The sequence below is a fragment of the Streptomyces sp. NPDC048751 genome (assembly GCF_043198595.1).
Taxonomy (GTDB): domain Bacteria; phylum Actinomycetota; class Actinomycetes; order Streptomycetales; family Streptomycetaceae; genus Streptomyces.
This window is the reverse complement of sequence record NZ_JBICUX010000019.1, coordinates 112,315-154,863: the sequence shown is the minus strand read 5'-3', so window position 1 is coordinate 154,863 and position 42,549 is coordinate 112,315. Positions and strand designations below refer to the sequence as shown.

At 72.0% G+C, this 42,549-nt stretch carries 25 protein-coding genes (1 of these 25 only partly in view); 10 read left to right on the top strand and 15 right to left on the bottom strand.

Going from position 1 to position 42,549, the window contains the following annotated elements; genetic code table 11:
- The 6 genes from ACGFNV_RS40810 to ACGFNV_RS40785 form a co-directional block, all read right to left on the bottom strand.
- A partial coding sequence (locus ACGFNV_RS40810; protein WP_393629957.1) for a type I polyketide synthase occupies positions 1-1,673 on the bottom strand: 1,673 nt, incomplete at its 3' end.
- A 12-nt stretch (positions 1,674-1,685) separates the two neighbouring features.
- Positions 1,686-14,426, bottom strand: a complete 12,741-nt coding sequence (locus ACGFNV_RS40805) for an SDR family NAD(P)-dependent oxidoreductase (protein WP_393629955.1) — start codon at positions 14,424-14,426, stop codon at positions 1,686-1,688.
- Between the two features lie 333 nt (positions 14,427-14,759).
- Positions 14,760-16,001 (bottom strand): cytochrome P450, encoded by a 1,242-nt coding sequence (locus ACGFNV_RS40800; protein ID WP_393629953.1) that lies wholly within the window; start codon positions 15,999-16,001, stop codon positions 14,760-14,762.
- 334 nt (positions 16,002-16,335) lie between these two features.
- A complete protein-coding gene (locus ACGFNV_RS40795; protein WP_393629951.1) occupies positions 16,336-17,676 on the bottom strand; it encodes an NADH-quinone oxidoreductase subunit D in 1,341 nt (446 codons plus the stop codon).
- Positions 17,676-18,272 (bottom strand): NADH-quinone oxidoreductase subunit C, encoded by a 597-nt coding sequence (locus ACGFNV_RS40790; protein ID WP_393629959.1) that lies wholly within the window; start codon positions 18,270-18,272, stop codon positions 17,676-17,678. Before ACGFNV_RS40790 ends, ACGFNV_RS40795 begins: the two co-directional genes overlap by 1 nt.
- Before the next feature lie 14 nt (positions 18,273-18,286).
- Positions 18,287-18,841, bottom strand: coding sequence for a NuoB/complex I 20 kDa subunit family protein (locus tag ACGFNV_RS40785; protein WP_393629949.1), 555 nt, complete (start codon positions 18,839-18,841; stop codon positions 18,287-18,289).
- Between the two features lie 712 nt (positions 18,842-19,553).
- Between ACGFNV_RS40785 and ACGFNV_RS40780 the strand changes: the two genes are divergently transcribed.
- Positions 19,554-20,738, top strand: a complete 1,185-nt coding sequence (locus tag ACGFNV_RS40780; RefSeq protein WP_393629947.1) for a type III polyketide synthase — start codon at positions 19,554-19,556, stop codon at positions 20,736-20,738.
- Positions 20,739-20,907: 169 nt separating this feature from the next.
- On the opposite strand, the gene ACGFNV_RS40775 is transcribed toward ACGFNV_RS40780, so the two are convergent.
- Positions 20,908-23,070: a SpoIIE family protein phosphatase gene (locus ACGFNV_RS40775; RefSeq protein ID WP_393629945.1), complete on the bottom strand. Its 2,163-nt coding sequence runs from the start codon at positions 23,068-23,070 to the stop codon at positions 20,908-20,910.
- 227 nt (positions 23,071-23,297) lie between these two features.
- Positions 23,298-24,938: a phosphoglucomutase (alpha-D-glucose-1,6-bisphosphate-dependent) gene (gene pgm, locus ACGFNV_RS40770; RefSeq protein WP_393629944.1), complete on the bottom strand. Its 1,641-nt coding sequence runs from the start codon at positions 24,936-24,938 to the stop codon at positions 23,298-23,300.
- A gap of 112 nt (positions 24,939-25,050) precedes the next feature.
- Here pgm and ACGFNV_RS40765 point away from each other — a divergent pair, with 112 nt between their 5' ends.
- Complete coding sequence (locus ACGFNV_RS40765; protein WP_393629943.1) at positions 25,051-25,743, top strand: class I SAM-dependent methyltransferase; 693 nt, start codon at positions 25,051-25,053, stop codon at positions 25,741-25,743.
- 188 nt (positions 25,744-25,931) lie between these two features.
- On the opposite strand, the gene ACGFNV_RS40760 is transcribed toward ACGFNV_RS40765, so the two are convergent.
- Together ACGFNV_RS40760 and ACGFNV_RS40755 are read right to left on the bottom strand one after the other, a co-directional pair.
- Positions 25,932-27,368: a DEAD/DEAH box helicase gene (locus ACGFNV_RS40760; RefSeq protein ID WP_393629942.1), complete on the bottom strand. Its 1,437-nt coding sequence runs from the start codon at positions 27,366-27,368 to the stop codon at positions 25,932-25,934.
- A 177-nt stretch (positions 27,369-27,545) separates the two neighbouring features.
- The gene (locus tag ACGFNV_RS40755; RefSeq protein ID WP_393629941.1) at positions 27,546-27,968 is read right to left on the bottom strand and encodes a secondary thiamine-phosphate synthase enzyme YjbQ; all 423 of its coding nucleotides are present in this window, start codon (positions 27,966-27,968) and stop codon (positions 27,546-27,548) included.
- Positions 27,969-28,086: 118 nt separating this feature from the next.
- On the opposite strand from ACGFNV_RS40755, the gene ACGFNV_RS40750 reads away from it, so the two are divergent.
- The 5 genes from ACGFNV_RS40750 (at position 28,087) to ACGFNV_RS40730 (ending at position 32,178) form a co-directional block, all read left to right on the top strand.
- Positions 28,087-28,188, top strand: coding sequence for a putative leader peptide (locus ACGFNV_RS40750; protein ID WP_393629940.1), 102 nt, complete (start codon positions 28,087-28,089; stop codon positions 28,186-28,188).
- Between the two features lie 139 nt (positions 28,189-28,327).
- On the top strand, positions 28,328-29,230 hold the full coding sequence (locus tag ACGFNV_RS40745) for an ABC transporter permease (RefSeq protein WP_393629939.1): 903 nt from the start codon (positions 28,328-28,330) through the stop codon (positions 29,228-29,230).
- Positions 29,203-29,970 (top strand): ABC transporter ATP-binding protein, encoded by a 768-nt coding sequence (locus ACGFNV_RS40740; RefSeq protein WP_393629938.1) that lies wholly within the window; start codon positions 29,203-29,205, stop codon positions 29,968-29,970. Before ACGFNV_RS40745 ends, ACGFNV_RS40740 begins: the two co-directional genes overlap by 28 nt.
- Before the next feature lie 52 nt (positions 29,971-30,022).
- Complete coding sequence (locus ACGFNV_RS40735; RefSeq protein ID WP_393629937.1) at positions 30,023-31,054, top strand: aliphatic sulfonate ABC transporter substrate-binding protein; 1,032 nt, start codon at positions 30,023-30,025, stop codon at positions 31,052-31,054.
- 47 nt (positions 31,055-31,101) lie between these two features.
- Positions 31,102-32,178 (top strand): NAD(P)-binding domain-containing protein, encoded by a 1,077-nt coding sequence (locus ACGFNV_RS40730; protein ID WP_393629936.1) that lies wholly within the window; start codon positions 31,102-31,104, stop codon positions 32,176-32,178.
- 30 nt (positions 32,179-32,208) lie between these two features.
- Here the strand turns inward: ACGFNV_RS40730 and mltG are convergent, their stop codons facing one another.
- Positions 32,209-33,060 carry an endolytic transglycosylase MltG gene (gene mltG / locus ACGFNV_RS40725; protein WP_393629934.1) on the bottom strand — a complete coding sequence of 284 codons (852 nt, stop codon included), beginning with the start codon at positions 33,058-33,060 and terminating at the stop codon, positions 32,209-32,211.
- Positions 33,061-33,103: 43 nt separating this feature from the next.
- A complete protein-coding gene (locus ACGFNV_RS40720; protein ID WP_393629933.1) occupies positions 33,104-34,906 on the bottom strand; it encodes an ABC transporter ATP-binding protein in 1,803 nt (600 codons plus the stop codon).
- A 94-nt stretch (positions 34,907-35,000) separates the two neighbouring features.
- Between ACGFNV_RS40720 and ACGFNV_RS40715 the strand changes: the two genes are divergently transcribed.
- Complete coding sequence (locus ACGFNV_RS40715; protein ID WP_393629931.1) at positions 35,001-35,450, top strand: MarR family winged helix-turn-helix transcriptional regulator; 450 nt, start codon at positions 35,001-35,003, stop codon at positions 35,448-35,450.
- Positions 35,451-35,534: 84 nt separating this feature from the next.
- On the opposite strand, the gene ACGFNV_RS40710 is transcribed toward ACGFNV_RS40715, so the two are convergent.
- The 3 genes from ACGFNV_RS40710 to ACGFNV_RS40700 all read right to left on the bottom strand — a co-directional run bounded on the left by ACGFNV_RS40710 (position 35,535) and on the right by ACGFNV_RS40700 (position 39,575).
- A complete protein-coding gene (locus ACGFNV_RS40710) occupies positions 35,535-36,971 on the bottom strand; it encodes a cation:dicarboxylate symporter family transporter (protein ID WP_393629929.1) in 1,437 nt (478 codons plus the stop codon).
- A gap of 189 nt (positions 36,972-37,160) precedes the next feature.
- Entirely contained in the window at positions 37,161-38,789 is a 1,629-nt protein-coding gene (locus ACGFNV_RS40705) for a peptide-N4-asparagine amidase (protein ID WP_393629928.1), read from the bottom strand.
- 57 nt (positions 38,790-38,846) lie between these two features.
- Positions 38,847-39,575, bottom strand: coding sequence for a L,D-transpeptidase family protein (locus ACGFNV_RS40700; RefSeq protein WP_393629927.1), 729 nt, complete (start codon positions 39,573-39,575; stop codon positions 38,847-38,849).
- A 190-nt stretch (positions 39,576-39,765) separates the two neighbouring features.
- On the opposite strand from ACGFNV_RS40700, the gene ACGFNV_RS40695 reads away from it, so the two are divergent.
- Both ACGFNV_RS40695 and ACGFNV_RS40690 read left to right on the top strand, forming a co-directional pair.
- Complete coding sequence (locus ACGFNV_RS40695) at positions 39,766-41,616, top strand: ABC transporter transmembrane domain-containing protein (protein WP_393629925.1); 1,851 nt, start codon at positions 39,766-39,768, stop codon at positions 41,614-41,616.
- Positions 41,613-42,549, top strand: the 5' portion of a protein-coding gene (locus ACGFNV_RS40690; RefSeq protein ID WP_393629923.1) for an ABC transporter ATP-binding protein. It continues 845 nt past the right edge of the window; 937 of the gene's 1,782 nt are visible here — the first part of the coding sequence; it begins with the start codon at positions 41,613-41,615; its stop codon lies beyond the right edge, outside the window. Before ACGFNV_RS40695 ends, ACGFNV_RS40690 begins: the two co-directional genes overlap by 4 nt.

The following is a 42,549-nucleotide window of genomic DNA, read 5'->3' as shown; positions in this document are numbered from 1 at the left end:
GCCCCCGGCGCCCCCTCCGCCAACGCCTCAAGCCCAACCAACAACTCATCCCGCCCACCAGCCACCACCACACCACGATGCTCCAAAGCAGCACGATCCGTGGCACTCGCGAACGCCAGCTGAGGCACAGTCAATCCCGGGTCCGCCACTACGAACTCACGCAACCGGGCCGCCTGGGCGGCCAGGCCCGTCGCGTCACGACCGGAGAGCACCACCGGCACCGGCAGCGAGAGCACCGGCTCCGGCGCGGTCCCGGCGACCGGTTCCGGCGCTTCGTCGGCCGGTGTGGCCGGGTCGGGAGCCTCCTCCAGGATGACGTGCGCGTTGGTGCCGCTGATGCCGAACGAGGACACCGCGGCGCGGCGCGGCCGCTCACCGCGCGGCCAGGGCACCGCCTCGGTGGCCAGCGACAGGGTGCCGGACGACCAGTCGATGTGCGGGGACGGAGTGTCCGCGTGCAGCGTCTTCGGCACGATCCCGTGATTCAGCGCGAGGACGGACTTGATCACCCCGGCCACCCCGGCGGCGGCGAGGGTGTGCCCGATGTTGGCCTTCACCGTGCCCAGCCACAGCGGCCGGTCGCGGTCGGCGCCGTAGGTGGCCAGCAGCGCCTGCGCCTCGATCGGGTCGCCCAGGGAGGTGCCGGTGCCGTGTGCCTCGATCAGGTCGATGTCCGCGGGGGACAGACCGGCAGCGCTCAGCGCCGCGCGGATGACCCGCTGCTGGGAGGGCCCGTTGGGGGCGGTCAGCCCGTTGGACGCGCCGTCCTGGTTGACCGCGGAGCCGCGGATGACGGCCAGCACCGGGTGGTTGTTGCGCCGCGCGTCGGACAGCCGCTCCAGCACCAGTACGCCGGCGCCCTCCGCCATGCCCATGCCGTCGGCGTCGGCGGAGAACGCCTTGCACCGGCCGTCGGCGGCCAGCACGCGCTGGCGACTGAATTCGATGAGCGGCCCGGGACTGGCCAGCACGGTCACGCCGCCCGACAGGGCCAGCGAGGACTCCCCGTTGCGCAGGGACTGCACGGCCAGGTGGAGCGTGACCAGCGAGGTGGAACAGGCGGTGTCCACGGTGATCGCCGGCCCCTCGACGCCGAGGGTGTAGGAGACACGGCCGGACAGCACGCTGGAGACCACGCCGGTGACCAGGTGCCCCTCGACGCTTGCCGGGGCGTGTGCCAGGGCGGTGCCGTACTCCTGGTGGTTCTGGCCGACGAACACGCCGGTGCGGCTGCCGCGCAGCCCGGTGGGGTCGATCCCGGCCCGTTCCAGCGCCTCCCAGGTGGTCTCCAGCAGCAGCCGCTGCTGCGGGTCCATGGCCAACGCCTCGCGCGGTGAGATCCCGAAGAAGCCGGCGTCGAACTCACCCGGGTCGTCCAGGAAGCCGCCGCGCCGCACGTAGGAGTGGCCGGAGCGGTCCGGGTCCGGGTCGTAGATGCCCTCGATGTCCCAGCCGCGGTCGGTGGGCAGCCCGCCGGTGACGTCCCGGCCCTCGGCCAGCACTCGCCACAGGTCCTCCGGGGAGCGCACCCCGCCCGGGTAGCGGCAGGCCATGCCGACGACGGCGACGGGCTCGGTGCGGGACTGCTCGATCTCCTGCAGGCGGCGGTTGGCCTTGCGCAGGTCGACCATGACCCGCTTCAGGTAGCCGCGCAGCTTCTCTTCCTCGGACATGTCCAACCCCCTTCAGTTCGCCCCGAGTTCGCGGTCGATGAGCTCGTACATCTCCTCGTTCGACGTCGGGTCGAAGTCGATGTCGTCCTCATCTCCGCCGATCAGCGACAGCATCGACCGCAGCCGTGTCTCGATGTCGGCCCGTTCGGCGTCGGCATCCACCCCGGACAGCCGCTCGGCGAGTCGGTCCAGTTCTGCGAGGAGGGGCGGCTCGGGCGGCGCCAGCCGGGTGCGCAGGTACTCGGCCACCGCGGCCGGGGTGGGCTGGTCGAACACCAGGGTCGCCGGCAGTGTCAGCCCGCTGACCTCGCCGAGCCGGTTGCGCAGCTCGATCGCGGTCAACGAGTCGTAGCCCAGTTCGCGGAAGGCCCGGTCCGCGTCGATCCCGGCCGGGCCGGAGTGGCCCAGCACCACGGCGGCCTGCTCGCGCACCAGCCGCAGCAGGGTGCTGCGGCGTTCGGTGTCGGACAGCCCGGCCAGCCGCTGCGCCCAGGAGGAACCGGACGGCTGCGACGCCTGAGGCTCGGACGCCCCGGGCAGGGCACGCTGCGCCTCGGGGATCTCGGCGAACAGCGGCCTGCTGCGGGCCGAGGCGAACAGCGGCATGAACCTCGCCCAGTCCACGTCGGCCACCGACAGCCCGGTCTCGGCACGCTCGAGGATGGTGCGCAGGGCGTCCAGCGCCGGACCGGGGGCGAGCAGCGGCAGGCCCTGGCGGCGCAGGTGGCCCGCGTCCACCCCGTCGGGGAAGCGGGCGCCGTCCCACACGCCCCAGGCCACCGAGGTCACCGGCAGACCGGCCGCACGGGCCTGCTCGGCCAGCGCGTCCAGCTCGGCGTTGGCCGCGGCGTAGGCGCCGTGGTCGCCGCTGCCCCACACCCCGGCGATGGAGGAGTAGAAGACCAGCGTGTCCAGCTCGGCCGGGTCGAGCAGTTCGAGGAGATGCCGGGCGCCCTGGACCTTGGCGGTGAGCACGTCGGCGTACTCGGCCAGGTCGGTGTCGGTCAGCGCGGCCAGCCGCATCAGCGCGGCGGCGTGCACCACGGTGCGCACCACCTCGCCCTGCTCGCGCAAGCCGGTCAGCAGCGCCGCCACGGCGGCCCGGTCGCCGATGTCGCAGGCCTGCGCGGTCAGCCGCACGCCGAGGCCGTCGAGTTCGGCCGCCAGCTCGGCGACCCCCTCCGCCTTCGCTCCGCTGCGGCTGAGCAGCACCACGTGTTGCACGCCGAGCCCGGCCAGCCAGCGGGCGACCTCCGGGCCCAGTGCGCCCGTGCCGCCGGTGACGAGCGCGGTGTCCCTGGCCTGCCAGCCACCGGCGACGCCGCCATCGAGCGGGGCGTGCACCAGTCGGCGCAGCAGCGTGCCGTCGGCGCGTACGGCCAGCTGGTCCTCCTCGCCCCAGCCGCCGGCCAGCACGCCGCGCAGCTGTTCCAGCGCGGCCTCGTCCAGTTCGGCGGGAAGGTCGACCAGGCCGCCCCAGAACGTGGGGTGTTCCAGCATCACCACCCGGCCCAGACCCCACACCTGTGCCGCGCTCGGCTCGCGCAGCGGGTCGGAGTCGCCGGTGCTGACCGCGCCTGACGTCACCAGCCACAACGGCACCGCCGCGTCCAGGTCGCCCAGCGCCTGCACCAGCGCCAGGGTGGCGGCCACGCCGGCGGGCACCACGGGATGCTCCGGGTGCGGGCGGCGGTCGGCGGCCAGCAGGGACAGCACCCCGCGTGGGGTGTGCTCGGCCAGCGCACGGCGCAGGTGACCGGTCAGGGCTGCACGGTCGGTGTGCTCGGTGTCCACCGTGACGGCGCGCACCGGAAGGCCGCCGGTGAGTTTCTCCAGCCATTCCTGCTCCACGCCGGAGCGGGGTACCAGGGCCAGCCACTCGCCGTCCGGTTCGGTTCGCGTCGGCGCGCCCGCGGCGCGCCACTCGACGCGGTGGCGCCAGGTGTCGGCCCGCGACCGGGCCTGCTGGGCCAGCCAGTACCAGCGGTGCTGGAAGGCGTAGACGGGCAGGTCCACCTGTCGTGCGCCGGTGCCTTCGAACACCTCGGCCAGGCGCACCCCGGCCCCGCGGACGTGCGCCTCGGCCAGCGACTGGGCGAACCGCGGCCAGCCGCCGTCGTCGCGGCGCAGTGTGGACAGTACGGCGGCCCGCGCCCCGGCTGCGTCCACGGTCTCCTGCACGCCGGGGGAGACCACCGGGTGCGGGCTGATCTCCAGGAACGTGCCGATCCCGGCGTCCAGCGCGGCGCGTACCGCGTCGGCGAACCGGACGGTCTGGCGCAGGTTGGTGTACCAGTACGCTCCGGTGAGCTCGCCGGGGTCGAGGCGCTGCCCGGTGACCGTGGAGTACATCTCGATCCGCGTCGCCCCCGGGCTGATCCCTGCGAGGAGACCGGCCAGGCTGTCCTTGACGGCGGTGACCTGGGTGGAGTGCGAGGCGTAGTCCACCGCGATGTGCCGGGTCCGCACCCCGCGCGCCGTGCAGTCGGCCCGCAGTTCCTCCAGGGCGGACGGGTCCCCGGAGACGACGGTGGAGGTGGGGCTGTTGATCGCGGCCACGCCCAGCCGGTCGTCGGTGAACAGAGCCCTCAGTTCCTCGGCGGGCAGCGCCACCGACATCATGCCGCCCTTGCCGGACAGTTCGGTCAGCGCGCGGCTGCGCAGGCACACCACCGCGGCGGCGTCGGCGAGGGACAGCGCCCCGGCCACGCAGGCCGCGGCGATCTCGCCCTGCGAGTGGCCGATCACCGCCTCCGGTTCCACGCCGTGCGCGCGCCACAGCGCGGCCAGCGACACGGTGACCGCGAAGGTCACCGGCTGCACCACGTCCACCCGCTCCAGCGAGGGCGCGCCCGGCGCGCCGCGCAACACGTCCAGCACGGACCAGTCCGTGTGGGCCTCGATCGCGGCGGCGCACTCGGCCAGCCGGTCGGCGAACACCGGCGCGGAGTCCAGCAGTTCCAGTGCCATCCCGGCCCACTGCGCGCCCTGGCCGGGGAACACGAACGCCACCCGCCGTGCCGCGTCGGTCGCGGTGCCGCGCGGCACGCCCGGGGTGTCCCGGCCTTCGACCAGTGCGCCGAGCCGTTCGCCCAGTTGCTCCGGGTCGGCGGCCAGCACGACGGCGCGGTGTTCCAGTGCGGCCCGGCCGGTCACGCTGGACCAGGCGATGTCCAGCACCCTGTCGCCGGGGTGGTCGGCGAGGTGTGCGGCCAGCCGCGCGGCCTGCTCGCGCAGGGCGTCCTCGGTCTGCCCGGACAGCGCGACCGGCAACAGTCGGGGTTCGGTGTTCGGTTGCGCCGTACCGGGCTCGTCGGGTTGCTCGAGCGCCGCCTGCTCGACGATGACGTGCGCGTTGGTACCGCTGATGCCGAACGAGGACACTCCGGCGCGGCGCGGGCGGCCGGTGTCCGGCCAGGGCCGGGCCTCGGTGAGCAGCCGCACTCCCCCGGACTCCCAGTCCACGTGCGGGGAGGGCTCGTCCACGTGCAGGGTGCGGGGCAGCTCGCCGTGCCGGAGCGCCTGCACCATCTTGATCAGGCCGGCCACCCCGGCCGCGGCCTGCGTGTGCCCGATGTTGGACTTGATCGACCCGAGCCACAACGGCCGGTCGCGGTCGGCGCCGTAGGTGGCCAGCAGCGCCTGTGCCTCGATCGGGTCTCCCAGCGGCGTCCCGGTGCCGTGGCCCTCCACCGCGTCGACGTCCTGTACGTTCAGTCCGGCTGCGGCCAGCGCGGAGCGGATCACCCGCTCCTGCGAGGGGCCGTTGGGTGCCGTGAGACCGTTGGACGCGCCGTCCTGGTTCACCGCCGAACCGCGCACCACGGCCAGCACGCGGTGGCCGTTGCGGCGTGCCGCGGACAGCGGCTCCAACAGGAGCAGGCCGACGCCCTCGGACCAGCCGGTGCCGTCGGCCGCCCCGGCGTAGGGCTTGCACCGCCCGTCCGCGGCCAGCCCGCGCTGCCGGGAGAACGCGGTGAACGTGGTCGGCTCGGCCATCACCGTCACCCCGCCCGCCAGCGCCAGCGAGCACTCCCCGGAACGCAGCGCCTGTGCCGCGAGGTGCACCGCCACCAGCGAGGAGGAACAGGCGGTGTCCACGGTGAGGGCGGGCCCCTGCAGGCCGAACGTGTAGGCGACCCGGCCGGAGGCGACGCTCCCGGCGGTGCCGGTGAGCAAGTGCCCCTCGACGCCCTCGGGGAGCTCGCTCAGCGTGGCCGCGTAGTCGTGGTACATCACTCCGGTGAACACGCCGGTCTGGCTGCCGCGTACCGAGGACGGGTCGATTCCCGCCCGCTCCAGCGTCTCCCAGGCCGTCTCCAGCAGCAGCCGCTGTTGCGGGTCCATCGCCAGCGCCTCGCGCGGCGAGATCCCGAACAGGCCGGCGTCGAACCGGCCGGCATCGTGGAGGAAGCCGCCGTGCCGGGTGTAGGTGTGACCGGCCCGGTCGGGGTCCGGGTCGTACAGGCCGGCCACGTCCCAGCCGCGGTCGGTGGGGAACCCGCCGATGGCGTCGCCGCCGCGGGCCACCAGGTCCCAGAGGTCCTCCGGCGAGGCGATCCCGCCCGGGAAGCGGCAGGCCATGCCGACGATCGCGATCGGCTCGTCCGCGGTCACGACCGGGGAGGCGGCCGCCGGGGTGCTCGTCGGGGCGGTGTCGCCGACCAGCTGGTCGCGCAGGTACCTGGCCAGTCCGGCGGGGGTGGGGTGGTCGAACACCAGCGTCGCGGGCAGCCGTACCCCGGTCGCCCGGCCCAGCCGGTTGCGCAGTTCCACCGCGGTCAACGAGTCGAAACCGACGTCCTTGAAGGGCCGGTCCGGTGACAGCCCGCCGGGGTCGGAGTGGCCGAGCACCACCGCCGCCTGGGTCAGCACCAGGTCCTGGAGCACCCGGAGCGGCTCCCCTTCGGCCAGCCGCCTACGCAGCCCGTCGGCGCCGTCCACCGCATGATCCGTGGCGGCGGCGCGGCGCACCGACGGCACCAGTGCGCGCAGCACCGCAGGCAGCACACCTTCGGCCGCCCGCTCGCGCAGCGCCGTCAGGTCCAGCCGGGCTGCCACCAGGACCGGATCCGCAAGCGCGGTGGCCGCGTCGAACAGGTCGAGCGCGGTGCCGGAGTCCAGCGGCACCACCCCGGCGCGGGCGAGTCGGGCCCGGTCGGTGTCGGCCATCCGCTCGGTCATCCCGCTGTTCTCGGCCCACAGTCCCCAGGCCACCGCGGTAGCGGGCAACCCGGCGGCGTGGCGCTGTGCGGCCAGTCCGTCCAGGGCGGCGTTGGCCGCCGCGTAGGCGGCCTGTCCGGCGTTGCCCAACGTCCCGGCCACCGAGGAGAACAGTACGAACCGGGTCAGGTCCCGGTCCCGGGTCAGCTCGTCCAGGTGCCGCGCGCCGTCCACCTTCGCCCGGAACACCTCGGCCACCCGTTGCGGGGTGAGTGTGGCGAGCACCCCGTCGTCGAGGATCCCGGCGGCGTGGACCACCGCTGTCACCGGGTGCGCGGCCAGCAGCGCCGCCACCGCCTCCCGCTCGGCCACGTCACACGCCACCACCGCCACCTCGGCACCCAACCCGCGCAGCTCCGCAGCCAGCTCCGCCATCCCCGGCGCCTCACCACCCCGCCGAGAAGCCAGCACCAGACCACGCACTCCGTGACGCTCCACCAGATGCCGCGCCACCGAACGCCCCAGAGCCCCACTCGCCCCAGTGATCAGCACCGTCCCCTCACCCGACCACGGAGCACCCCCACCCCCCTCGGACACCCGAGCCAACCGCGGCACGAACACCCGCCCGGCACGCACCGCCAATTGCGGTTCAGCCGTCGCGGCCAGCCGGGGCAGCAACGTCTCGGACGCGGCGTGCCCGTCGGTGTCCACCAGGACGAAGCGGTCGGGGTTCTCGGTCTGCGCCGAGCGCACCAGGCCCCACACCGACGCCGCGTCCGGGTCGACCGGCGGGTCCCCCGGCCCGGCCGCGACGGCACCGCGGGTGAGCAGCGCCAGCCTGGACTCGGCGAACCGCTCCTCGGCCAGCCAGCGCCGCACCACCGCCAAGGCGTCGGTGACCCCGGTCGTCGGAACACCCACCACGGCGGGCACCCGCTCGCCCAGCTCGTCCAGCCCGCCCGGACCCTCCGACATCGCCCACGCACCGTCCTGCGCCGGAACCACCAGCGGAACCCAGCTCGTGCGGTACAGGTGGTCCTGGCGGCCGACGGTGAGTTGTTCGGCGGTCACCGGGCGGAAGGCCAGCGAGTCGATCACGGCGACGGGGTTGTCCTCGCCGTCGGTCAAGGTGATCGACACGGCTCCCCCGGCCGCGGGGCGCAAGCGCACCCGCGCCGCGGCGGCACCGGCCCGGTACAGCCGGACCCCGGTGAACGCGAACGGCAGCAAGGTCGGGGAAGCGGGGTCGGCGGTGCTGTCGGCCGGGATCGCCGCTTGCAACGCCGCGTCCAGCAGGGCCGGGTGCAACCCGAACGACGTGGCTTCCCCGGCCGCCGGTTCGGGCAGGGCGACCTCGGCGAACAGTTCCTCGCCGTGCCGCCACAACCGGCGCAGGCCCTGGAAGACGGGCCCGTAGCCGTAGCCGAGCCGGGCCAGTGCCGGGTAGCGGTCGGCCGGCTCGACCAGGGTGGCGCCCTCGGGCAGCCGGCCGTCGATCTCGGGCGCGGGAACATCGGCCACGGAGAGCCTGCCGGTGGCGTGGTGTGTCCACTCCGGTCCGCTGCCCTGTCGCGCGTACACGTCCACGGCGCGGCCGCCGTCCTCGTCCGGCGCGCCGAGCACCGTCTGCACCCGCACGCCGCCGCGCTCGGGCAGCTGCAGCGGCGTGTGCACGGTCAGCTCGTCCAGCGATCGGCAGCCCACCTCGTCCCCGGCGCGCACGGCCAGCTCGACGAACGCGGCGGCGGGCAGCACCACGGTGCCGAACACCATGTGGTCGGCCAGCCAGGGCTGGCGCTGCCGGGACAGCTCACCGGTCAGCAGCAGCTCACCGGTGGAGGCCACCGAAGCGGTCGCGCCGAGGAGCGGGTGGGCGGTGGTGTCCATCCCGAACGCGGCCGGATCCGATGCGCCCGACCGGGTGGACAGCCAGTAGCGCTCCCGCTGGAAGGCGTAGGTGGGCAGCTCCGCCCGATGGCCCCCGGCGCCGAACGCGGCGGTCCAGTCCACCGGGACCCCGCGCACGTGGGCCTCGGCCAGCGACAGCAGGAACCGGCCCGGGCCGCCCTGGTCGCGGCGCAGCGAACCGACCACCACGGCCGTGCTGCCCGCCGACTCGACGGTGTCCTGGACGGCCGCGGTCAGGATCGGGTGCGGGCCGGCCTCCACGAACACCCGGTGCCCGGCGCGGTCCAGCTCGCGGATCGTCTCCTCGAAGTGGACGGTCTGGCGTAAGTTCCGGTACCAGTACTCGGCGTCCAGGAGCGCCGTGTCCAGTCGCTTGCCGGTCACCGTGGAGTAGAACGGGATCTCGGCGCTGCGCGGCTCCAGTCCGGCGAGCCGGTCCAGCAGTTCGGCGCGGATGCGTTCCACCTGCTCGGAGTGCGAGGCGTAGTCCACCGCGACCAGCCGGGCCCGCACCCCTTCGGCGGTCAGCTCGGCGACCAGTTCCCGCAGCGCGCCGGGTTCGCCGGAAAGCACCACCGAGGCGGGCCCGTTGACCGCGGCCACCGACACCCGGTCGGCCCGGGCCGCCAGCCGCTGTTCCAGCTCGGCGATCGGCAGCGCCACCGACATCATCCCGCCGCCGCCGGACAACGCGCCCAGCGCGGCGCTGCGCAGCGCGCTCACCTTCGCGGCGTCGCGCAGGGACAGCGCCCCCGCCACACAGGCGGCCGCGATCTCCCCCTGCGAATGACCGACCACCGCATCGGGCTCCACCCCGAACGACCGCCACAACGCCGCCAACGACACCATCACCGCGAACGACACCGGCTGCACCACATCCACCCGCTCCAACGACGGCTGACCCGCCTCACCCCGCAACACACCCAGCAACGACCAGTCCACGAACTCACCCAACGCCGCCGCACACTCCCCCATCCGCGCCGCGAACACCGGCGAGGACTCCAGCAACTCGACCGCCATCCCCTCCCACTGCGCACCCTGACCCGGAAACACGAACACCGTCCGACCGTCCACATCGGCCACCCCGCGCACCAGGCCGGGCGCCTCCTCGTCGGCGGCCAGGGCACGCAGGCCCCGTAGCAGGTCCGCGCGGTCGGTGGCGGTGAGCACGGCGCGGTGCTCCAGCCGCGCCCGGGAGGCGGCGGCCGCGCGCGCGACGTCCTCCAGGCGCGGCTCGGACCGCCCTTCCAGGTGCGCGGCCAGCCGCTCGGCCTGCGCGCGCAACGCGGCCGCGGTCTGCCCGGACACCACTACCGGCACCGGACCGGACCGCAGCACCGGGTTCGGCTCCACCGCGGGCTCCGCCGCCGTCTCGGGCGCCTGCTCGACGATCACGTGCGCGTTGGTGCCGCTGATCCCGAACGAGGACACCCCGGCACGGCGCGGCCGGTCGCGCTCCGGCCAGGGCCGCTCCTCGGTGAGCAGCCGTACCGCGCCGGCCGACCAGTCCACATAGGGCGAGGGTTCGTCCACGTGCAGGGTGCGCGGCAGCAGGCCGTGCCGCATCGCCTGCACGACCTTGATGACCCCGGCGACCCCGGCCGCCGCCTGGGTGTGACCGATGTTGGACTTCAGCGACCCCAGCCACACCGGATCGTCCCCGCGGTCCCGGCCGTAGGTCTCCAACAGGGCCCGCGCCTCGATCGGGTCGCCCAGCGCTGTCCCCGTGCCGTGCGCCTCCACCAGGTCCACGTCCGAAGCGGACAGCTCCGCGGCGGCCAGCGCAGTCCGGATCACCCGCTCCTGCGAGGGCCCGTTGGGCGCCGTCAGACCGTTGGACGCACCGTCCTGGTTCACCGCCGAACCACGCAGCACCGCCAGCACCGGGTGGCCGTTGGCTCGTGCGTCGGACAACCGCTCCAGCACCAGTTGCCCGGCGCCCTCCGCCCAGCCGGTGCCGTCGGCCGCCGCCGCGAAGGACTTGCACCGACCGTCGGGCGCGAGCCCGCGCTGCCGGGAGAACTCCACGAAGATGCCCGGCGTGGACATCACTGTCACCCCGCCGGCCAGCGCCAGCGAGCACTCCCCCGCGCGCAGCGCCTGCGCCGCCAGGTGCACCGCCACCAGCGACGAGGAGCATGCCGTGTCCACGGTGACCGCCGGGCCCCGCAGTCCCAGGGTGTAGGCGATCCGCCCGGAGGCGACGCTGGGGGTGGTTCCGGTCAGCAGGTAGCCGTCCAGGCCGGCGGCACCCTCGTGCATCCGCGGGCCGTAGTCCTGCGCCATCACTCCGGCGAACACCCCGGTCGCGCTGTCGCGCAGGGACAGCGGGTCGATCCCGGCCCGCTCCAGTGCCTCCCAGGAGGTCTCCAGCAACAGCCGCTGCTGCGGGTCCATGGCCAGCGCTTCGCGCGGCGAGATGCCGAAGAGTCCCGCGTCGAACTCGGCCGCCCCGTACAGGAAACCTCCGGTGCGCGCGTAGCTGCGGCCCGGCCGGTCCGGGTCGGTGTCGAACAACGCGTCCAGGTCCCAGCCGCGGTCGGTGGGGAACCCGCCGACCGCGTCGCCGGCGGAGGCCACCAGGTCCCACAGGTCCTCCGGCGAGCCCACTCCACCAGGGAACCGGCAGGCCATCCCGACGATCGCGATCGGCTCGGCGGCGGGCGCCGCCACCGTCGGCTCGGAGTGCACGGGCGTCCCGGCGGCCAGTTCCGCGATCAGGTGCTCGCCCAGCCGTTCCGGGGTCGGGTGGTCCAGTACGACCGTGGAGGGCAGCCGCAGCCCGGTCACCTCGGCCAGCCGCTGCCCCAGCTCCACCGTCATCAGCGAAGTGAAGCCCAGGTCCCGGATCGTGCGGCGCGCGTCCAGCCGGTCGGCCGAGTCCAGCTCCAGCGCCGCGGCCACCTCGGCCCGCACGAGCGCGCGCACCGCCTGCTCCCGCTCGGCCGCGGGCAGCCCGGCGAGTCGCGAGATCGGCCGCGCCGGTATCTCCGCCACCGGCGCGGCCACCACTTCGGACGTCGTGCCGCCGGAGGCCGTCACCCCGGCGATCCAGTGCCGCCGGCGCTGGAACGGGTAGGTGGGCAACGGGATCCGCCGGGCCCCGGAGCCCTCGTAGAACCGCGCCCAGTCCACGGGGACACCGCGCACGTGCACCCGGGCCACCGCGGTGAGCAGCGACCGCAGGTCGGGGCGCTCGCCGCCGGTCATCGCGGGGACGAACGCCGCGTCCTCCGGCGCGCTGCCCGGGCCCATCGCGCTCAGCGTCCCGTCCGGGCCCAGCTCGAGGAACGTGCGTGCGCCGCCCGCGCAGGCCGTGGCGATCGCGTCGGCGAACCGCACCGTGTCGCGGGTGTGCCGTGCCCAGTACTCCGGCCAGTCCACCCCGGTCACGTCCAGCTCGGCACCGGTCAGCGAGGACAGGACGGGCAGGGTCGGCGGCCGCCAGTCGATCCGGGCCGCGGCCGCGCGCATCCCGTCCAGGATGCCGTCCACGTGTGACGAGTGACTGGCCATCGGGACCTGGATCCGCCGGGTGCGCCTGCCCCTTGCGGACCAACGGCCCGCGATCGCCAGCGTGGCGTCCTCGTCCCCGGACAGCACCGTGGCGGTCGGGCTGTTGAGTGCGGCGATCGACACCAGGCCGCCGGTCCCCTCGACGTCCGGCAGCAGCTCCGCCTCGGACGCCTCCACCAGCACCATCGCCCCACCGGGCGGGATCTCGTGCATCAGCCGGCCCCGGGTGGCCACCAGCGCGCAGGCGTCGGCCAGCGACATCGCCCCGGCGACATGCATGGCGGCCAGCTCGCCGAAGGAGTGGCCGAGTACCGCGTCCGGGGTGATCCCCCAGCTCTCCACCAGCCGGAACAGCCCGACCTGCACGGCGAACAACGCGGGCTGCGTGTAGGTCGGATCGTCCAGCAGCGCCGCGTCCGCCGAACCCTCCTCGGCGAAGACCACCTCCAGCAGCGGCTTCGGCAAGTGCCGGCGCATCTCCTCGGCGATCTCGTCCACCGCCGCGGCGAACACCGGGTGGCGCCGGTGGATTTCCAGGCCCATGCCGGGCCGCTGGTTGCCCTGGCCGGCGAAGAGGAACACCGTCCGCCCCTCGACAGCGGTGCCGCGCACGACCCGCGCGTTCGCCGCGTCCCCGGCCAGCGCCTCCAGCAGGCCGGACGCCTCCTCGGCCGACTCCGCGACCAGCACCGCCCGCCGCTCCAGCGGGGTGCGTGTGGTGGCCAGCGAGTAGGCCAGGTCCACCACGGACGCCGGCACCGACTCGCCCACCCGGGCGGCCAGTTCGGCCAGCGCCGCCGGAGCCCGCGCGGACAACGGCACCAGCACCGGCCCGTCGTGGCGTCCGGCGTCGCGATCGGGCGCCGCGCCGGGAGCGGGCGGCTCGGCCAGCACCACGTGGCAGTTGGCCCCGCCCATGCCGAACGAGCTCACCCCCGCCAGCAGCGGGCCCTCCACGGCGGGCCACGGCCCGGTCTCGGTGACCACCCGCAACCCCAGCTCCGCCAACGGGATCCGGGGGTTCGGGGTGCGGAAGTTCAGGCTGGGCACCAGTTGCCGACGCGACAGACACAGGACCGTCTTGACCAGACCGGCGATCCCGGCCGCGCCCTCCAGGTGCCCTATGTTCGTCTTCACCGAGCCGACCAGCAGCGGCCGCTCGCGCCGCGCCGCCGTGCCCAGCGCCGCGGCCTCGACCGGGTCGCCCAGTGGCGTCCCGGTGCCGTGCAGTTCCACGTAGCTCAGCTCGGCCGGGGACACCCCGGCCGCCGCGCAGGCCATGCGCAGCACCTCTTGCTGCGCCTCCTGGCGCGGGGCGGTCAGCGAGTCGCCGCCGCCGTCGTTGTTGGTGGCAGTGCCCCGGATCACCGCGTGCACGGTGTCCCCGTCGGCCAGCGCCGCCGACAGCGGCTTGAGTACGAGTACGGCGCCGCCCTCGCCGCGTACGAACCCGTTGGCCCGCTCGTCGAAGGTGTAGCAGCGTCCGTCCGGGGAGATCGCGCCCAGCGCCCGGGTGACGTCGTAACCGTCCTGGGCGATGTTCAGGTTGACGCCACCGGCCAGCGCCACCGTGCACTCGCCCGCCGCCAGCGCCCGGCAGGCCAGGTGTACCGCGGCCAGCGAGGAGGACTGCGCGGTGTCCACCACCAGGCTCGGCCCGCTCAGCCCCAACGCGTAGGAGACCCGGTTGGCGATCATCGCTCGGTTCCGGCCGGTGGCCGAGTGAGGGCTCAGCCGCGCGCCGCGCAGTGCGGCGTAGTCGTCGTAGGTGGCGCCGACGTAGACCCCGGTGCGGCTGTCGCTGTCGCCGTCGCGGTCGCGGTCGCGGTCGCCCGGGATGATCCCGGCGTCCTCGAACGCCTCCCAGGCCAGCTCCAGCACCAGCCGCTGCTGCGGGTCCAGCACGGCCGCCTCCCCCGGCGAGACGCCGAAGAAGCCCGCGTCGAAGGAGTCGACCTGGTCCAGGAAACCCGCCCGCACCGGCTCACCGGAGGGCAGCACCGGCACGGCCGGGCCGTCCGGGTGGCAGCGACGCGGACCGGGTTCGCTCAGCGCGTCCCGCCCGTCCCGCAACAGCTGCCAGAACTCAGTGGGGTTCGCCGCACCCGGCAGTCGGCACGCCAGGCCGACGACCGCGACCGGTTCTTGGCAAGCAGAATTACCCACCCGGGATTCCCCCTCCACGTCACCACATTGGTGAGGACACGTCAGATATGCCGGACGTCACTCCGGGCGGACAGCCACCGCGACACTGCGGGCAGGCCGGAATGGCCGCTTCCTCGCACTCGGCACGTTCGGTCGGCGGGCACGCCCCCGCCCCGGCCTGTGGCGGCGGCAGGCCGGCCACATTCCAGACCGATCATCGACAACGGACGGACCTCGGACACCGGCACACGGCACGCTGGGGCCTGACGGGGTCACCACCCTGTGACCACCGTCCCCGGACCGCCGCGGCGGTCCGGGTCGCGGCGCCGGCCGCGAGCGGCAGGCCAGTGGTGCTCAGGCCCGGACGAACTCCACGGGCACCTTCAGTGCGACCGTGTGCTTGCTGTTGTTGGCCCACGGCACCGGACCGGTCAACCGCACCTCGGCGACCTGGTCGAGCAACACGCTGAACAGGGTGCGCAGTTCGAGGCGGGCCAGGTCCACCGCGAGGCAGCTGTGCGGCCCCCAGCCGAAGGCCACGTGGGGGTTGGGGTCGCGGCGCACATCGAAGGACATGGCGTCGTCGAACACGCTCTCGTCCCGGTTTGCCGAGGACCACCACAGGGTCACCTTGTCCCCCCGCCGGATCTGCACGCCGTTGAACGTGAAGTCCTCGGTGGCCGTGCGCCGGTTGTACGGCGTCGGCGTGGACCAGCGCATCATCTCCTCGATCGCGCTGTCCAGCAGGGACCGGTCCGCGCGCAGCGCCTGCCACTGGTCCGGCCGCTCGGCCAGGGCGAGCAGGCCCACCGCGATCACGTTACGGGTGGGCTCGCTCCCGGCCAGGGACAGCAGGTTGACGAACACCTCGCGCTCGTACTCGCGCAGCGGCGGCTCGCCATGGCCTTCCGGCAGGTCACCGGCGGCGATCACGGACAGGAAGTCCTGCGCCGGGTTGGCCCGCTTCTCGGCGATCAGCTTGACGCCGTACTGGTACATGGCCAGCAGGGCCGCCTGGCTCCGCGAGGAGGACTCGCCGGACTCACGGTCCTCGTAGCCCATCACCACCTCGGTCCAGTCGACGAACTGCGGCCAGTCCTGGCGGGGCACGCCCATCAGCGCGGCCACCACCTCGACGGAGAACCTGCCGGCGACGTCGTTCTGGAAATCACAGGAGCCCTGGCCGACCACTTCGGAGATGATCGCCTCGGCGCGTTCCGTGATGGTGGGGGTCAGCGCGTCCAGCACCGGGCCGGTGACCGAGGGTGTGACGAGCTCGCGCAGCAGCCGGTGCCGGGGGTCGTCCGTCATGTTGAGCATCGCGCCGGAGTAGGTGCCGGCGGGCAGGTCGTCGAGGTGGGTGCCGCCGCCCTCGCGGTCACCGCCGCCCTGGGAGGACAGCAGCGGATGCGCCGCGGCCTCGACCACGTCGGCGTAGCGGGAGAGCACCCAGAAGTTCTCACCGTCGCGGGTGCGGCCGGGCGGGTGCAGCAGGATGGGCGCTTCCCGGCGGAGCCGGGCGAAGACCTCATGCGGGAATCCGTCGCCGAATCGATCTTGATCGCTGAGGTCGAACCCGCCCAGAACGGCGGGCAACTCGTTTTCGGAAATCTCGGTGACGCTCTTTAATCGCGGGACGGCTGGCTGTTCCAACGACATAAGCTCTCCAGATTTACACTGACGCAACAAGGGACGTCAAACGCAACAGCAGTGTCACCCGATCACGGAAAGATCGTCAAGAGCCCTCTGTGGAAGTTGGGTTGACGCTGGGTTGTCCTTTAGGGGGAGCTGACACCCTTTCCTTCGAGGGCAGAATGCTGTGCTGTCGCAAACCGCACACCGAGTCGCCCGCACTCGGACCGGAACGTCGAGGCGGGCGGCCGGGGCAGGTCGACCGGGTCGCCCGCCGCATCATTCTTCTACGGTGTCGTCAGCGGTCGACGCCTCCCAGAACGGGGTCGATGGACGCGACGACGACGATGACGTCGGCCAGCTGGCCGCCTTCGCACATCGCCGCCAGGGCCATCAGGTTGGCGAAAGAGGGTTCGCGGAAGTGGAGCCGGTAGGGGCGCGTGCCGCCGTCGGAGACGACGTGCGCGCCGAGTTCCCCCTTGGGCGACTCGACGGTGGCGTAGGCCTGCCCGGGCGGAACCCGGAAGCCCTCGGTGACCAGCTTGAAGTGGTGGATCAGGGCCTCCATGGAGCCGCCCATGATCTCCTTGATGTGGTCGGGGGAGTTGCCCAGACCATCGGGGCCGAGCGCGAGCTGGGCGGGCCAGGCGATCTTCTTGTCCGCGACCATCACGGGCCCCGGCTCCAGCCGGTCGAGGCACTGCTCGACGATCCGCAGCGACTGCCGCATCTCCTCCAGGCGGATCAGGAAGCGGCCGTAGGCGTCGCAGGAGTCGGCAGTCGGCACCTCGAAGTCGTACGTCTCGTAGCCGCAGTACGGTTCGGCCTTGCGAAGATCGTGCGGCAGGCCGGTGGAGCGCAGGATGGGCCCCGTGACGCCGAGCGCCATGCAGCCGGCGAGGTCGAGGTAGCCGACGTCGCGCATGCGGCCCTTGAAGACCGGGTTGCCGGTGGCGAGCTTGTCGTACTCCGGAAGGTTCTTCCTGAGCGTCCTGACCAGGTCGCGCAGCTGGTCGACGGCCCCGGCCGGCAGGTCCTGGGCGAGCCCGCCGGGCCGGATGAACGCATGGTTCATCCGCAGGCCGGTGATCAACTCGTAGGCGTCGAGGATGAGTTCACGATCGCGGAAGCCGTAGATCATCACCGTGGTGGCGCCGAGCTCCATACCGCCGGTGGCGATGCACACCAGGTGCGACGACATCCGGTTCAGCTCCATCAGGAGCACTCGGATGATCGTGGCCCGGTCGGGGATGTCGTCCTCGATGCCGAGCAGCTTCTCCACGCCCATGCAGTACGCCGTCTCGTTGAAGAACGACGTGAGGTAGTCCATGCGGGTCACCAACGTGGTGCCCTGCGTCCACGTGCGGTACTCGATGCTCTTCTCGATGCCGGTGTGGAGGTAGCCGATGCCGCAGCGCGCCTCGGTGACGGTCTCGCCGTCGATCTCGAGGATCAGCCGGAGCACTCCGTGGGTGGACGGATGCTGGGGGCCCATGTTGACGACGATGCGCTCGTCGTCGGCGCGCGCGATGGACTGGACGACCTCGTCCCAGTCCCCGCCGGTGACCGTGTAGACGGTGCCCTCGGTCGTCTCGCGAGCACTGGACGCGGGGGTGGCGTGCACGTGTGAGGTGGTCATCAGCTGTACGACCTCCGCTGGTTGATCCGGGCGCCCTTGTGCTCGACGGCGACACCGTCCAAGGGGTGGTCCTTGCGCTGCGAGAAGCCTTGCCGGTCGTTCGGCGTGATCCGGGTCAGGGCCCGGTGACCGTCGAACACGATCCCGAAGCAGTCGTGGGTCTGGCGTTCGTGCCAGTCGGTGGTCGGATAGACCTGCACCAGCGAGGGCACGCGGGGGTCGGTGTCGGGCGCCGCGACTTCCAGGCGGAGCTGCCGCCCGTGCGTGATCGAGCGCAGGTGGTACACGACGTGGAGCTCTCGGCCCCGGTCGCCGGGGTAGTGGACACCGATGACTCCCGTGCACAGCTCGAAGCGCAGCGCGGGGTCGTCGCGCAGCGTCGTGGCCACCCGCACGAGGTGCTCGCGCTCGATGTGGAAGGTGAGTTCGCCGCGGTCGACGACCTTGTTGACGAGGGCGAGGTCCGGGACGAGTCCCTGTTCCTTCAGCGCCCGCTCGAGTTCGTCGACGACCAGGTCCAGGACGCCTTTCTCGCCGGGCGCTCCCTGTGGGTCGGGGGCGTGTTCGCTGCCGTTCGCAGGGGCACAGGTCGGCACCGTGCCGCCGCCGGTCAACGCAGGAGCCCCTTCATCTCGATGGTCGGGAGCGCCTTGAGCGCTGCTTCCTCGGCCTCGCGGGCCGCTTCCTCCGCGTTGACCCCGAGCTTCGAGTTCTGGATCTTGTGATGGAGCTTGAGGATCGCGTCCATCAGCATCTCGGGGCGGGGCGGGCAGCCAGGTAGGTAGATGTCGACAGGAACGATGTGGTCGACGCCCTGGACGATCGCGTAGTTGTTGAACATGCCGCCCGAGGAGGCGCACACGCCCATGGAGATGACCCACTTGGGGTTCGGCATCTGGTCGTAGATCTGCCGCAGGACGGGCGCCATCTTCTGGCTGACCCGGCCGGCGACGATCATCAGGTCGGCCTGGCGCGGTGAGCCGCGGAAGACCTCCATGCCGAACCGTGCGAGGTCGTACCGGCCCGCGCCGGCCGCCATTAACTCGAAGGCGCAGCAGGCGAGGCCGAACGTCGCGGGGAAGACGGACGCCTTCCGCACCCAGCCCGAGGCCTGTTCGACGGTGGTCAGCAGGAATCCGCTCGGCAGTTTCTCTTCGAGTCCCATGGGGGTCCCTCAGTCCTTCCAGTCCGTTGGTGCCGTTCCAGACCGTCGCGCCAGACCTACGCGTGACCGACGGCGGAGAGCGCAAAGAGCAGCGTCTCCACGAGCCCTGGCAGCTTCAGCGAGCCGAAGGTGAGCCCGGACGGGCGATCTCGCCGTCGAAGACGACCGAGAGCATCGCCGTCAGGCAGCACTTGATCGGGAGGCGTCGCCGCCGACAGGTGCGGAAGTGAGCTCGATGCCGCACTCGTCGCTTCAAGTTCTGCCTGGTCGAACCGTTCGGTGGGACGCGCACGGGGAAGAGGGCGAACGTCGCCTGGGGGCTCCGAGCACGAGGACGGGTGCGTAGCTGTTCACGCCCCTGGCCTCCCTTCCAGTCGTCCTTGACCGATGGACCGCACAACATGTGAGGCAGTTCACAAGCTCGAGCGGGTGCATCATAAGCACGGTCGGCTGTGATCTGCGACATACGATCCGGCATCCCGTTTGTGACCTTCACCACCTGACGGTGGATCACCAGTGCGTGTCGGCCCAGTCGATGACGGCACGTCAGGCGAGACCTGTGGAACCGCCCCGAGGGCCCCTGTTCAGCGGTGTGCGCCGCGTCACGCAGCCAAGGGCTGTCCAAGTCATCCACATCACAGCGGAAATATCCGTATAGCACCCATGCTCAAGACGAACATCCCTGCTTGTCCCCCAGGAAAGGTGCCGCATCGTGGCCGCTTACCTCTGTCCTCCTGCCGTCATACATGGCGAGCACGCCGTGGAGACCAGCCAGATCGTTGCGGAGGTGCGTGACCGGCATCCGCATGCGGCGTGGGCGCCGCGGATCGACGGCATCGCGGCCAGTACGGGCATCGACACCCGCGGGTGGATGCTGCCGCTGAAGGCCGCCGTCGCGCCCGGCAACGGCGACGGCCCGCCCGCTGTCGGCATCGGACCGGCCCAAGAGGTGCTGGCACGCGACGGGTTCACCCAGCAGGACGTGGAACGGGTGATCGCCGCTCTGGAGGCGATACCCGCGCCGCAGACCATCCAGGAGCGCACCGCTCCGGCCTGGGCGGCCGTGCAGTCCTACGGGGAGCGTGCGGCGCGAGGGGCCCTGCAGATCGCCGGGCTGGACGCCGCGGACGTCGACTGCCTGATCACCAGTCACTCCACCACCCCGGCACTGCCGGGTCTGGACATCTCCCTGGCCAACAGACTCTCCCTCCGCGGCGACGTGACGCTGCTGCCGGCCACGCAGTGGGCCTGTGTCGCGGGGACCCGCTCCCTGGCACTGGCGGCGGACCTCGTGGCCGCGGACCCCGACCGGGTGGTCCTCGTCGTCATCGCGGAGGCGCTGAGCACGACCTACCAGCCCGCGGACGACACCCTCGAGTCCCTGATCGTCCGGTTGCTGTTCGCGGACACCGCGGTCGCCGCGGTGGTCACCGGCCGCCCGCGGCCCGAGTCGGTGCTGCGGCTGGACGCCGCCTGGCACCACACCCTGCCCGGCACCCAGGACCTGCACCGCCTGGAGACGCGGGCGGACGGCACCCACTTCGTGATGGACCGGCGCGGGCCGCGCGCCGTGCAGGAGACGGTGACCGCGATGTGGGAGTGGCTGCGCGTCCGCTACCAGGACGACCCCGGCTCCTGGCACCCCGACGTGCTGCTGGCGCACCCCGGCGGGACCCGGGTGCTGGAGTACATGGAGCAGACGATGCCCGACACGTGGCCGTCGGGACTGCTGGACTACAGCCGGGACAGCTACACCAGCGGCAACCGTGGCGGCGCCGCCGTGTTCGACATCCTGCGGCGGGCGCACGATGCCGGGCAGGACTCGGGCAGTCGCGCCGTCCTGTACGCGGCGGCACCGGGCCTCACCGCCACCGCCCTGGAAGGGGAGTGGTTGTAGTGGGAGCCCGCGCCACGGTACAGGCGACCGGCGGTCCGCAGCACCGGTCACCCCACCGGTACCGCTGAGGACCGCCCTCCGTACCGTCCGTGGCGCCGGCTGACGCGCACGCCGCCCGCACCCTCGCCGCGCTCCCGTAGGCCGGCGGCGTCACCGCCTCGTAGCCGCGTCACCTCGCGACTTCCGTCCAGACCACCTTGCCGGTGTCCGTCCACCTCACCCCCCACCGGGTGGTGAGCCCGTGCACGATGTGCAGGCCACGACCGCCGTCGTCGAGGAGGCCGCCCCGGCTCAGACGTGGCCTGCCGTTGCCGGTGTCACCCACCTCGCACAGCAGGCCGTGGCCGGTCCTGATCAGCCGTACCGTGACGGGACCGGTGGCGAAGCGCACCGCGTTCGTGACGAGCTCGCTGATCAACAGCGACACGTTGTCCCGGGTCTCGTCCCTGGTGCGCCAGCGCCGCAGCAACGCGGAGACCTGGGCGCGGGCACGGGCGGGTGCGTCGTCGCGGGCGGGCAGCCGCCAGGTCGCGGTGTCCCCCTTGCGGTAGCCGATCATGCGCGCGAGCAGCAGGGTCACGTCGTCGCGCTGGCGCACGGGCGCCAGCGCGGATGCAACGCGCCGTGCGGCCTGCTGCAGGGAGTCCCAGGGGTGCACCGTGGACACGGTCTCCGCCAGTCGGCCGATGCCCTCGTCGATCGACAGGGCCGGATCCTCCACCAGGCCGTCGGTGTAGAGGGCGAGCAGGGTGCCCGGAGGCGCCTCGAACGTGTGCACGTCGAAGGGCTCCCGCAGCGCGAACTCGGTGCCGAGACCGGGGTGGGGGCGGACGGCGAGCGGGCTCGCGTGCCCGTCCGGCGACACCAGGACCGGGGGCAGGTGGCCGGCGCTGGACAGCGTCACGTGGTGACTGACCGGGTCGTAGAGGGCGATGCAGCAGGTCGACCCGAGGGCGCTGTAGCCGGCCGTCAGCCCGGACTCCGCGTCGTCCAGCAGCGTCACGGTCTCGTCCAGGTGCTCCAGAACCTCGTCGGGCGCCAGCCCCGCCGACAGCAGCGCGCGGGCCTCCATGCTCAGCTGGCCCATGGTCGCCGCGGCTCCCAGGCCGTGCCCGACGACGTCACCGACCACCAGCGCGGTACGGCCGTCCGCCAGGGGAAAGCTGTTCACCCAGTCGCCGCCGACGCCCGCGCTGTCGGGGGTGGCGGGCTGGTAGACACTGGCCACCTCGACGGTGTCGCCGCCGGTCCGGGGCAGCAGCCGACGCTGCAACGCCAGGACCTGCGTGTGCTCTCGCTGGTGCTGGCGGGCCAGGTCGACGTGATGGGCCGTCCTGGCCACCAGTTCTTGCAGGTCCAGCAACTCGCTGTCGCGGAAGGGGCAGTCCGCCCGCCGCCAGACCTCCGCCACGCCCAGGACGACGGGCGGCGCGCCGTGCAGGACCAGCGGTATGCACGCCACCCCCACCGACCGGTCACCGGGCACCAGAGCACGCACCACTCGCGGACTGCCGAGTACCCGCTCGACCGTCTTCCGGTCGGGGATGACGATCGTCTGGGGAGCATCGTCCCGCCGTACCGCCTGCGCCAGCAGACGACTCGCGTCGCTGGGGAGATCGTCCCCCGGAGTCACGTAGCCGTCGGGCCACGCGCGGTCCGGCACCAGGGCCGCCCGCCGTAGCCGGATGCGCCCCTGTGCCCGCCCGGTGACTCCCTCGCCCGTCCACACGGCGAAGTCGAGGTCGACGGCGCCCACGTCTCCCCACGCCAGCAGGGACTCCGCCAGTGACTGCGCGGTCTCCCCGATGTCCAGCGAGGTGCCGATCGCGGTCTCGGCGGCGTACAGGTGCAGCCTCCTGGCCATGGCGATCAAGGAGACGGTCAGGCCCTCCTCGGGCGCCGCGGCGGGCAGGATGCTCAGGGAGACCACCAGCTCCGACCCGTCGCCACGCTGCAGGCGCTGGATCCGGGCGACGTGCGCCTCACCGGTCTCCAGGACCTGCCGCAACCGCCGTGTGACCGTCGGTACGTCCCCGTGGGGCAGGAGATCGACGAAGGGGCTCCCGGCCACGGCGTCCAGGCCCGCGAACACGGGGGCGTCCAGGTTGCAGCGGGTGATCCTCAGATCCCTGTCCAGGTTGACCACGCCGAGGATCCGTTCCTGACCACCGGCTGCCGGGTCGTCGGGGACGCGTCGGCGGATGGTGTGGTCGCCCTGTACGTCGGCAGGACCGGCGGCCGCTGCCGCTCCGCCGCGCGGGATGTAGCGCCCCAAGGCGCTGCTGACCAGGTCGAAGGGCGACGAGGACGAGGGAGAGGGTGTGGAGTCCATGCGGCTCTCTCAGCAATCCCCGGCGCGGCGCCGGGGCCGTACTCGAACCGTGCGACGGGGCCCCGAGCTCCCTGACCGCACACCTCATTGAATAACACCGGGGGTCGCTTCGCCTACCAGTGGATCGCGCGGTCGACGCGGACCGTGAGAGAACGCCGCGGCCGGTGGGGCCGTACTCACCTCCCCCGCCGCCCCGGCGCGGGAGGTGAGTACGGCCGGATGTCGCGTCAGGCGCCGAGCGCCCCGAGCACCACGGACCTGGCCTCTTCCTGGACCTGGCGCAGATGGTCCGGGCCGAGGAACGACTCCCCGTAGATCTTGTAGACGTCCTCGGTGCCGGAAGGACGGGCAGCGAACCAGGCGTTCGCGGTGGCCACCTTGATGCCGCCGAGGGCGGCGCCGTTGCCGGGCGCCTCGGTGAGGACCGTGGTGACCGGCTCTCCGGCTAGGGTGTCGGCGGTGACCTGGCGCGGGGACAGCCTGGCGAGCAGGGCCTTCTCCTCGCGGGAGGCCGGGGCGTCGACGCGCGCGTAGGCGGGGGCGCCGAAGCGGTCGGTGAGCAGGGCGTAGTGCTGCGACGGGGTCTGGCCCGTGACCGCCGTGATCTCGGAGGCGAGCAGGGCCAGGATGATGCCGTCCTTGTCGGTGGTCCACACCGAGCCGTCGTGGCGCAGGAAGGACGCGCCCGCCGACTCCTCCCCGCCGAAGCCGAGCGTGCCGTCCGACAGACCGTCCACGAACCACTTGAAGCCGACGGGGACTTCGACCAGCGGGCGGCCGACGTCCGCCGCGACTCGGTCGATCATGCTCGACGACACCAGGGTCTTGCCGATGCCGGCCCCCTCGGGCCACTGCCTCCGGTGGGAGAACAGGTACGAAATGGCGACGGCCAGATAGTGGTTGGGGTTCATCAGGCCCGCGTCCGGCGTGACGATGCCGTGCCGGTCGGCGTCGGCGTCGTTGCCGGTGGCGATGTCGAACCGGTCGCGCTGCTCGATGAGCGAGGCCATGGCGTACGGCGAGGAGCAGTCCATGCGGATCTTGCCGTCCCAGTCGAGCGTCATGAAGCGCCAGGTGGGGTCGGTGAGCGGGTTCACCACGGTCAGGTCGAGCCCGTGCTGCTCGGCGATACGCCCCCAGTAGGCCACCGAGGCACCACCCAGCGGATCGGCGCCGACGCGCACGCCGGCGGACCGGATGGCGTCCAGGTCCAGCACGTTCGGCAGGTCGGCCACATAGGCGCCGAGGAAGTCGTGGCGGCCGGTGCCGGGGGCGGTCAGGGCGCGGCTGTAGGGGATCCGCCGTACGTCCTTCATTCCGCCGGCGATGATCTCGTTGGCGCGGTCCTGGATCCACGAGGTCGCCTCGGATCCGGCGGGACCGCCGCTCGGCGGGTTGTACTTGAAGCCGCCGTCGGCGGGCGGGTTGTGCGAGGGGGTGACCACCACGCCGTCGGCGAGACCGGAGGTGCGCGACCGGTTGTGGGTGAGGATCGCGTGCGAGACGGCCGGGGTGGGCGTGTATCCGTCGGCCTGGTCGATGAGGACCGTCACCTCGTTCGCCGCGAAGACCTCGAGCGCCGTGATCCTGGCGGGCTCCGACAGGGCATGGGTGTCGGCGCCGAGGAAGAGGGGGCCGTCGGTGCCCTGGGCGGCGCGGTACTCGCAGATGGCCTGGCTGGTGGCTGCGATGTGGTCCTCGTTGAACGCCGCCACGAGAGACGAGCCGCGGTGTCCCGAGGTGCCGAACGCCACCCGCTGCCCCGGTTCGGCCGGGTCGGGGTGCAGCGCGTAGTACGCCGTGACCAGGCGCGCCACGTCGATGAGGTCCTCGGGCCCGGCGACCTGCCCCGCTCGCGCGTCCTGCATTTCCCGCTCCTCAACAAGGTCGACCGTTGGGTACGGCCCTCATTCTCCCCCGCGCGGGCCACCGGGACGCGCACCGGGCCGCCGTTGTGGCACGCGTGCGGAGGGTGCGACGATGCGGGCCGACGAGCGAAGGGACACCGACGTGAGGCACGACGACGTGAGTCACGAGGACCGACGACCGCCCGCCGCCGTGCTGTTCGACGCGCTGGGCGCCGACTACGAGAAGGCGTTCGCCCATGCCCCCGCGCACCTGTCCGCGCTGGAGTGGCTGATCGAGCGGCTGCCGCCCGCCGCGCGGACGCTGGACGTGGGCAGCGGCACCGGGCGGCCCACCGCGGCCGCGCTCGTCGCGGCGGGGCATTCGGTGCTGGGCGTCGACGTCTCCCCCGTCATGGTCGACCTCGCCGCCCGTCAGGTCCCCGAGGCCGAGTTCCGCTGCGCCGACATCCGGGAGCTCCCGCTCGCGGCGGACTCGTTCGACGGCGTGTGCGTGTTCTTCTCGCTGCTGCAGATGACCCGGGCGGAGCAGTCGGCTCTGCTGCGGCGACTGGCCCTGGCCCTGCGGCCCGGCGGGCATCTGGTGCTGGCCACCGTGCCCGCGGACGCGGAGGACGTCGAGGTGGTCTTCATGGGCCGGCCCGTCCGTGCGACGAGCTTTGCCGAGGAGGACGTCACCGGATTGGTGGAGGCGGCGGGACTGACGGTGATGTCCCGGCACAGCACCATTTTCGCCCCGGACCACCCCGGCGCCGGGCCCGAGCCCCACCTCTTCCTGCACTGCCGCCGCGACGAGACCGGAAGCTGAGGATCAGGCGAGCCGGACACGCGTGCATCTCTCGCTGGACACACGTGTACTTCTCGGGGTCGCAGCGGCTGAGGACCAACGGACGCCGGCCTCGGCAAGAGCGCCGGAGGCTCGTCCGCCGGCTTCGCCGTGCCGTCCGCCGACAGGGCGATCAGGGTTCGCGGCGGTACGAGGGCACCGCTGCCGACCTATGCGCCACGACGGACCCGGGCGGCCTTGCGGGCCTCGGCGATCTGACGGGCCTCAGCAGACCGGCGGGACTCACCGCCGCCGCTCCGCCCCGGGCGGGTGCCCAGACCGCGGAAGGGGGCGCCGCCGCGCTTGGGGCGCTCCGCGACCGGTCCGCTGCCGCCGACGGGGACACCCGAGGGAGCCTGGGCGCCGGTGATGCGGCTCAGCTCGGCCTCGCCGGAGCGGACCTGCGTGACCTGCGGCCTGATGCCTGCGTCGGCCATGAGACGGGCCACGTCCTTGCGCTGATCGGGGAGGACCAGCGTCACGACACTGCCGGACTCGCCGGCGCGGGCGGTACGGCCACCGCGGTGCAGGTAGTCCTTGTGGTCGCTGGGCGGATCGACGTTGACGACGAGATCGAGATCGTCGACGTGGATGCCCCGGGCCGCGACGTTGGTGGCCACCAGCGTCGTCACGTCACCGGTCTTGAACTGTGCCAGGGTGCGGGTGCGCTGGGGCTGGGACTTGCCGCCGTGCAGCGACGCGGCCTTCACACCACTGCTCAGCAGGTGCTTGGTGAACTGGTCGACAGCGTGCTTGGTGTCCAGGAACATGATCACGCGCCCCTCGCGGGCAGCGATCTCGGTGGCGGTGGCGTACTTGTCGGCGCCGTGCACCTGCAGCACGTGATGCTCCATCGTGGTGACCGCCCCCGCCGACGGATCGACCGAATGGACCACCGGGTCATGGAGGTAACGACGGACCAGGAGGTCGATGTTGCGGTCCAGAGTGGCCGAGAACAGCATGCGCTGCCCGTCGGGACGTACCTGGTCCAGCAGTTCGGTGACCTGCGGCATGAAACCCATGTCCGCCATCTGGTCGGCCTCGTCCAGGACGGTGATGTTCACCCGGTCCAGGCGGCAGTCCTTGCGCTCGACGAGATCCGCGAGGCGGCCAGGAGTCGCGACGACCACCTCGGCCCCGGTACGCAGTGCGCCGGCCTGCCTGCCGATCGACAGGCCGCCGACCACAGTGGCCAGCCGCAGCTTCAGCAACCGGGCGTACGGGTCGAGCACATCGGTGACCTGCTGGGCCAACTCGCGCGTGGGGACGAGGATCAGGGCCAGCGGCTTCCGCGACTCGGCACGCCGCCCGGCCGTACGCACGAGAAGCGCCAGGCCGAAGGCGAGCGTCTTGCCCGATCCGGTGCGCCCGCGGCCCAGGACGTCTCGCCCTGCGAGGGAGTTCGGCAAGGTGGCGGCCTGGATCGGGAACGGCTTGTTCAGGCCGCGGCTGGTCAGCATCTCCAGCAACTCGACGGGCATGTCCAGTTCACCGAATGTCACAGCGGCGGGAAGTGCCGGGGTGACGGTAACCGGCGGCGCGAACTCCCCCTGTGGCGTGCGGGACCCGTGCCCGGTGCGGTCGTTCGTGCGAGCTGAACGGCTCATGGAGAACCTTCCTCGACAGGGCGCGCATCGAGGAATTCCCGACAGGAATGAGCCGGACAAATTGCCAGAACGAGCCGAATGTGCATCTGAAAGAATTTTAGCGGGACACAGAGAGCAGTGAGCTCGGGCCCCCGAGTGGGCCTGTACGGATGGCTCAGCGGATGACTCCGCGCCGCTTCAGCCCAGGAACGACAGGCGGACCGTCCGGTTCGGATTGTCCCTGTTCGTATCCACCAGGCACACCGACTGCCACGTGCCCAACTCCAGGCGTCCGTCGATGACCGGCAGGGTCGCATGGGGTGGGACGAGGGCCGGGAGGACGTGGTCGCGGCCGTGGCCGGGGCTGCCGTGGCGATGCTGCCAGCGGTCGTCGGCGGGCAGGAGGGTGTGCAGGGCGGCGAGGAGGTCGTCGTCGCTGCCGGCGCCCGTCTCGATGATCGCCACGCCGGTGGTCGCGTGCGGCGTGAAGACGTTCAGCAGTCCGTCGCGACCCGCGGCCGCCTCCCGCAGGAAGGCCTCGCAGTCACGGGTGAGGTCCACGATCCTCTCCGAGGAGCCGGTGGAGACGTTCAGGACTCGGGTGGTGAAGGCATCTGACATGCCCCCATCCTGACCCATCCGCCCAGTTTCACACCCGATACCGCACACCCGACCGAACGCTCGCCCCCTGGTACGAGGGGTCCATCCTGCGAGACGCCGTTGACCATGAGCACGCCGAATGACTACGTTCGGCGGCATGTTGCGTTCAGCCCTGCTCACCACGCGCGGTCACATCGACCTGCTGCGGGTGACCTCCGCCGCGTGTCGCCGCGGCTGCTGACGCCTCTTCACCTCTCTCCTCCCTTCGCGCGCCCGCGCCCGCCCCACCCGCACGTCCGGACCGGCCCCACACCTCCGTGACGCGGCGACGCACAGGCGCGCCTCCCCCCTCCGGCCGCTCTCCTCCCTGTGGAGCCCCCATGAGCATCAGCCATGCCCCACCCGACTCGACCGGGTCCGACATTTCCCCTATTTCCGCCTCCAAGACCACCGAGGTCGAGGCCGACGGCCAGTCCTCACCCGACCTCGAACGCCTCGTCCCCAGCTCCTCCCGCCGCACCCGTGTTCCCCGCTGGCTGCGCCGCACCAGCGGCCCGCTCCTGCTCCTCGCGCTGTGGCAACTCCTCAGCAGCACCGGTGCGTTGACGCCGGACGTACTGGCCTCGCCGGGCCGGATCGCCGAGGTGGCGCGGGACCTGCTCTCGGACGGATCCCTGACCGAGGCGATGACCACCTCGCTCCAGCGCGTCGCCGTCGGCCTGCTGCTCGGCACGGTCGTCGGCACCACACTCGCCCTCGTCTCCGGCCTGTTCCGGATCGGCGAGGACCTCGTGGACGCGCCCGTACAGATGCTGCGGACCGTTCCCTTCGTGGGCCTCATCCCGCTGTTCATCATCTGGTTCGGTATCGGGGAGGCCCCGAAGGTCGCCATCATCACCCTCGGCGTGACCTTCCCGCTCTACCTCAACGTCTACGCCGGCATCCGCGGCGTCGACTCCCAACTGATCGAGGCCGGGGAGTCCCTCGGGCTGTCGCGCTGGGGACTCGTACGGCATGTCGTCCTGCCGGGCGCGCTGCCGAGCGCCATGACCGGCCTGCGCTACTCGCTCGGCATCGCCTGGCTCGCGCTGGTCTTCGCCGAGCAGGTCAACGCCGACTCCGGCATCGGCTTCCTCATGGTGCAGGCGCGGGACTTCCTGCGGACCGACGTGATCATGGTCTGCCTGATCGTCTACGCCTTCCTCGGCCTGCTCGCCGACTTCATCGTCCGCTCCCTCGAAAGGCTGCTGCTGCAATGGCGACCGACGTTCACCGGCCGTTGAGCCCCGAAGCGGGCGCCGTGGGCGTGCCGCAGGCCGTGCACGTGGAGGGGCTGACCCGCTCCTTCGACGGACGTGCCGTCATCGACGACCTCCGACTCGACGTCCGCCCGGGCGAGTTCGTGGCGCTGCTCGGCCGCAGCGGCTGCGGCAAGTCGACGCTGCTGCGCGTCCTTGCGGGGCTCGACCGCGACATCGAGGGCACCGTGCTGGTGCCGCGCCGCAAGGCCGTCGCCTTCCAGGCACCCCGGCTGATGCCGTGGAAGAAGGTGTGGCGCAACGTCGTGCTCGGTCTGCCGGGCAGGCCGGGGCGTTCCGTCGCCGAGCAGGCCCTCACCGAGGTCGGCCTCGGCCACCGCTGCGACGCCTGGCCCAAGACCCTCTCCGGCGGCGAGGCCCAGCGCGCCTCCCTGGCCCGCGCTCTGGTGCGCGAGCCCGATCTGCTGCTGCTCGACGAGCCGTTCGGCGCGCTCGACGCGCTGACCCGCATCAAGGCCCAGCGTCTGGTGGGCGAGTTGTGGCAGCGCCGCGGCTGCGCCGTACTGCTGGTCACGCACGACGTCGAGGAGGCGGTCCTGCTCGCCGACCGTGTCCTCGTGATGGACGGCGGTGTCATCGCGCACGAGCAGGAGATCGACCTCGACCGCCCGCGCGACATCGCCGCCCCCCGGTTCGCCGAACTGCGCGCCGGTCTCCTGGAGCGCCTGGGCGTCGACACCGCCGCCGAGGCCGAGGCCGCCTGATCCCCCCCTTCTCCCCCGGGCACCACAGCAACACCACAGAACGGATCCCCTCATGCGACGACGCCTCGCCCCCGCCGCCCTGCTCCTTCCCTTCGCCCTCGTGCTCACCGCCTGCGGCGGCAACTCGGCGGCGAACACCTCGACGGGCGGCGGCACCGACGGCAAGGGCTCGCTCACGCTCGACGTCGGTGACCAGAAGGGTGGTTCGGAGGCCATCCTGCGGGCCGCCGGCGAACTCAAGAACCTCGATTACAAGATCAAGTGGTCCACGTTCACCTCGGGCCCGCCCCTCCTCGAAGCGGTCAACGCCAAGGCCGTCGACATCGGCGGCGTCGGCAACACCCCGCCGGTCTTCGCGGCCGGGGCCAACTCCAGGATCTCGGTGGTGGCCGCCTGGCACGGCACGTCCAAGGGCGACGCCATCCTCGTACCCAACGACTCGAAGCTGAAGGACCCCGGGCAGCTCAAGGGCAGGTCCATCGCCGTGGCGCAGGGCTCCTCCGCGCACTACCAGCTGGTCGCCAGCCTGAAGAAGGCCGGGCTGACTTTCGACGACGTCAAGGTGAAGTACCTCCAGCCCGCCGACGCGCTGGCCGCGTTCACGTCCGGCAAGGTGGACGCGTGGGCGGTGTGGGACCCGTACACCTCGCAGGTGCTCGAGGCCAAGCAGGGCCGCGTGCTCACCACCGGTGACGGCATCACCAACGGCCTCACCTTCCAGGTGGCGTCGCCCGACGCGCTGAAGAACAAGAAGAAGTCCGCCGCCGTCAAGGACTACCTGAACCGGCTGCGCCGCGCCTACGCCTGGGTGTACGACCACCCCGAGGAGTGGGCCAAGGTGTGGGCCGAGGACACGGGGCTGCCGTACGAGTCGGCGCTGGCCGCGGTGAAGCGCACCCTCGCCTCCCGTGTTCCGGTCGCGGTCGACAGGCCGCTCATCGCCTCCGAGCAGGAGATCGCGGACACCTTCACAAGCCTGAAGCTGATCCCGCGCAAGGTGGACTTCGGGGACTTCGTCGACACCCGCTACAACGGCGACCTGCCGCCGTCCACGACCGCTCCGCGCGTTTTCAAGGAGCAGTGACCTGACCGTGCGGGAAGCTCCATGACCTCGCCACTGTTAGTAGAAACGTGAACGACATGGGCGAGGTCGAGGTGGTGGTCACAGGCGCTGGGCAGGCGGGTCTGTCCAGCGCCTATCACCTGCGGCGCAGCGGCTTTGAACCGGAGCGCGACTTCGTGGTCCTCGACCATTCCCCCGCCCCGGGCGGCGCCTGGCAGTTCCGGTGGCCGTCGCTGACGTACGGCAAGGTCCACGGGATGCACTCCCTGCCCGGCATGGAGCTCACGGGTGCGGACGCCGGGCGGCCGTCGTCCGAGGTCATCGCCGCGTACTTCGATACCTACGAGCGCACCTTCGACCTGCGGGTGCGACGGCCGGTCGACGTGCGGGCCGTGCGGGAGGGCCCCGAGGGGCGGTTGCTCGTCGAGACGTCCGCCGGTGTGTGGGCGACACGGGCGCTGATCAACGCGACCGGCACCTGGGACCGGCCGTTCTGGCCGCGCTATCCGGGTCAGGAGACGTTCCGCGGACGACAGTTGCACACCGCGCAGTATCCGGGGCCCGAGGCGTTCGCCGGGCAGCGGGTGATCGTGGTGGGCGGCGGCGCCTCCGGCACCCAGCATCTCCTGGAGCTCGCCCCTTACGCGGCCGCCACCACCTGGGTGACGCGTCGCCCGCCCGTCTTCCGCGAGGGCCCCTTCGACGAGGGCGCGGGCCGTGCCGCGGTCGCCCTGGTGGAGGAGCGGGTCCGCCAGGGTCTGGCACCCCGGAGCGTCGTCTCGGTGACCGGGCTGCCCCTGAACGACGCGATCCGGCAGGGGCTGGAGAACGGGGTCCTCGACCGGCAGCCCATGTTCGACCGGATCACGCCCGCCGGTGTGGAGTGGAGCGACGGTCGGCGGGTCGACGCCGATGTCATCTTGTGGGCGACCGGTTTCCGGGCCGCCATCGACCATCTGGCACCGCTACGGCTGCGCGAGCAGGGCGGCGGCATCCGGCTCGACGGGACCCGCGCGGTCGCCGATCCACGGGTCCATCTGGTGGGCTACGGCCCGTCGGCCAGCACCATCGGTGCCAACCGCGCCGGGCGCTCGGCTGTGCGGGACATCAGGCGACTGCTGACCGAGGAGACCGTCGCGGCCTGAGCCTCCGGCTGGGTACGCCGGTCGGCCGGGTCAGCCGGCGGACACCGACGCGGTCTGCGCGGTCTGCTGGTTGCGGTTGAACTCGGCGACGTTGCGCTCGTGCTCCGCGTAGTCGGCCGTGAAGCGTGTGTCGCCCGGTTTGACCGTGACGAAGTACAGCCAGTCGCCCGGGGTCGGGCTGATCGCGGCGCGCAGGGCGTCCTCGCCGGGGCTGTCGATCGGGGTGGGGGGCAGGCCCATGCGCTGGTAGGAGTTGTAGGGGCTGTCGATCCGGGTGTCGGCCTCCGTCGTGCGCAGTGTGCTGCGGTTGAGGGCGTAGTTGATGGTGGAGTCCATCTGGAGCGGCATGCCGCGCTCCAGCCGGTTGAAGACGACTCGGGCCACCTTCCCCATGTCGGCCTTGGTGGCGGCCTCGGCCTGGACGAGGCTCGCGATGGTGACGGCCTGGTAGACGTTCATCGCGTTGCGCTGGGCGCCGGCGGCGATCGGGGCCTTGTGGAACTTGGCGTTCGCGGTGTCGACCATGGCCTTCAGCAGGGACTCGGGCGTCGCCTTCGCGCCGAGCGGGTACGTCGCCGGGAAGAGGTAGCCCTCCGGGTTGCCCTCGGCGTCGTTGGGGAGCCTGAGGCCGGCCCGCTCCAGCGACTTCTTGGCGGTGCCCGAGGGCAGTTCGAGCACCTTGTCGACGGCTTCGTAGATCTGCCCGGCCCGCCATCCCTCCGGGATCACCAGGGTGGTGGGCTTGGCCTGCTCCTGGTGGTCCAGCATCAGCAGCGGCACCGCCACGGCGGTGCCGGCCACGACGGCGCCGGCCAGGACGAGGGCGAAACGGCCCCGGCGCGTCAGTCGAATCGTGCTCCGTGGCGGAGTGTTCATCTGCATGCGGGCACGGTAACCCGCATATCGTCACAAACCCGGCATATCTTCAGCTTGTCGACTCGAGTTGGGCGTCCCGGCGTACGAGGCCCGCGTACCGCCCGTTCCGCTCCAACAGCTCCTCGTGCGTGCCGCGTTCGACCGCGCGTCCGGAGTCGAGGACCACGATCTGGTCGGCGCTCCGAACGGTGGAGAGGCGGTGGGCGATGGTGAGCGTGGTCCGGTTGGCCGACAGCGCGTCGATGGCCTCCTGGACGGCCGCTTCGGTGCGGGTGTCGAGGGCGCTGGTCGCCTCGTCGAGGATCAGCACCGGCGGATCGCGCAGGATCGTCCGCGCGATCGCCAGGCGTTGCTTCTCGCCGCCGGAGAAGCGGTGGCCGCGCTCACCGACGACCGTGTCGTAGCCGTCGGGCAGGGAGGCGATGTGGTCGTGGATCTGCGCCGCGCGCGCCGCGGTGTACAGCTCCTCGTCGGTGGCGTCCGGCTTGGCGAAGCGCAGGTTGTCGGCGACCGAGGCGTGGAAGAGGTACGTCTCCTGCGAGACCACGCCGACCGCACGCGCGAGGGTGTCGAAGTCCAGGTCGCGCACGTCGAAGCCGTCGAGGGTGACCCGGCCGCCCGTGACGTCGTACAGCCGGGGCACGAGGTGGCCCAGCGTGGACTTGCCCGCGCCGGTCGGGCCGACGATCGCGAGGCTGCCGCCCGCCGGGACGGTGATGTCGATGCCGTCGAGGACGGGGCTGCCCTTGCCGTCGTAGCGGAACTCGACGTTCTCGAAGCGGACCTCGCCCTTGACCTGGTCGAGGTGGACCGGGTCCGGCCGCTCGGTGATGTCGATCGGCAGGTCGAGGTACTCGAAGATGCGCTGGAAGAGGGCGAGCGAGGTCTGGATCTGGACGCCGGTCGACAGCAGGCCGACCGCCGGGCGGAACAGGCCCTGCTGGAGGGAGACGAAAGCGACGATGGTGCCGAGGGAGACGTCCGGGCCGCCGAGCCGGAGGGCCATGCCCGCGGCCCAGTAGATGACGGCCGGCATGGCGGACATGACGATCCCGATGACGGCCATGCGCCAGCGGCCGGCCATGTTCGACCTCACCTCGAGGTCGACCAGACGCTCGGACTCCTCGCCGAAGGACCGCGTGAGGGAGTCGGAGCGGCCCATGGTGCGGCCGAGGAGGATGCCGCTGACCGAGAGCGACTCGGTGACGGTGGCGGCCATGGCGGCCATCTGCTTCTGGCGCTGGGTGGTGATCCTCTTGCGTTCGTTGCCGACGCGGCGGCTGATCCACACGAAGACCGGCAGCAGGAGCAGCGAGACGACCGTCAGGCGCCAGTCGAGGGCGACCATCGCGATGATCGTGGCGACCACGCTGGTGAAGTTGGAGACCAGCGAGGTGGCGGTGGAGGTGACGGTTGCCTGCATGCCGCCGATGTCGTTGGCGATGCGGGACTGCACCTCGCCGGTACGCGTGCGCGTGAAGAACGCGAGCGACATGCGCTGCAGGCGGTCGTAGACCGCGGTGCGCAGGTCGTGCATGACGCGTTGGCCGACCGTTGTGGAGATCAGGGTCTGCAGGACCCCGAAGACGCCGGCGAGGACGGCGCTGAGGATCATGCCGAGGGCCAGCAGGCTCAGCAGGCCGGTGCGCCCCTCGGGGATCGCGACGTCGAGGGTCTCCTTCAGCAGGAAGGGCGTGGCCACCGAGACCAGCGACGAGGCGCCGACGAGCAGACCGACGACCGCGAGCCGGCCGCGATAGGGGCGGAAGAGCTTCAGGATGCGCCGCACCTGCCGGGGTTGCTCCGCGGTGTCGGCGGGTGGTGTCCAACGGGGTTCTCGATCGGGATGCATGGGCTCCTACGGGGAGTGAGAGGACGAAGTCTGGCGGAGCTTAGCTCATTGTTACCTATACTCACAATGAACGGCATCCTGATATTGTTCCCGCATGACCACCGCCGATCCCGACGGCATGCTCGCCGAGCAACTGCTGCGGTTCACGCGCCGCGTACATCGCATCCAGAAGCGGCACATCGAGCAGTGCGGCCTGGGCGTCACCCCGGCCCAGTCCCGGCTGTTGCGCACGCTGGCGCACTACGGTTCCCCGCCCCGCATGGCCGACCTCGCCGAGCGCCTGGAGGTGGTCCCCAGGGCGGTGACCTCCCTGGTGGACGGGCTGGAGGCGGGCGGCAGGGTGCGCCGGGTGCCCGATCCGACCAACCGCCGGGTGATCCGGATCGAGCTCACCGACGACGGCCGCAAGGCCCTGCGGGAGCTGCGCGGTGCGCGACGGTCCGCCGCGCGTGAGATCCTCGCGCCGTTGACGGACGACCAGCGGGAGGTGTTCGGCGCGTTGCTGGACACGCTGATCGACGGGGTGCCCTTGCGAGGTTGTTGAGGTTCCCCTTCAGGCGAATGGCCGTGCGCCCCCCACTCCGGACCGTCGGAGCGGGGGCGCACGGCCGTTGTGACGAGGCCTCGATCAACCGACCTCGGGAGCGGGCTCCTTGGCGGGTTGCTGGGCGGGCTGGGCCGGGATCCCGTCCACCGGCGCGGTCGTCGACGCGGGCGCCTCGGGCTTCGTGACCCCGACGGTGGCTTCCGGCTCGTCCGCGTCCGGCACGAACTCGATCTCCCTGTTCAGCATCTTCTTCGCCTGTGCGGTGTCCAGCGCTCCCTCCCAGCGGGAGACGGCGAGCACGGCCACGCAGTTGCCGAGCAGGTTGGTGACGACGCGCATCGAGTCCATGATGCGGTCCACACCGAGGAGCAGGGCGACGGCGCCGGCCGGGATGGCCCCGAGCGAGGTGGCGGTCGCCGACAGGGCGAGGAAGGCCGAGCCGGGGATGCCCGCCATGCCCTTGCTGGTGAGCATCAGCACGAGGATCACGGTGATCTGCTGGCCCAGGCTGAGGTCCACACCCACGGCCTGGGCGATGAACAGGGTGCCGATGGACAGGTAGAGCGAGGCGCCGTCGAGGTTGAAGGAGTAGCCGGTCGGCAGCACCAGACCCACGGCGTCGTCGCGGGCGCCCGCCTTGCGCAGCTTCTGCATCACGCGCGGCATGACGGCCTCGGTGGAGGCGGTGCCGAGCGCGAGCAGCATCTCCTCACGGATGTAGCGCAGGAACTTCCACAGGCTCAGCCCGGTGACGATCCGCAGGGCGACGGCGAGCAGCGCGATGAACAGCGCGGCTGCCACGTAGCACAGGATGATCAGCTTGGCGTACGTCTCGATCACACCGAGCCCGTACTGACCGATCAGGACGGCCATCGCGCCGAACACCGCGATCGGGGCCAGGCGCATCACGAAGCCGACGATCGCGAAGATGATCTCCTGGGCCTGTTCGATGGCGGGCAGCACCTGCGGCACCTTGGTGTGGCCGAGGTGCAGCAGGGCGGCGCCCACCAGACAGGCCAGGATGAGCACCTGGAGCAGGGAGTTCTCCGCGAAGGCACCGATGAAACTCGTGGGCAGCGCGTTCAGGGCGAACTCCGTCGTCGACGGCAGCGAACCGCCGCCCGTCTTCGCATCGACCGCCGAGGCGTCGAGCGTGGACGGATCGACGTTCATCCCCGAGCCCGGCTGGACGACGTTGGCAGCGAGGAGGCCGATGATCAGGGCGAGCGTGCTCGCGACCTCGAACCAGATCAGGGCCTTGAGCCCGATCCGGCCGAACGCCTTCAGATCACCGGCCTTGGCGATGCCGACGACGACCACACAGAACACGAGCGGCGAGATGATCGTCTTGATGAGCCGGGTGAAACCGTCGCCGAGCGGCTGAAGGTCCGTGGCCACACCGGGCCACAACTTCCCGAAGACGATGCCGAGCACGAGCGCGCAGGCGACCTGCGTGAAGAGAGAGGTACGCAGCAAGCGTGCGAGGCGTCGCGGCAGAGAGGGGACGGACTGCGGCACGAGCACTCCTAGAGGGACGTGGAGCACAGAAGCCCGGGGAGACTTCTGCGATACGGAAAGCGGCTTCCGCTGAAGGCCACTCTGGTGGCTTTCTTGATCCTGCGGAAGACCCCTGCGTTGCATCCGTGTAAATCCGTCACGAGTGGTGCACGGCACACAACCGCCTCAGCAGTCCGCCCCCAGCCGGTCTCAGCAGCCCCTTCGGTCTTCGGTGAGCACCCCCTGAACGGTGGTCAGCGAGCGGTCGTAACAGCCCGCCGAGCCGTACAGCCGGTAGTGCTCGCTCGTCGTACCGACCGCGTGCCGCTGGTCCCTGGGCACGTTCACCGTGAAGGTCGCGTCGCCGGTGTAGGTGTCGTCGAGCCGCGACCACGCGGTGCGCCGTTGCCCGCGCGCCTCGACGACGGCGGCGCGGTCCCCGAGGGTCAGCACGGTGCGCAGCCGGTCGTCCGCGCCCACCGTGGTCGTGCCGTTCATGGTGTACGTCCGCTGGGTGCGCGTCGTGCGGGCCGGTCCGCGTCCGTCGACGGTGACCGACTCGTCGTCCGTCCATCTGGCGTCGAGACCGTCGAGGTTCTCACCGTCCGTCCAGCGGTGCACGGACGAACTCGCCAGGGTTCGTGCGACGGTGGTCGTCACCCGTCCGTGAGAGGTGTCGAGGTATCCGGCGACGGTCAGCCGGTGGCCGCCCTCGGTGTCCAGGCGGTGTTCCGTGCCTGGCGTGTACGCAGAGGAGTTGGCGAGGCCGCTCGCCCGCAGCTCGGTGAGCCCACCGGTGACGTGGGCCTTCTTCGCGTCCTGCCAGACGAGGACGTTGACGGGCGCGCTCCAGCCGCTCTGTCCCGTGGGCACGCCGACGACGGAGACCTCGACGCGGTGCGCGCGGCCGTCGTTGAGGATTCCGGCGAACGGCGTCAGGTCGTACTCGATCGGCTTGATGTCGAAGGCGCGCGGACCCGGAACGACGTACCAGAGGAAGGGATTCGACCAGCCGCCCGTCCACACGTGCGGGAAGGGCGCCGCGATGCCGGCGAGCCGGCCGTCGACCTTGATCTGCACTTCACGGTAGGGACCGTCGTCGGCCTGGCAGGAGTACGGCGCCTCCTTGGGCACCGCCAGATACCAGTACTCCTCGCAGCCGCCGCCGGAGCCGGTCGCGTACACCTCGGCGACGACGCGCTCGCTGTTGCGCGGGGTGGTGACGGTCGAGTCGCCGGCGAGGGTGAGGACGCGGTCGGGTGCCGCGGCCCGTCTCCCCTCGTAGAAGGTGAGCGTGACCTTGACGTCGATCACCCCGGTGTACGTGTCGTCGACGACGTTGCCGATGAGCATCTCCACGTCGTGGCCGGCGCGGAAGGTGTCGCTGTAGCGCGTGACGTCCTTCTCGACGGACCACTCGATGCCGTCCGGCGAGGGCTCCGGCGTCGACGTGCGGAAGATCTCCACCCCGCCGACGTGCAGATACCCGAGCCGGTCGAACTGCCGCCCCTTGACCTTGCCGTCGAGCCGCAGCACGACCTTGCTCCAGCGGTCACCGCATCCCTCGGGCGGGGTGTAGGCGCCCTTGTACGGCGTGAAGTCCCGGAACTGCGCCTCGGCGACGGTGACCTGGCAGGACTTCCCGGCGGGCCGGGTGACGGGCGGGGCGGCGGTGACGGGGTCATGCCAGTCACTCCCGAACTCCGCGGGAACGTCCGCAGATCGGCCCGGCGCGCCGAGGCCCCGGTCCGGGGCCGCCTGCGCGGGGCCCGTCCCTAGAAGGGTGCCCGCCAGGAGGGTCGCTCCTGCGAGCATGGACATGATGATCCGGCTTCTCATGGCCGGTGTTCTACGGGGAGTCGGGCACCCTCCGCAATGACGCCTCCCTCGATGTCCCTAGGCGTTCAGGTCGTCCCTGTCTCCCATGACCACCACGGGATGACGGTCGGGGTCGAGCGTGCGCAACAGGTACTCCATCGCCGGCTTGGACAGGCTGACGCAGGCCGACGTACCGCTGCCGTGGTCGAGGTGGAGCCAGATGCTGCCGCCCTTCTCCTCTCCGTCGGGGCGGGTCGGGTCGTTCGGCGGGGTGCCCTTGACCCGGTTGTAGTCGATGGCGATGACGTAGTCGAAGTCGTGCCAGTGGGAGGGGGCCCATGAGCGCGGGGCCGCGAAGGAGGCGGAGCGTGTGTACGGCAGTCGCGCGCCGGGGTCGGCGAGCACGCCGCCCGCGTCGCTGAGCGTGAACACGCCGACGGGGCTGCGCTTGTCGCCTTCGCGGTGGTCGGTCGTCCAGCCCTTCTTGCCGTTGTGCGCGGGCCAACTGCGGGTCCGCTCCCAGGCGGTGCCGTCCTTCGTGTACAGCACGACCGTCGCGTTCGCGGAGTTCCTGCCGTCGCCGTAGACCGCCACGACCTGGCGGGAATCGGCCGGGATCCGGCGCTGCAACCGGTCCCCGACATCCGGGACGCGGGTCGGATCGCCGCTGGTCGTGCGGGCGGGGCGGGCGGCCTTGGAGCCGCCGCCGGCCACCGCTCCCCCTCCGCCGCACGCGGCCAGCGACGCCGAGAGGGTTCCGAGGGCCGTCATCGCGACCAGAGCATGCCGTACTCCACGACTCCGCATCGGTCCATGGTGGCATCTCCTGACGGACCGTAGCCGGATCGTGGCGGTGCCGCGGAAAACGGGTTGATTTTGACCACCCTGCGACGCGAACCTTTCACGGTTTGTTGCCGCCGATCGCCATGCGCTCGGCGCTGTCCGCTGCCTCCTTTCGCCTCCCCCACCCTTCCCTGACACGAGCCACTGGGACGACATGCAGATCCACGACCTTCCGTATCCCGACCCGGGTGTGCCGGACGTGCGCTCGGGGCCCCGATTCCTCTGGTGGCTCGGCCGGAACCAGCTGGGCGGTCAGTTGAAGTCACTGGCCTGGGGCCTGCTGCACTTCCTCTCCGTCTCCGCTCAGCCGTTCTGCGTCGGGTTCGCCATCCAGGCCGTCGTCGACCGCTCGGGCAGCCGGCTCGCCCTCGCGGGCGGGCTGATGGCCCTGCTCGGCGCCGGTATCGCCATCGGTGACACCTTCCTGCACCGTGCCGCCGTCACCAACTGGATCACCGCGGCGGCCCGCGTCCAGCAGCTGCTCGCCCGCAAGGCATCCCGGCTCGGCTCGGCGCTGACCCGGCGCGTCGCGGCCGGCGAGGTCGTGGCCGTCTCCACGGGTGACGTCGAGAAGATCGGCTGGTTCGTCGAGGCCGTCTCGCGCTTCACCGCCGCCGCGCTGACCGTCGTGCTGGTCTGCGTCGGTCTGGCCGTCTACCAGCCGACGCTCGGACTGGTGGTCGCCGTGGGCCTGCCCGTGCTGGCGCTCGCGGTGCTGCCCCTGCTGCCCCGCGCGACCCGCCGTGCCGACGTCCAGCGCGAGAAGGCGGGCTATGCCACGGAACTCGCCTCCGACACCGTCGCCGGCCTGCGCGTGCTGCGTGGCATCGGCGGCGAGGAACTGTTCCTCGACCGCTACCGCCGTGCCTCCCAGGAGGTCCGCCGCGCCGCCGTGCGCAGCGCCCGCATGTGGTCGCTGATCTCGGCCATCCAGGTGCTGCTGCCCGGGCTGCTGCTCGTCTCGGTCGTCTGGTACGGCGTCCACCTGGCCCACGAGGGCCGCATCACCGTGGGCGAGCTGGTCACCGTCTACAGCTCGGTCATGGTGCTGACCTACCCGTTGCGGCACTTCGAGGAGATCGCCATGGCGTACTCCTTCTCCCGCCCGTCGGCCAAGCGGGCGGCCCGGGTGCTGTCGCTGGAGCGGGCGACGGACGCCGACGGATCTCGCGCGGCCGACACGCCCTCCGGGGATCTGTACGACCCAGTCACCGGTCTGCTCGCGCCCACCGGCCGGCTCACCGCCGTGGTGTGCGGCGACCCGGACGCGGCGGGGCGGCTCGCCGAACGGCTGGGCGGCCACCCCACGGAGGACGGTCCGTCGGTACTGCTCGGCGGCGTCCCGCTGGACGAACTGCCGCTGGACTGCGCACGGTCGGCCGTCCTCGTGCAGGACAAGGATCCCGTGCTGCTCTCCGGCACCCTGCGCGAACTGCTCGACGTGCCCGCCTCGGGCGACGTCGCCGCCGAGGACGCGCTCGCGGCCGCGCAGTGCGGGGACGTCCTGGAGGCGCTCGTCCAGGGGTCGGTCGACGCCGAGGACCCGATGGACGCCCGCATCACAGAACGTGGGCGGTCCCTGTCGGGCGGCCAGCGCCAACGTCTGGCCCTGGCCCGGTCGCTGATCACCGACCCGCGGGTGCTCGTCCTGGACGAGCCGACCTCCGCCGTCGACTCGCACACCGAGGCACGGATCGCGACCGGCGTGCGGGACCTTCGGGCGGGGCGCACGACGGTCGTGTTCACCTCCTCACCGCTGCTCCTGGACCGCGCGGACCGCGTCGTCCTCGTGCACGAGGGTGAGGTCGCCGCGGTGGGCGTGCACCGTGAACTGCTGCACGAGGACCACCGGTACCGGGCCGTGGTGACACGCGAGACCGAGGAGGAGGTCGCGCTGCATGGCGAGGCAGGCGCGTCGCGAGACGAGGAGGTCGCACTGCGCGGCGAGGGTGCCGCCCTCAACGGTGTGTTGAAGGAACTGGAAGAAATCGAGGAGACAGCATGATCGGCGTGGCGCCACCGGAATACGACCCGGCCGCCCCCACCACGGCGAACACCCTGCCCGTGGGCGCCCCCACGACCGTACGCGCCTACGTGGGCGAGCTGCTGCGTCGGCACCGCCGTGCCTTCCTGCTCCTCGTCGCCGTCAACACGGCCGCCACGGTCGCCTCCATGGTGGGCCCGTGGCTGCTGGGCGACCTCGTCGAGCGTGTGTCGGACGGTGCCCGGGAGCTCCACCTGGAGTTCACCGTCACGCTGTTCGTGCTCGCGCTGATCGTGCAGGCCGCGTTCGTACGGCAGGTGCGGCTGCGCGGGGCGATGCTCGGTGAGCGGATGCTGGCCGACCTGCGCGAGGACTTCCTCGTACGGTCGGTCCGGCTGCCACCGGGTGCCCTGGAGCGGGCCGGCACGGGCGACCTGCTCTCCCGGATCACCACCGACATCGACCGGCTCGCCAACGCGATGCGTGAGGCCGTGCCGCAGCTGACCATCGGCGTGATGTGGGCGGGACTGCTGCTCGGCGGACTCGTCGTCATGGCGCCGCCGCTCGCCCCCGCCGTGCTGGTGGCCGTACCGCTGCTGGTGGTCGGCTGCCGCTGGTACTTCAAGCGGGCCCCGGCCGGCTACCGCTCGGAGGCCGCCGGATACGCCGCCGTGGCCGCCGCCCTCGCGGAGACGGTCGACGCCGGGCGCACCGTCGAGGCCCACCGCCTCGGCGACCGTCGCGTCGAGCTGTCGGAGCTGCGGATCCGGCAGTGGACGGCCTGGGAGCGCTACACCCTCTGGCTGCGGTCGGTGCTGTTCCCGGTCATCAACATCGTCCATGTGACGGTCCTCGGCTCCGTCCTCATGCTCGGCGGCGCCTTCGTCCTCCAGGGCTGGATCGATGTCGGTCAGCTGACGACCGGCGCGTTGCTCGCGCAGATGCTCGTCGACC

Excerpts from the sequence above, each read along its gene's own strand:
- ACGFNV_RS40740 (WP_393629938.1), top strand. The coding sequence starts at position 29,203 with ATGGCGACCGACGTTCACCGGCCGTTGAGCCCCGAAGCGGGCGCCGTG.
- ACGFNV_RS40695 (WP_393629925.1), top strand. The coding sequence starts at position 39,766 with ATGCAGATCCACGACCTTCCGTATCCCGACCCGGGTGTGCCGGACGTG.
- ACGFNV_RS40750 (WP_393629940.1), top strand. The coding sequence starts at position 28,087 with ATGACTACGTTCGGCGGCATGTTGCGTTCAGCCCTGCTCACCACGCGC.
- ACGFNV_RS40715 (WP_393629931.1), top strand. The coding sequence starts at position 35,001 with ATGACCACCGCCGATCCCGACGGCATGCTCGCCGAGCAACTGCTGCGG.
- pgm (WP_393629944.1), bottom strand. The coding sequence starts at position 24,938 with ATGCAGGACGCGCGAGCGGGGCAGGTCGCCGGGCCCGAGGACCTCATC.
- ACGFNV_RS40760 (WP_393629942.1), bottom strand. The coding sequence starts at position 27,368 with ATGAGCCGTTCAGCTCGCACGAACGACCGCACCGGGCACGGGTCCCGC.
- ACGFNV_RS40785 (WP_393629949.1), bottom strand. The coding sequence starts at position 18,841 with ATGGGACTCGAAGAGAAACTGCCGAGCGGATTCCTGCTGACCACCGTC.
- ACGFNV_RS40720 (WP_393629933.1), bottom strand. The coding sequence starts at position 34,906 with ATGCATCCCGATCGAGAACCCCGTTGGACACCACCCGCCGACACCGCG.
- ACGFNV_RS40705 (WP_393629928.1), bottom strand. The coding sequence starts at position 38,789 with ATGAGAAGCCGGATCATCATGTCCATGCTCGCAGGAGCGACCCTCCTG.
- ACGFNV_RS40775 (WP_393629945.1), bottom strand. The coding sequence starts at position 23,070 with ATGGACTCCACACCCTCTCCCTCGTCCTCGTCGCCCTTCGACCTGGTC.
- ACGFNV_RS40755 (WP_393629941.1), bottom strand. The coding sequence starts at position 27,968 with ATGTCAGATGCCTTCACCACCCGAGTCCTGAACGTCTCCACCGGCTCC.
- ACGFNV_RS40745 (WP_393629939.1), top strand. The coding sequence starts at position 28,328 with ATGAGCATCAGCCATGCCCCACCCGACTCGACCGGGTCCGACATTTCC.
- ACGFNV_RS40735 (WP_393629937.1), top strand. The coding sequence starts at position 30,023 with ATGCGACGACGCCTCGCCCCCGCCGCCCTGCTCCTTCCCTTCGCCCTC.
- ACGFNV_RS40765 (WP_393629943.1), top strand. The coding sequence starts at position 25,051 with ATGCGGGCCGACGAGCGAAGGGACACCGACGTGAGGCACGACGACGTG.
- mltG (WP_393629934.1), bottom strand. The coding sequence starts at position 33,060 with ATGCAGATGAACACTCCGCCACGGAGCACGATTCGACTGACGCGCCGG.
- ACGFNV_RS40700 (WP_393629927.1), bottom strand. The coding sequence starts at position 39,575 with ATGCGGAGTCGTGGAGTACGGCATGCTCTGGTCGCGATGACGGCCCTC.
- ACGFNV_RS40795 (WP_393629951.1), bottom strand. The coding sequence starts at position 17,676 with ATGACCACCTCACACGTGCACGCCACCCCCGCGTCCAGTGCTCGCGAG.